The organism is Rhizobium sp. BG4 (genome assembly GCF_016864575.1).
GTDB lineage: Bacteria > Pseudomonadota > Alphaproteobacteria > Rhizobiales > Rhizobiaceae > Rhizobium.
The window spans coordinates 1,544,609-1,601,532 of record NZ_CP044126.1; the positions used below are offsets into that span (position 1 = coordinate 1,544,609).

Sequence of the window (56,924 nt, forward strand, 5' to 3'; positions counted from 1 at the left end):
GGCGAGGGCCAAAACTGCAGAGATTGCGGACAAGGTTATCATCGTCACGTCCTCGCAAATATTGGATGAAGATTAGCGTGAACTGATTTGCACGAATTGGCAACCGGGGCCGGCTGATTGAGGCGGATCGCAGACCAGGGACGAGTTGTGCAAGTGCGCGAGGCAGGCGGCGGCACGATAGTCGCATTCAGCCGGTGGGTTTAGTAGATACGCCCGAAAGCACGTATAGCGATAGTATTATTGATGTAACCGCGGCTGATACCTCGCAATACTTGCAAGTAGCGTAAACGCTAAATTAATACTACCTTATTTAGAATAATTGTCGTGAATGGTTGTGGTTCGGCAGCAGTGCGGCCGGCGTTTTTGGCCATGTCGATCCACACCTTCACTCCGCCATTTGCAACCCCGCAGGCGGCACCGGCCAGCAATCAGATACGATCATCCGAACCAAGATGCCAACGCCAACCCTCTCGAACGCGCGCTATCACGATGCCTCGCTCGGCCGACGCGGATTGCTTGCTGTTTGCGTCTATGGGACGATTTTCCTGGCGTTGCTGGCATTTGCCCTGGCGATGCCGCGCGGTGGATTCGTGCTCGTTGTCGGCAAGCCCGGACAGTCTGAAGGTCAGGTCGTCGAGCTGATCGGCAGGGCAGGCGGGTCCTTCGTCGCGCCGGGACGTTTCGGCTGGATTGCCGTTGCGCATTCGAGCGCGCCGGATTTCGTTCGCAAACTGAGCGCTGCCGGCGCCTTTCTCGTTCTCAATCACGCCCTTGCCGTGGGCTGCCTCCAAAAGGATACCTGAATGAACTCGCTTCATGCCTTCCGGCTGCGTGTCTCGCCCGTCATTTTTGGGCTCCTCTGGATCAATGCCGGCATCGCCATTCTGGTGCCGGTGCTGCGCGGCAATGGTTTCGACTGGACGGCTTTCATCGTCTGCGCTGCAGTCTTGGCGATGACTTCGGTCTGCTGGTTGCAGGATCGCACCGGGCCGGTGACGCGGCTCGTGACGTCCATGGCTCACGCCGTCAATGTGGCGATGATCGTCTATGCCTTCGAGGGTTCGATCCTCCAGTCGGACATACATATGTATTTCTTCGCCGTTCTGGCGATCTGCGCGGCCTGGCTCGATTGGCGCGCTGTCGTCGCCTTTGGCGGCATTACCATCATTCACCACACGCTGCTCTATCTGGTTGCCCCCGCGCTGGTCTTCCCGGGAGCCTCCGATTTCGGCCGCGTACTGCTCCATGCGGCGATCGTCGCCATTCAGTCGGCGGCGCTGATCTCGCTGACGAGCTCGATCTCCAACGCATTCGTCTCCGCCGAGGGAGCGCTCGACGCCGCCAACAACGCCAGCACCAGCGAACGCGAGACGCGCGAGCGCGCCCAGGCCGCCGACCGGCTGGCCGATGCGGAGCGCGCCGAGCGCGAGGCGGAAAAGCGGATCGCCGCCGAGGAAACGGATCACGCCATCCGCGTCCTCAGAGGCGCGCTCGAAAAGCTGTCGGACGGATATCTGGGAACCCGTATCGATGGCCGTTTTGCCGGTGAGCTCGACAATCTCAGGCTCTCGTTCAATCAGTCGGCCAACAATCTCGAAGCCGTCATCACCCAGGCAAGCCAGGTCACGCAGCGGGTTCGCCGCGAGGCCGGTGATCTCAACGCCGCGGCGGGCGAACTCTCCGAGCGTTCGGAGCGCCAGGCAGGCTCGATTGCAGGCGCGACGAATGCAGTTGCCCATGTCCGTGGCACCGTCGGCCAGACGGGAACGGTCGCCGAGAAGGTCGGCGGTCTCGTCAGCCACGCCAAGGAAGCGGCTGAGCGCTCGGCGGGCATCGTCACCAGCGCCGTCGGCGCCATGGACCGCATCGAGAAGAGCTCCGAAGAAATCGGCCAGATCATCGGCGTCATCGACGAAATTGCATTCCAGACCAACCTTCTGGCTCTTAATGCCGGTGTCGAGGCCGCCCGTGCGGGCGAGGCTGGCAAGGGCTTCGCGGTCGTTGCCCAGGAGGTGCGGGAATTGGCGCAGCGTTCCGCAAACGCCGCCAAGGAGATCAAGCAGCTGATCACCGCTTCGGGTGATCACGTGAAGCAGGGTGTCGCGCTGGTCGACCAGACCGGCGACGCGCTCGGCCATATCGCGGCTGAGGTTGCCGAGATCAGCCGGCATATCGAAACGATCATTTCAGGCGCGCGGGAGCAGGCGGCCGGGCTTGCCGAGCTCGATACGATCATCGTGCAGATCGATAGCCTGACGGCGCAGAACACAACGATGGTCCAGCAGTCGCTCAGCGCTACCGACGCACTGGCCCATGAGGCGACGATCCTCGAAGGTTTGATGTCCGGCTTCTCCGGCGAGCAGGGTCAGGCCAAGCGCAAGGCGGCCTGATGGCCGCGTGGTAGCAAAACAGGAAAGCCCGCCTCTGGCGGGCTTTTGTCATTCGGCGCTCTATGCCTATTGCTTCAGATCAAAGGCCTGACCGTCAGCGCGAAGTTCCGCCAGCGTCTTGCCGACACAGGTGCCGGCCGCATTGCTGCCGATGGCCTTGGCCTCGCCGCCAAGGGTGATTGTGCCGCCGATCCGCTCGGAGGCGACATAGGTCGCGACGCCGTCCTTGGAGACGCGCGATATGTAGAAGGCGTGGTAGGTGTCGTTCTGCTTGCACTGGATCAGCACGGGGAATTTTCCGAAGGGATTGTCCTCCGCTCGCGCCGTCGAGATCGGCAGGGCGGCGAGTGCAAGAAGGCCGGCGAGCAGCGTGCAGGCCGATTGGCGGGAGAGATGGCGGGATGCGGGCGTCATAGGTAATCCCTTTCTTCAAATGCCCGGATACGGCGGGCTAGACCGTCAAGGCGATGAGTGCATCCCGGTCCAGAAGACGGACGATGCGTTGCAGTTTGCCGTTCAGGCAAAGGACATGCTTTTCACGGAGCTTCGTGAAGCAGCGGGCGACTGTCTCCACCGTCAGGCCGAGATAGTCGGCGATATCGCTGCGCGACATCATCATGTCGAACTCGCGGGCGCCCGGATGGCGCTCGGCCATTTCGAAGACGAAGGCCGCGACCCGTTTCAGCGCGCTCTGTTCGGTGATGACCAGCTGCTTGTGCTGCGCCTTGGCCAGGTTGGTCAGCGCGATATGCAGCAGGTCGATGGGCGCGGCGGTACTCTGGCTGGCGCGAAAGGGGCGTATCGACGTCTCGCACACGGCCTCTGCGAAATCCGTCCTGACATTGCCGGTTTCGAGGCCGAACCATTCGCCCTTGCCGCAGAAGGACAGGATGTAGCGCTGGCCGCTCGGCGTCAGGCGATAGATCCTGACGGCGCCGGTTTCGACCTGATAGATCGCGCGGGCGTGCTCGCCTTCGCTATAGATCGTTTCGTCGGGCCTTAGCCGGATCGACTGATCTCTCGCTGGCGCAGGCGGGTAGTGCCGCCCGCCCGCTGCATAGTCTCCGATCGTCTGGTCATGAAGCATGGCATCACCCCCATCTCGACCCGCAGAATAGGGAAAGGCGGCTCGCTCCGGTATTCGAGAAACCCCTTACGTATTGCTACGGAAGCCCGGAATGCGCGGTGGGTGTATAAGGCTATGCCCCTTGATGAAGGCGATACGGAGATATGGCGGAGATCTCGATGTCATCTGTAGACGGAGGGGAAGACCGCGCACCCGGGAACCCCGAAGGCATCCGTGCGCAGCTTGAGCGGATCCTCGCGAGCCCGGAATTCCATGCGCCCGAGCGCGGGCGGCGCTTCCTGCAATACATCGTCGAGGAAACGCTGGAAGGGCGCAGCGCCCAGCTGAAAGCCTATACGATCGCGCAGGCGGTGTTCGGACGCAACGCATCCTTCGATGCGCAGAGCGATCCCGTGGTCCGCATCGAGGCGGGGCGCATCCGCCGCGCGCTGGAGCGCTACTATCTCGTCTGTGGCAGCCAGGACCCGATCCGGGTCACCATCCCCAAGGGCAGCTATTCGCCGCAGTTCTCAGGCAATGACGACAATATGATGAGCTTGCCGGGCAGCTCGAAGGCGCAGAGCCATGATGGCGAGCCTCCGCTCCGCTTGCGCCAGTTGCTGCTGCCGATCGGCGTACCGACATTCTTTGGCGTGATGGCCGTTCTGGCGCTCATCCGCCCGCTTGAGGCCTATCTCTCTCCACCGAAGACCTCGCCGTTCTCGACCGCATCGACGACGGCGGCCAGTATCCGGATTGCCGTCGAGCCCTTCGATGCGCTCGGCGGCACGGCGCGCGGCGAGGACTTGGCGAAGGGCCTGACCGATCAGGTGATCGCCCGGCTGACGAAGGTTACCGATATCGTGGTGCTTGCGCCCGGCCGCGCTGGTCTGGACGGTGGCGGGCTGCTTCTCAGCCTGCAAGGCGGGGCGCTTGTCGAGGGCACGGTCCTGCGGCTGCATGTGCGGCTGATCAACGTTTCCAATGGTGCGGTGATATGGGCCAATCAATATGACCGGAATCTCGATGGCCAGGCGATCCTCGACATCGAGGATGACATCGCGGCCGATATCGTCACGGAGATTTCCGGCAGCGGCAAGCTCAACGGTCTGCGCCCGCAGTCGTGAGTGCTATTGCGAGGGTATCGCTGCCGGATCGACACCTGCCGCGCGTAGGCCGCTGAAGAACCGTTCCCGGTCTTCCGGCCGCTGCAGGCGAAGCGAAATTTCACCGTCGATGTTGCGCATCAGCCCCGGTGCGTGGAGGGTCAGCCAATCGGTCTCCTGCCGCGCTTCGTCCGTCTTTCCCGCGGCGCCGAGAATGGAGAGCAGCACGAGATGGTGCATGGGATTGGCTTCGAGATCGGACTTGCGCGACCACTGCTCGGCATCGGCGACATCGCCCCTCATCAGCTGGCAGAGCGCCATGCCGGCCTCGTAATAGCCTTTCGAACCGATGCCCCGGTTGAGCGCGATCGACAGCAGCTCGCAGCCGGTCTGCCACTTGCCGGACATCGCCAAGCGGATGCCATATTCACCGGCGACTTCGACATCGTCGGGGTTTGCCGCATAGGCTGCAGTTCCGGCTTGCAGCGCCCTGTCGACATCCCCGCGGAAGAAGCTCACCATCATCAGCGCCTGCAGCGTACGCGGGCTTGACGGGGCCAGCACGGCAGCGCGGTTCACCGCATTGCTTGCCATCCGCAAGGCATCCGGCGAGGCCGGGGTGCCGAGCTTGTAGCGAAACCGGATTTCGTCGAGATAGATCATCGAGAGCTGCGCCCAGGACGTGGCATTGTCCTGATAGCGCTGGGTCGCATTCTGCAGGCAGTTGCGTGCAACGCTGTGGCTGGTGGCGGTGACATTTTGCCGGTAGCTGTAATAGGCGAGCGTGCAGGCATAGGTGCTCTGATCGCCTCTCTGCGCGGTCGGGGCCATGCCCTCGGCGTTGAAAGGCTCGGCGATGGCGCCGGCAATCTGTTGCGCGATCTGGCCCTGCACCGCGAGCTTGTTCTGGACGCCGAGGTTGGCATCGAAATTGTTGGCCCAGATGACCGCGCCATCCTGTTGGCGCACGAGCCGGACCGCGGCGCGCAATCTGTTTCCATCCAGCTGGACATTGCCCTGGAGCGTGAAATCGGCACCGGCGATACTGTCGTCACGCAGCGTATCCGCCACGACCACGATGCCGCGGGACCGTGCCAGCTGGCCGATGACGTCGTCCCGGAGGCCACGGGCGATATCGGAGCGCGTGTCGTCGCGGTCGGCCTCGGCGAAGAGTTCGACCATCACCTTCGGGCTTGCGGTGGCGGCCTGTGCATTCGGCCGTGCGGGCAGAAGAAATGCGAGCACGGCGGCGAAGAGCACCAGCAGCGCCGCGACGCATGCTCCGAGATGAAGAAGGGTGAGCCTTACCGGATGCGTACTGCCGGAAACCGGCTTCTCGCGGCTCTCGTGTTGAGGCGGCAGCGCCCGTTCAGACTGCTTGACCGGCAGCGGCGCCGGAGCGCTCGTGGCATATTCGAAATGCGGGACATATCCGCCTTTGGGGACGGTGACGATCACGCTGTCCGAGCGTCCGGCCACCAGATAGTAGCGCTCGAGCGCCTTGCGGATCCGGCCGGCTTCGATGCGCACAACGGGATCGTTCTGCGGGTCGAAGGAGGCTTCCCGGCCGAAGACCACATTGGCGATTGTAAAGGCCTTGAGAAATTCCGACCGTCCGGCCAGCGTCTCGTTGACGACGAATTCCAGAAAGCTTCGCCCGCGCTTGGCCGCGTGGAATTCCTCGCTGGCGAGAATTCGTTCGACCTGCTCGCAGATTTCGTCAGCCGTCGGCCCAAGACGGCTATAGGCAGTCGCTCTTGCACTCGTCATGATCGCCCCTACAACGCAAGATCATGCAATTACTTAAGCATTGTCTAAGGCATCATATCGCACATGCCGCTGGTTGCAAGATTTGCTTTCGGAGTTGCTTGCGCTAGTTCGGCCAGCCGTTGGCTGGCGTCGCCTTGCGGCCTTCGAGGGGATAGGCGGCCACGCCGGTCGCGATGACCATGCGCATCAATTCCGCCAGATTGCGCGCGCCCATCTTGGCCAGGACATTGGCGCGATGGACCTCGACCGTGCGGGCGCTGATGCCGAGGTGATAGGCGATCATCTTGTTCTGCAGGCCATCGAGCACGCCGACGAGAACCTGATGCTCGCGGGTGGTCAGTTGCGCCAGCCTGGCGGTGACGCTGTCGGGTCCCTGCGTTGCGCGGCTTGGACGTGCCTGTCCAGTCGCCGCATGAATGGCTGCTATCAGCGCCTCTTCCTTCACCGGCTTTTCGAGGAAGTCGACAGCGCCGGCTTTCATTGCCTGAACGGCGGCTGCAATGTCGCCCTGCCCGGTGATGACGATTGTGGGGATATCCATGCGGAACTGATGCAGTTGGCCGATCAGCTCGATGCCATCCATACCGGGCATGCGCAGATCCGTCACCAGGCAGCTTCTTCCGGAGAGGGGCAGCAGATCGAGAAAGGCACGCGCGCAACTATGCGTACGTACCGCAAAGCCGGCGGAAACAAGCATGAAGGTCAGGGACCGCCTGAGTGCCTCCTCGTCATCGACGAGATGGATCGTAAGGTCGTTTGCCATTCTGGCCGATCTCCACGATGGGTAGCGAGAAGGAAAGTACCGAGCCGCCCTGCAATCCCCGCCGGGCCGTAATGCGCCCGCCATGGGCCTCGATGATCCGCTTGGAGAGCGCCAGCCCCATGCCGAGGCCGCGTGGCTTGCTGGTCACGAAGGGATGAAACAGCATCGTCTCGATTTCGGCCGCGATGCCGCAGCCGTTGTCCGAGACCTCGACGACGAGACGCCTGCGATCGCTGGTCCGTGTCGTCACGGTAATCTCGGGCTCCTGAACTCCGTCGGCAGCTTCCGCGGCATTGCGCAACAGGTTCGTCAGCACCTGGGTGATCTGCACGCGATCGGCAATGACGGCGTCACTCTTTGCATCGAGCTGGAAATCGACCCGGAGATCCTTCCGCGCCAGGCCGCTAAGGGCGAGTGCTGCGGCTTCGCGGATCAGCGCATGCATGGATTCCAACCGCTTCTCGCCGGCGCCGCGGCCAGCGAACTCGCGGATGCTTTGCACGATCGTCCCGGCCCAGAGCGCATGCTGGGTGATTTCGGCCAAGGCTTCCTTGAGTGCCGCGAATTCGCAGCCGTCTTCGCTCACCAAATGCCCGCAACCCTGCGAATAGGCGAGGATCGAGGAGAGCGGCTGCGAGAGCTCATGGGCAAGCGCCGGCGTCATGTCGCCGAGCGCAACCGTTCGCGCGAGGCGTGCCATTTCGCTCTGAAGCTCGCGAACCTGCTGCAGCGTCTCATGCTCGGTGCGGAAGTCCTCGAGGATTGCGGCCGCAAAGCCCTGTTCGCGAACGATGGTCAGCGCAGCGGGAAACTGCGCGCCGTCCTTGGCGCTTGCAATACCGGCGCGCATGGGGCCCTGGCTTGCCCAGCGGGCCTTGAGCCGGACGCCCGGCGTCGATGACCAGACGAAGTCGATCTTCTGGCCGATCAGTTCATCTTCCTGGTAACCGAGCAGGGCGATTGCGGCGGCATTGCAGGCGGAGATCCGATGGCAGGATGTGATGACGAAGACGGCGTCGGGAACATGGCCGTAGAGGTTTCGCAGCCAATCCGCAGACGGGCCGCCAGGGGGCGGGCGGTCCATCTGCTTCTGGGCGAGCGTCTCCGCAAACAGAGGCTTCCTCGAGAGGTGAGGGGCGACGGACCCGCGATCGGCAATGTCCAATGCCTTCGTGCTGGTAGCCATGATATTCCCCTCGTCCTACGATTTGGGACAGGTGTCCCGGCGGCTCTCCCATTCAACGATGGCGCGAGACTACTCTTCTTCTCTGACGGATAGATGTAGCATCGCGTAGCCTCTATTGGTCTTACCCCGCAGGCCTTTCAGCCATGCACGCGGCCCTCGTTCAGCCTCTCGACCATTGATCCGGCTCAATGCCTTTGCGCCTTTGCTCCGTTACTCTGGGCTGCATGGGTTCACGCCACCTGAGGAGCAGGAACATGAGGAAGTTTGCCCTTGCCATCGCCATTTTGAGTGCGGCGTCGATCGTCGTGCCCGCCGCCGCGCAGCAGACCTCGACACAGACCCGCAAGGAATACCGGCGGATGAACTGGGGAGACAATCTGCCGGCGTCGATCAAGACTTTTCACAACAAGCGCTTCACCGTCGTCAGCTATCGCATGCAGGAGGAGACAGGCCACCATCCGTCGCCGGGAAGCGCGGAGCAGGTGGCGCAGATCCGCTCGGCGATCCGCTCCAACAAGTGGCTCGTCGATCAGCTGAAGGCGAAGAAGGTGTCGCCCAGCCAGATTCTCTGGGCATGGCGTGCCCGTAACGGCAACATGGTTTTCTACATCGATTGAGCGATTGCCGTCCGGCAACGGGGTAGGCGGAAACAACGGCCTCCGTCCGGTCGACGCGCATACATCGTCGGGAGGGTCGGTGATGTGGCGGTTGGTCGTCGAAGCTCCGTTCGAAGAAGATATCGAGCTTGCCGTCCTCGATGACGACGGCATTCATGCTCTGGTCTTTCCCTGCCAGCGGCTGCCCGGCGGCTGGGCGAATGCGCTGACGGGCGAGATCCTCGATGTCCACCCGACGCACTGGCGCACCTGGCAGCTTCGCCGCGCCGACACGTCCGAACTGCACTGAGGACTGTCAGGATCAGCAAAAGCCGGTCTGGCTTGTCTGCGATCAATGACCGTGGTGCCCGGCAAAAATAGACTGACGGCAAGAAACCGGCGGCGCGGCCGCCATCCCGATGGCTGGAAGGAGGACCCGCATGCGTGGTTTCGGTGTTCATTCTGAGGTGGGAAAGCTCAGAACCGTCATGGTCTGCAGACCATCGCTCGCACATCAACGGCTGACGCCGGCAAATTGCCATGACCTGCTCTTCGACGATGTGCTCTGGGTGCACGAGGCTCAGAAGGACCACTATGACATGGTCCTGAAGATGCAGGAGCGCGGTGTCGAGGTTCTCGAACTCCATGACCTGCTCGCGCAGACGCTTGCCAACGAGCAGGCACGCGCCTTCGTGCTGGACCGTCGCATCACGCCGAATGTCATCGGTTCGCAGGTCGCCGAGGCGATGCGGCCCTGGCTGGACGAAATGCCGGCCACCCAGCTCGCCGCCGTCATGATCGGCGGCATCGCGATCTCCGATCTGCCCGATGTGAAGGCGAAGGCCCTGATGCTCAGTGCATTGCCGGCGAGCGACTTCGTCATCCCGCCGATCCCGAACACGCTGTTCCAGCGCGACCCCTCCTGCTGGATCTATGGCGGCGTCACCTGCAATCCGATGTTCTGGCCGGCACGCCGCGCCGAGACCCTGCTGCAGCGGGTGATCTACAAGTTCCACCCCTTCTTCAAGGGTGCCAATTTCCAGATCTGGTGGGGGGATTCGGACGATCAGTTTGCCAATGCCTCGCTCGAAGGCGGCGATGTGATGCCGATCGGCAATGGCACCGTGCTGATCGGCATGGGTGAGCGCACCACCTATCAGGCCGTCGGCCAGGTGGCCCAGGCGCTGTTTCGCAGCAAGGCCGCCAAGCGCGTCATCGGCTGCCTGATGCCGAAAAGCCGGGCGGCGATGCATCTCGATACGGTCTTCAGCTTCTGCGACCGCGATGTCGTCACGCTGTTTGCCGAAGTCGTCGATCAGATCCGCTGCTACAGCATGTATCCGAAGGGCGACGACGGCACTTTCGAGATTCGCCCCGAAAATCGGCCGATGCTCGATGTCGTCGCCGAGGTGCTTGAGGTGCCGAAGCTGCGCGTCGTCGAGACGGGTGGCAATTCCTATCAGGCCGAGCGCGAGCAATGGGACGACGGCAACAATGTCGTCGCCCTCGAGCCCGGCGTCGTCGTCGCCTATGACCGCAACACCTACACCAACACGCTTCTGCGCAAGGCCGGTGTCGAGGTCATCACCATACGCGGCGCCGAACTCGGGCGCGGGCGTGGCGGCGGGCATTGCATGACATGCCCGATCTGGCGCGACCCGGCCTAATGACCTCTTCATCCACGAACAGACCGACGGAGCAAGACCATGAGCTTCAATCTGCGTAATCGTTCGCTTCTGACCGTGCAGGATTATACCTCGCGGGAATTCCGCTATCTTCTCGATCTCGCCCGGGATCTGAAGCGGGCGAAATATGCCCGGACCGAACAGCAGCACCTGAAGGGCAAGGAGATCTGCCTGATCTTCGAGAAGACCTCGACGCGGACGCGATGCGCCTTCGAGGTGGCCTGCTCCGATCAGGGTGCGAACGTCACCTATCTCGACCCGTCCGGCTCGCAGATCGGCCACAAGGAATCCTTCAAGGATACGGCGCGTGTTCTCGGCCGCATGTATGACGCGATCGAATATCGCGGCGCGGCGCAGCACGGTGTCGAGACGCTGGCACGCTATGCCGGCGTACCCGTCTATAACGGCCTGACGGATGAGTATCATCCGACCCAGATGCTCGCCGACGTCATGACCATGCGCGAACATAGCGACAAGCCGATCGCCGATATCAAATATGCCTATGTCGGCGATACCCGCTCGAATATGGGGCATTCGCTGCTGATCGTCGGCTGCCTGCTCGGCATGGATGTACGCATTTGCGGGCCGAGGTCGCTGTGGCCGTCGGAGGAATATATGAAGATCGCCAAGGATCTTCAGCAGGCCTCGGGCGCCAAGCTGCTGGTCACCGAGGATCCCAAGGAGGCCGTCAAAGGCGTGGATTTCATCCATACCGACGTCTGGGTCTCGATGGGTGAGCCGAAGGAGGTCTGGCGCGAACGCATCAAGCTGTTGACGCCCTATCAGGTCAATACGGATCTTATGAAGGCGTCGGGCAATTCGCAGACCAAGTTCATGCATTGCCTGCCGGCATTCCACGATACCGAAACCACACTCGGCAAGCAGATCGCCGAGGATTACGGCATGACCAACGGGGTTGAAGTCACCAACGATGTCTTCGAGTCCGAGGCGAACGTTGCCTTCGAACAGGCGGAAAACCGCCTGCACACGATCAAGGCCCTGCTCGTCGCGACCCTGGGGGATTGAGCATGCGTGTCGTCATAGCACTCGGCGGCAATGCGCTTCTCCGGCGCGGGGAAGCCATGACCGCGGACACCCAGCGGCGCAACGCCCGCGTCGCGGCTCAGGCCATCGCGCCGCTCGCCGCCGAACATGAGGTGGTGATCACTCACGGGAATGGCCCGCAAGTGGGGCTGCTCGCCCTGCAGGGGGCGGCCTACAAGCCGGAGGAAGCCTATCCGCTCGACGTTCTCGGCGCCGAGACCGAGGGTATGATCGGCTATATGCTGGAGCAGGAGCTCGGCAATCTCCTTCCCTTCGAGCAGCCGCTTGCAACGCTGCTGACGATGGTCGAGGTGAACGCCGGCGATCCCGGCTTCCAGAACCCGACAAAGTTCGTGGGGCCGGTCTATGACAAGGGCGAGGCGGACCGCATCCGTGGGGAGAAGGGCTGGGTCTTCAAGCAGGATGGCGACAAATGGCGGCGGGTCGTCGCCTCGCCGGCTCCGAAGCGCATCTTCGAGATCCGGCCGATCCGCTGGCTTCTGGAGCAGCGCACGATCGTCATCTGCGCCGGCGGCGGCGGTATTCCGACGATGTACGAGAAGGGCGCCGATCGCAAACTGATCGGCGTCGAGGCCGTCATCGATAAGGATCTCTGCTCCGAGCTCCTGGCGCGCGAGCTGCGCGCCGATCTCCTGGTCATGGCAACCGATGCCGAAGCCGTCTGTATCGATTGGGGCAAGCCCTCGCAGAAGGCGATCCATCGGGTTCGCCCCGATGATCTTGAGCAGTTTTCTTTCCCTGCCGGTTCCATGGGGCCGAAGGTGGAGGCCGCCAGTCACTTTGCCCGCACCAGCGGCAAGACGGCCGCCATCGGATCGCTGGCTGATATCGCTGGGATGGTGCGCGGCGATCGCGGAACGATCATCAATACGGGCTTTGCCGGTCTAACCTGGCACGGCTGATAGCGTCAGCGAGAGACTATCCGGAAACGGCGGGGTGCGTTGCTGCACCTGGCGCCGTTTTCGTTTGGCTGACGGTTTCGCGGCCATTGCGCCGTTGCCAGACGTAGACGGGGATGCCGAGCATCAGCAGGACGAGGCCGTAGAGCACCGGCTCGGCGCCCGAGCCATAGAGCGTGAAGATCGCGAAGATGAAGGCGATGAGCTCGATCACCGTGACACGCGGCATTCGCCCCTGCGTCGCGCCGGCCACGAGGCTTCCGGCAAGGGCGCAGAAGGCATAGGGAACGACGGCCGCCATGGTGCTCAAGCCGACCATCAGCTTGTAGGCAGCCGCAAAGCCCTCCGAACCGATCGCCTGGACCAGCACCAGGATCGTCGCGAGGGAGGCCGAGACCATCATGCCCCAGGCCGGGACGCCGCGGGAGGAGAGCCGCGAGAAGAGCGGCGGGAACAGGCCATCGCGGGCGGCGGCCATCGGAACCTGGCCCATCAGCAGCGTCCAGCCGTTCAGCGCCCCGATCGACGAGAGCAGGACCGCAAGCGAGATCGCCAGCTCGCCCGGGCGTCCCCACATGATGCCGGCTGCCTGCGAGAACGGCGCGACGGAATGGATCAGCTGTTCGCGCGGCACCAGCCCCATCACCACGATGGTGCCGAGCACATAGAGAATGGCGGCGATGGAAATGCCGAGCACGGTCGAGCGCGGAATGGTCTGCTCGGCATTCTGGACGTCGCCGGCAGGAACGGTCGCCGATTCCAGGCCGAGATAGGCAAACATCGTCAGTGGCGCGAGCGTCGCGATCGACTGCAGCAGTGGTTGGCCGCTCGGGTTGAAGTCGGCGAAATGCGAGGTGTCGATGAAGAGGAGGCCGATGATGGCGACGGCGCCGAAGGGCAGCAGCTTGGCATAGGTCGTCACCTGGGCGAAGAGACCGGCGGCGTGAACGCCGCGCAGATTGACGAGCACGATCGTCCAGATCACCCCGAGTGTCAGGATCGTCGCCGTCACGCGATTGCCGAGCGCCGGGAACAGGTCGACGATGACGCCGGTAAAGGCGATGGCGATGACGGGGAGCGATGTCCAGATCGAGATCCAGTAGCCCCAGGCGATCAGGAAGCCGGCAAAATCACCATAGGCGAGACGGGTATAGGCATAGGGTCCGCCAACCGCCGGAACGAGGCTCGCCAGGCGCGCAAACGTCAGGCCGAGGCAGATGGCGCCGGCGCCCATGATGATCCAGACAAGGATGGCGAGATTGCCGTAGGGGGCGACTGCGGCCGGCGAGAGATAGAAGCCGGAGCCCACCATGTTGCCGACGACGATCGCGGTGCAGGCGGCGAGTCCGAGGCTTTTGCCGTCAGATGAGCTGGTCATGCCGTCCCTCCCGAGCTCCGCTTGAGCTGATGGCCCAAGGGGTTTTGCCTTCGAGGCGCGATTGTCGTTGCAAAAATTGGCGCCCGCAATTCGGATCAATGCGTAGTCGCCGCGGGCGGGCTAGCCTCTATAGTAAGCGCAACAGTGATCTGGTCCGGAGGACTGAAGGGGATGGGCGAGCAGGGGTTTCTCAGAATTTCGATCGCGGCCACCGTCGTCGTCGCCACGCTCGGCGTGGTCTTCGGCATTCTCTCAGGATCGTTCTCGATCGCCTTCGATGGTGTCTATTCGCTGGCCGACGCGGCGATGACCGGACTGGCGCTCTGGGTCTCCAGCCTGATCATCGACTCGACGAAGAGCGACGCCCGCTCCGGCCGTATCCGCAACCGCTTCACCATGGGTTTCTGGCATCTGGAGCCGATCGTGCTCATGCTGAACGGCTGCCTGCTGATGACGGTCGGTGTCTACGCGCTGATCAGCGCCATCATCAGCATCCTGAACGGTGGACACGAGCTGCATTTCGGCATGGCGGTCTTCTATTCTGCCTCGACGGTGGTCGTCTGCGCCATCATGGCGTTTTCAGGCATCAGGCTGAACCGGCGCATCAAATCCGATTTCGTTTCGCTCGACATCAAGGCCTGGATCATGTCGGGCGGCATCGCCCTTGCGCTATTGATTGCGTTCCTCGCCGGCATGGCGGTGCAGGCGACGGCGATTGCCTGGATTGCCGCCTATCTGGATCCGGCCGTGCTCGCACTCGTCTGCCTCGTCATGATCCCGCTTCCGATCGGCACGGTGCGGCGGGCGCTGACCGAAATCCTGCTGATCGCTCCGGTCGACCTGAAAGACCATGTCGATCGGGTGGCTTTGGAGATCGTGCAGCGGCTCGGCTTCCTTTCCCATCGCGCCTATGTCGCGCGCGTCGGGCGGGCGACGCAGATCGAGCTCTATTTCATCGTGCCCGAAGGCTTGCCTGCCAGGACGATCGAGCAGTGGGATGCGCTGCGCGACGAGATCGGCGATGCGATCGGCGATGAAAGCGCCAACCGCTGGCTGACGATTGCCTTTACCGCCGATACGGAATGGGCCGAATAGAACCACCGGCCTCTTTCGGTCGCGTCTTGATTGCAATCAACGACGCTCATCCCCCGGTGTGTACGATCTCCTCCCATGGCGAAATAGCTCAGCCGTCCAGGCTTTGGAGGGGCGCATGGAATTCCAACAGGCATTTCCGGTAGCCGTTATCGACGAGGACTTTGACGGCAAGAGCGCGGCCGGGCGCGGCATGCGCGATCTCGCGGCGGCGATCGAGCGGGAGGGCTTCCGTATCGTCTCGGGCATTTCCTACGACGATGCCCGCCGTCTCGTGCATGTGTTCAATACCGAATCCTGCTGGCTCGTCTCCGTTGATGGTGCCGAGGACCGGACGACGCGCTGGCGGGTGCTGGAGGAGGTTCTGAGCGCCAAGCGCCAGAAGAACGACCGGCTGCCGATCTTCCTGTTCGGTGACGACACGACGGCCGAGGACGTTCCGACGGCGGTGCTCAGGCACGCCAATGCCTTCATGCGGCTTTTCGAGGATTCCGCGGAGTTCATGGCCCGCGCCATCGTGCAGGCGGCACGCACCTATCTCGACCGGTTGCCGCCGCCGATGTTCAAGGCGCTGATGGAATACACGCTCGAGGGCGCCTATTCCTGGCATACGCCGGGTCACGGCGGCGGCGTTGCCTTCCGCAAGAGCCCGGTCGGGCAGCTCTTCTACTCCTTCTTCGGCGAGAACACCCTGCGATCCGATATTTCGGTGTCGGTCGGCAGCGTCGGCTCGCTGCTCGATCATGTCGGGCCGATCGCCGAGGGCGAGCGGAATGCGGCACGCATCTTCGGCACCGACGAAACGCTCTTCGTCGTCGGCGGCACATCGACCGCGAACAAGATCGTCTGGCATGGCATGGTCGGCCGCGGCGATCTCGTGCTCTGCGACCGCAATTGCCACAAGTCGATCCTGCATTCGCTGATCATGACCGGCGCGACGCCGATCTATCTGACGCCGTCGCGCAATGGCCTCGGTATCATCGGGCCGATTTCCAAGGATCAATTCACCCCCGAAGCCATCGCCCGCAAGATCGCGGCCAGCCCCTTCGCCGGTCAGACGAGCGGCAAGGTGCGGCTGATGGTCATCACCAACTCGACCTATGACGGGCTCTGCTATAATGTCGATGCCATCAAGGAGTCGCTCGGGATTCGGTCGAGGTGCTGCATTTCGACGAGGCCTGGTATGCCTATGCGAATTTCCACGAGTTCTACGACGGCTTCCACGGCATCTCGTCGACGCAGCCGGCCCGCTCGAAGAGCGCCATCACCTTTGCCACGCATTCGACCCATAAGCTGCTGGCGGCACTCTCGCAGGCCTCGATGATCCATATCCAGCACGCCGAGAACAAGCGTCTCGACGTGACGCGCTTCAACGAAGCCTTCATGATGCACACCTCGACCTCGCCGCAATATGGCATCATCGCCTCCTGCGACGTCGCCGCCGCGATGATGGAGCAGCCGGCGGGCCGGGCGCTGGTGCAGGAGACGATCGACGAGGCGATCAGCTTCCGCCGCGCCATGCATTCGGTGAGGACGCAGACGGCGGCAGGCTGGTGGTTCAAGGTCTGGGAACCGACCGTTGCCGAACATACGCCGAGCGACAATCACGCCGAATGGGTGCTGAGGCCCGGCGAAGCGTGGCATGGGTTTGCGGGGCTCGCCGAAAACCATGTGATGGTCGATCCGATCAAGGTCACCATCCTGTCGCCCGGCCTTTCCGCCAGCGGCGCCATGCAGGAACACGGCATACCGGCCGCCGTCGTCACTAAGTTCCTTTCGTCCCGCCGGATCGAGATCGAGAAGACCGGGCTCTATTCCTTCCTCGTACTGTTCTCGATGGGGATCACGAAGGGCAAGTGGAGCACGCTCGTCACCGAGCTCATCAATTTCAAGGATCTCTACGACGCCAATGCGCCGCTGACGCGGGCGCTGCCGGCGCTCGCCGCCGCCCATCCGGAAGCCTATGGCAAGAGGGGTCTCAGGGATCTTTGCGAACAGATCCATGCGGTCTATCGCAAGGACGACGTGCCGAAGGCGCAGCGCGAGATGTATACGGTGCTGCCCGATATGGCGCTGAGGCCCGCCGATGCCTATGACCGGCTGGTCAAGGGCAAGATCGAGAGCGTCGAGATCGACGATCTCATGAACCGCATGCTTGCGGTGATGATCGTTCCCTATCCGCCCGGCATTCCGCTGATCATGCCCGGCGAGCGCATCACGCCAGCGACCAAGTCGATCCAGGACTATCTGCTCTATGCGCGTGAATTCGACCGCAAGTTCCCGGGCTTCGAGACCGATATCCACGGCCTGCGCTTTGCACCTGCCGATGGTGGCCGGCGCTATCTCGTCGACTGCATTGCAGAAGGACCGGAACAATGATCCCGCGCGATGTGAAGTCTCCGACCGTCGCCATCCCCTTCCACAAGATGCTGAAGGTGGTGATCGTCGCCGATGGCGGCAATCCGCAGGTGCAGGAGCTGGTCGCGCAGATAGTGGCCGAGAATTTCGAGGTGGAGCTGCGCGACGACTATTCCGCCGATGTTTCCGAGGATGCCTCGGTGGGTGCCTATGTCGGCTCCGTGGAAGGCGGAAGGCTGCCCGATGCACGGCGCTTCCTGCGCTCCGTCAGGGAGATCGGCTTTCGCACGCCGATCTGGGCAATGGCCGATACGCTGACGATCTCGGATATGGATGTCGTCGAGATGGCGGGCGAGGTCGATGGGTTCGTCTATCTCGGCCAGCAGACGCCAGCCTTCTATGCCAAGCAGGTCATCTCAAGCCTCTACAATTACGGCAAGTCGCTGCTGCCGCCGTTCTTCGGCGGCATGATGGCCTATGACGGCGAGGCGAATATCGCCTTCGATTGCCCCGGTCATCAGGGCGGACAGTTTTACCGGAAATCACCGGCCGGACAGCTTTTCTTCAAATATTTCGGCGAAAGCATCTTCCGCAACGACCTCTGCAATGCCGATGTCGATCTCGGCGATCTCCTGATCCATGAGGGACCCGCGGCAGAAGCACAGAAGCAGGCGGCCCGCATCTTCGGCGCCGACCGCACCTATTTCATCCTGAACGGAACCAGCACCTCCAACAAGGTCGTCGCCAATGCCGTGCTGCGGCCGGGCGATCTCGTGCTGTTCGACCGCAACAATCACAAGTCGCTGCATCAGGGCGCGCTGGTGCAGGCCGGCGCCATTCCTGTCTATCTGCCGACGGCCCGCAATTCCTTCGGCATGATCGGCGCCGTCGATTGGGAGGCCTGGGACGAGGGCGCCCTGCGGCAGCGGATCGAGGCGCATCCGCTGGTGCAGGACAAGAGCCGCGCCCGCGCCGACCGGCCGTTCCGGCTCGCCTGCATCCAGCTCTGCACCTATGACGGCACGATCTACAACGTGCGCCAGGTGATGGAGAAGATCGGCCATCTCTGCGATTACGTTCTCTGGGACGAGGCCTGGATCGGCTACAACGCCTTCCATCCGCTGTTTGAGGGACATAGCCCGATGCGGCTGACGGACCTTCGGCCCGACATGCCCGGCCTGTTTTCGACCCAGTCGGTGCACAAGCAGGGAGCGGGCTTCTCGCAGGCCTCGCAAATCCACAAGCGGGACGAACATATCAGCGGCCAGCGCCGGTTCGTCGAACACAAGCGGTTCAACGAATCCCTGCTGATGAACGTCTCGACTTCACCCTTCTATCCGCTCTTCGCCTCGCTCGACGTCAATGCCAAGGTGCACGAGGGCAAGGCTGGCGAAATGCTGTGGGATCGTTGCATCGAGCTCGGCATCGAGGTCCGCAAGAAGCTGCGCGGCTTCGTCCATCACTACGAGACGAAGGCCGGCGACGCCGAGGAGCAATGGTTCTTCGATCCCTTCGTGCCGGACAAGGTGTCGATATCGGGCTCGAAGCACACCAGCGACCTCGCGGAAACGCGATGGGAGGATATCCCGACCGAGGTGCTGAAGCGCGAACAGCAATGCTGGCGCTTCGATCCGGAGGCGAAATGGCACGGCTATTCCGGCTATGCGCCCGGCTATACGATGGTCGATCCGAACAAGCTGGCGCTGCTCACCCCGGGGATCGATCGCAAGACCGGTGAATATCGCGACTTCGGCATCCCGGCGACGGTCGTTGCCAATTACCTGCGCGAACAGCGGGTGGTGGCGGAAAAATGCGATCTGAACAGCCTGCTGTTCCTGATGACGCCGGCGGAGGACGAGAGCAAGCTGAACACGCTGATCGCCAAGCTGGTGAAGTTCAAGAACCTCTGGGACCGCGATGCGCCGCTGCAGGAAGTGCTGCCGACGGTATTCGCCGCCAATCGCGAGCGCTACAAGGGCTACACGGTCCGCCAGGTCTGCAAGGAGATGCACTCCTTCTACCGCCAGGCTGGCGTCAAGCAATTGCAGCGGCTCTGCTTCCGCTCCGAGAGCTTTCCGGAGCCGGCACTCCCGCCGAAGCTCGCCTATGAGGCGCTTGTCGCCAACAATGTCGATTATGTGCCGCTGACAGAGGCGGCCGGGCGCATCTCGGCGACGCTGGCGCTGATCTATCCGCCGGGTATCGGCGTCATCGTGCCCGGCGAGCGCTGGGACGAGCGGGCGCGCCCGATGCGCGACTATTTCCTGGCCTTCGAGGAATCCTTCAACCGCTTTCCCGGCTTCAACTACGAGGTCCAGGGCGTGTTCCAGGAGCGGGTCGACGGGCGGATCAAATTCTACACCTATGTCGTGCGCGAGTAGCGGGGACGGGAGGATGTCATCATGACCGACAACACAATGCATCTTGCAGCCGAAACGACGGCCAAGAAGAAGATGAACCTGGTGCAGCTGACCTTCATCGTTGCCGTCAACATGATGGGATCCGGCATCATCATGCTGCCGGCCAACATGGCACAGGTCGGCGCGATCTCGCTGCTTTCCTGGCTGGTAACGGCCGTCGGCTCGATGGCGATCGCCTATGGCTTCGCGCAGGCGGGGCTGTTCAACCAGCGGCCGGGCGGCATGTCCGCCTATGCGGAGGATGCCTACGGGAAGGACGGCTATTTCATGGTCTTCTTCTTGTATTTCCTGTCGCTTGCCGTCGGCAATGTTGCCATCGGCATCTCGGCGGTCGGCTATCTTGCCGGCTTCTTCCCGGTGCTGACCTCGACACCCGTCATGACCTGCCTGGCGCTGATCGTGCTTCTGTGGCTGACAACGGCCGCGAATTTCGGCGGGCCGCGCATCACCGGGCGCATCGGCTCGGTCACGGTCTGGGGTGTCATCATACCGGTGGGGCTGCTGTCGATCATCGGCTGGCTGTGGTTCAGCTCCAGCACCTTCGCCGCCGCCTGGAACCCGAAGGGATTGAGCATCGCGCAGGGCATGGGGTCGAGCATTTCGCTCACACTCTGGGCCTTCCTCGGCATGGAGTCGGCCGCGCAAAACTCGGATGCGGTCGAAAATCCCAAACGGGACGTGCCGCTTGCCTGCATGTTCGGCACGCTCGGAGCCGCCGTCATCTACATCCTGTCGACGACGGTCATCCAGGGCATCGTTCCGAATGCGGATCTCGCAAGCTCGACCGGTCCGTTCGCGCTCGCCTATGCCACGATGTTCAATCCGACGATCGGCTCGATCATCATGGCGCTTGCGGTACTAGCCTGCCTCGGATCGCTGCTCGGCTGGCAGTTCACGATCGCGCAGACGGCGCGCACGGCGGCCGAAGAGCGGATGTTTCCGTCGATCTTCAAACGGGTCAACGAGATGGGCGCTCCGGTCCCAGGCATGATCGTCCTTGGTATCGTTCAGACCGGCCTTGCCTTGATGACCATATCGCCGACGCTGAGCGAGCAGTTCTCGGCGCTCGTCAATCTCGCGGTGGTCACCAACGTGCTGCCCTACATCATTTCGCTTTCGGCGCTGTTCGTGATGATGAAGGCCGCGGGTGTGCCGCAGTCGAAATTCCGGCTGAATGCGACGGTTGTGATCATCGGCATGGCCTATAGCGTCTTTGCGATCTACGCCTCCGGCAAGGATGCGGTGCTCGGCGGCATGATCGTCACAGGTATCGGCTTCATCATCTACGGCCTGATTGCCCCGCGTTTCGCCACCGGCGCGAACCGCGTCCCGGCCGGCCAATAGCGGGAGGACCAGACATGTCAGGACAGAATCCCCGTTGGGCGCTTGCCGCCATCTCCTTGGCAGCGGCTGCCGCCGCGCTGGCGATTGCCGTTCCGGCTTCGGCCCAGACGCTCGACCGCGTCAAGTCGAGCGGCGCGCTCAAGCTCGGCTACGACCCGGATGCCAGGCCCTTCTCTTTCGACGGCGGGCAGGGGAAACCGGATGGCTATGCCGTTGCCCTCTGCAACAAGATCGCCGACAGCCTGAAGACGCAGCTGCAGCTGGAAAAGCTCGACGTCGAATGGGTCTCGCTTGCGGGCGACGCAAAGACGCAGGCGATCCAGAGCGGTGCTGCCGATATCGTCTGCGGCGCCGAGCCGGTGACGCTGACGCGGCGGCAGGTGGTTTCCTTTTCGCTGCCGATCTTCCCGAGCGGCACGGGCGCGCTGCTGAGCGCCAGTTCGCCGTTGGCGCTGCGCGAGGTGCTGCAATATGGGCAGCCCTCCGACCGGCCGGTCTGGCGCGGATCTCCTGCGCGAACGATCCTCGAGCATAAGACCTTCTCCTCGATTGCCGGAAGCACCAGCGAGAGCTGGCTTTCGGAGAGGATCAAGACCTTCCAGCTCGCGGCGACGGCGACAGCGGTCGCCAACTATCAGGAGGGGATCACGCGCGTGCTGGACGGAAGCTCGGCTGTTCTCTTCGGCGATATGCCGCTCCTGATGGATGCAGCGGCCCGCAGCGACAATTCAGGCAACCTGATCGTCATCCAGCGCTATTTCACCTTCGAACCGCTCGGCCTCGAGCTGGCGCGGGGTGACGAAGATTTCCGCGCTGCCGTCGACCGGGCGCTGAGCCAGACCTATGCCGCACAGGATTTCCCGGCGCTCTTCACCACCTGGTTCGGGCCGCCGGATATTGCAACCGTGACATTCTTCCAGCAGACGGCTTTGCCCGAATAGGGATATGTCTTTGACCTCTTCGGTCCCGGATCGATACATTTTTGTGATCGCGGGGAACGATCTGATGCCTTGTTGGCTTCGTATTAGATGCACGGGGAGTGCGTTGAACGCGGAGCTGATCCATGAGCCGAGAACGCGGCCGCAGAAAACTGATGCTACGACTGCCCGACATCCGTCATCTCTTGGCGGGTGTCAGCAGCGAGGCGCTCGGGGAGATGTTCGAAGCCTATGATCTGGCTGTCGATGCGCTCGACCGCTTCCGCAATCAGTGGCCAAGGGAAGAGAAGCTCGTGACCGAATACGAGCAGATATGCCGCGAAATCGAGCAGGAGATCGTCGTATACTGCACCGAGCGCTAAACCTAGAGGTTCCGCTCCAGCTGCCCATGCAGGCCGACGACCGGATCCGTGGCCGCATTCTCCGGCGCTGCCGGTGGCCAGGCCCAGGCGCGCAGCAGCTCATAGAAGACGCTGAGGATGACCGGTCCGAGGAACAGTCCCAGAAGACCATGCGAGAGCGTGCCGCCGATGACGCCGATCAGGATGACGGGCATCGGCGTCGAGAGACCTCGCGACATCAGGATCGGCTTCAGCACATTGTCGACGAGGGTGATCGGCACCGCGACGCAGGTGAAAACGAGCGCCAGCCCCGCCGGCCAGGAAAACCAGGCCCAGATGATCAATGGCAGGATCACCAGTCCCGGCCCGATCTGCATGACGCAGAACATGAAGACCAGGAAGGTGAGCGCTCCGCGGGCGGGAACGCCGAAGATGACGAAGCAGAGGCCGCATAGCAGGGTCTGCAGGAAGGCAACGCCGATGACGCCACGTGAGACGTTGCGCACGGTATTCCCGGCCAGCCGGGCAAATCCTACACCCTTTTCGCCGGCGACCCGGTTTGCCAGCACCTGAACGGCCGAGGCGAGACGCGCCGAGCGCGTCAGGAACAGCCCGGAAAGCATGATCGAGACGACGAAGCTCAGGACGCCGCCGCCGATCGAGGCGAGCTTGGTGACGACCACGCCCATCACCTCGCGGATCGGCGCCTGGAACTTGATGATGGTGGAGGCGAGGTCGCCGGAGACCTGGTTCCAGAACTCATGCAGCCGTTCGCCGACGAGAGGCCATGCCTTGATGGCTTCAGGGGCGGCAGGCAGGGTGAAGCTGCCGGACCATAGCTTGCCGATCAGGCCCTGTACCGTGTCGGCGAAATTCACGGCGACGAGCGCCAGCGGCGCAATGATCAGCACCAGGCAACCGATGACGATGACGATTGCGGCGATGACCGGCCGGTTGCCGATCAGCCGCGACACTGTGGCGAACAATGGATAGAGCGCGACCGCCAGGATGGCCGACCAGATCACGATCAGCAGGAACGGCGCGATGAGCACCATCGTCCAATAGGCAAAGAGCGCAATGATGCCCAGCCGGACGATATCGCTCACTCGGGCCTCAATCGAGATCTGGCCTGAATCGGCTCGTGGAGCCGTGTTCTCGGTTGTCTGCTCCATCCCGGTATCCGCCTGTCCCCGCCCGGCTGCTTAAGCCGTCGTATCGGGCACGACATGGCGGACGCTGCGGTCTTCCATGAAGTCGGACGGACGCTTCTGCCGCTTGCCGAGATCGGGCTCGTCGAACTTCAGCCGCTCATAGGGGATCGACTGCAGAATATGCGAGATGCAGTTGATGCGCGCCCGCTTCTTGTCGTCGGAAGGCACGATCCACCAGGGTGCATGATTGGTATCGGTCATCCGCAGCATTTCATCATAGGCGCGGGTGTAGTCCCACCAGCGCTGGTAGGATTCGACGTCCATCGGGCTGAGCTTCCACTGCCGCATCGGATCGTCGATCCGGCGCCGGAAGCGGCGCTCCTGCTCTTCCTCGCTGACGGTCAGGAAATATTTGAGCAGGATGACCCCGCTTTCGACGATCGCGGCTTCGAAACGCGGTGCGAGCTCGAGGAAGCGTTGCGCCTTCTTGTCGCTGCAGAAGCCCATGACCCGATCGACGCCGGCGCGATTGTACCAGCTGCGGTCGAAGATGACGATCTCGCCGGCGGCCGGCAGATGGGCGATGTAGCGCTGCATGTAGATCTGCGATTTCTCGCGCTCGGTCGGTGCCGGCAGTGCCGTGACGCGGAAGACGCGCGGGCTGACCTTCTCGGTGATCCGCTTGATCATCCCGCCTTTGCCGGCAGCGTCGCGCCCCTCGAACACGATTACGATCCGGGCGCCGGATTTCTTTACCCAGGCCTGCAGATGCGCAAGCTCCACCTGCAGGCGGACGATTTCCTTGTCGTAATCCCAGGCCTTCTTTTTCTTTTTCGCCTTGGTCTTGGGCGTTGCGTCGCCATTGGCCTCGGTTGGTTCGTAGTTCTCTTCCATGGCTCTCCCTCCTGGCGTGTTTAAGGTGCGTTATGCGCGACTGCGGCCGGGCCGATCTGGTCGATGTCGCCGATCAGCGTCCGCAGGGCTTCTTCCCTGCCATTGAAAAGGTTCTCGGCACCGATCGCCTTGATCACACCGGCGCGTTCCAGGATCGGCCGGCTGTCCTCGCTGAGATCGGCGATGGCGAAGGTGATGTTCCGTTTCTGGAGAAGCTCGGCCACGGCCTCCAGAGCGGTGGCGCCGGTACTGTCGATCTGGCTGATCGCGCTGGCATCGAGCACCAGGCACCTGGTCTCCGGTGGAAGCTCCTTGATGACGGAGGTCAGCCGGATGCGGACATAGTCGGCATTGTAGAAAAGGATGCTCCCCTGCACCGCAAAGACCGCCGCGCCCTCGACGGGACGGGCTTCCGGATAGCGCTTGAGATCGAAGAAGCCGTGCCGGCCCTCGATGCGGCCGAGCAGGCCGTCGCGCGGAAACATGGTCTGGCGCAGCAGATAGACGAAGGTGGCGCCGACGGCGACGACGACACCGTTCAGCACGCCGAAGCTGATCGCGCCCCACATGGCGATCAGCGCGAAGATGAACTCCATGCGGCTGATGCGCCAGATCTTCTTGAGCTCGTCGATATCGATGAGGCTGATCGCCGCCGTCGCCAGAATGGCGGCGAGCGCCGGGATCGGCAGGATGCGAAGGGCGCCGTGCAGGAAGACGAGTGCGGCAATCAGCGTAGCCGCCGAGACCAGGCCGGAGAGTTGCGAAACGCCGCCCGTCGACAGGTTGATCGCGGTACGGGAGTCCGAGACGCTGACCGGGAAAGAGCCGAAGAGGCCTGGCGCGATATTGGCGGCGCCGATGCCGATCAGCTCCTGGTTAGCATCCACTTCTTCGCCGGTGCGCGATCCGAAGCTGCGGGCCGCGACGATCCCGGCGCCGAAGCTGACGAGAAAGATCGCGGCAGAACCGAGGATGATCTTGTCGAGCGGCATATGCTGGAAGGCGGGGATCGAGAAGGCGGGCAGCCCGCTCGGCAGGTCGCCGACGACGGCGATGCCCCGGCCCTGGAAATCGAAAAGCGCCGAGAGGATCACGGATATCACCACGACCAGAACCGGGCCGGGAACGCGCCAGCGAAAGGCCTTGACGATCCACAGCAGCGCGAACATCGCGAGCCCGAGCAGCAGCGAGGGCCAGTGGATCCCGGCAACCTTCGCCGCGATCTCCAGCAACGGCGCAATCAATCCCTCGGATTCGATCTTCACGCCGGTGAAACGGCCGATCTGCCCGACGAGGATCGAGAGTGAAACACCGGCAAAGAAGCCGACGAGAATGGGGCGCGAAAGGAAGCTTGCGAGAATGCCGAGCCGCAACAGCTTGGCGGCGATGCAGCAGATGCCGACTCCGAGCGCGAGTGCTGCGGCGATCGCCACACGGTCGACCTCAGCTCCGGCCGGGGCCGCCGCGACGATCGTTCCCATCGCGGCGGCAAGCACGGTCATGGTCGCGGCATCGGGTCCGACGATGAGCAGGCGAGAGGGACCGAAGATCGCATAGGCAATCGGTGCGACGATGCTGGCATAGATCCCGGTCTCGGGTGGCAGGCCGGCGATTGCGGGGTAGGCGATGGCGCTCGGCAGGCCGACGGCGGCGATCGACAGACCGGCCGGGATATCACTGCGCAACCAGTCCTTGTTGAAGCCGGTCAGGCCTCGCAACATCGGTAGACTGCCTATCACCGCCTGCTCCTATCGTTTCACTGCATCTCCGTTGTCTGCGGCCCGCCCAAGCGCGAGCCGCCTTTTGCATCAATGTTCGAGGAACACGTAGTTCATCCAGGCGCTCATCCGCAGCAGAACCTTGCGGAGGATGGCGACGTGGTGCCAATAGTGCGTGTAGACGGCGACATCGGCGACGACGCCGCCAGGTAGCTGATATTGATCGGTATTTTCCAGGATCTCGATGCGTGCCAGCGTCTGGCCGGGCGCGACGCGCTCGGGTGCCTGCGGGTCGATCAGCGCTCCGCTCGGCTGCAATTGTCCCTGCGCCATGACGTCGATGACTTCCTGAACGCGCGCCTTGAAGATCTTGCCGGGCACGGCCTTGAACGACACCTCGGCATCATCGCCGACGCGCACGCGTTGCAGCGAGTTCTGGATGAAGGCTGCGGCAAGCATCCGGTCCTCGCTGTTGATGAACACCATGACCGGGCGAAGCGGCAGCGGATTGGCCATCATGCCCGGACGTAGAAAGACCTGGGTGACATAGCCATCCGTCGGTGCGCGCACCGTGGTCTGATCGAGCTCGTACTCGGCATTGTTGAGTTCCGCCTGAAGCCGGGCGACGGTCGGGTTCGTTCCGTCGATTTCGGCCTCATAGGCGAGCTTTGCCTGGGCAGCCTGGGCGCGGGCGGTATCAACCGCTGCTTCTGCCGTCAGATAGATGCCGCGGCGGTTTTCGACTTCGAGTTCGGAGTAAACAGCGCCGCGGCCGCTCGACTTCGAATTCTCGTTGGACTGCTGGAACTTCTCGAAGGCCTGCAACGACCGGTCGCGAGAGGCTTCGGCGCCGGTGACGGCCGCGTTCGCGGCGTCGAGTGCGGCCTTCAGCTGCAGAACGGTTTGTTTGGCTTCGGCAAGCGACGCCTTCTTCTGATCCACCGCGAACTGATAGGGCCGTGGGTCGATGCGGAAGAGGACATCGCCCTTCTTCAGCGGTACGTTCGGGGTCACGGGAACCTCGACGACCTGGCCGCCGACGACGGGGATGACCGGGGCCGAGGTGAAGTAGATGCGCCCGTCACTCGAATAGGGGTGGTTGTAGCTCATCAGCAGCAACAGGCCGGAGATCAGGAACACGCCGCCGAGAACGGCGGTCGAGAGCGTCCACTGGTTCACCGGGATGCGGAAGATCTTGAAGATCGTCCAGCAGATCGCGGCATAGGTCAGGATGAGGAGCAGATCCATCAGGCATTCTCCCTCTGCGGCGTCTGTCCCTCGAGCTCGGCGATGCGAGCATGCAGACGGGCGATTTCGGCATTTGCCTCGGCCTCGGCCGACAGCTTTCCATCCTGGCGGATGCCCCAGCCGCGATCCTCGCGATAGAGCGTTGCCCATATGAAGAGGAACGGCCAGATGGCGTGCAGCGTGAAGAGGCTCACCCAGCCGGCGACATGGATTGCATCCTGATGCGGATGATTGCGCGATTTGGCGATGAGATGCGGAATGTCATGGATCGCGATCACCGCATAGAAAAGGGTGATGACCACGAAGACCAGGACCCCCAGGGCAAAATAGTCGAGAAACACGGCTCCTCCCTCCGGCTGGTCTGAACGAGCCGTTTTGATCGCTATTCGACAGGCGGATGTTAGACCCGTTTTGCCGGTGAGGCCTGTAGCATCGCGTAATCTCTATCGGCGCGATCAGGACGGGCGGACAGGCGAGAGCAGTCCCGGCTGCAGGGGCGAGCGGGGACGGCGCGCTTCTCGGCCGATTAGGATTGAATTCAAAGGCTTTTTCGAAACCAGCCGCCGTAGGATCACGTATTTTACGTCTGCGACAGAGCCGGTTGCTATATATTTCACATGTCTGCTTGGCGCAGTTCGGCGGGGGCGGAGATGGTGTCGGGAGAGGGTGGTTCTGCATATTTGTCGGCGCTGGAGGCGGCAGAGGTTTACTTCCCCGACCAGAAGCGGCTCGTGCAGCGGCTTTTTTACGTGAACGAAGCCTTCCACAGCATGTGCGAGGATCTCGCCGCTGCGGCACAGGCCATGGCGACGACAGACCGGCTTCCCGAGACGCTCCGTGATGCACGGCAGCTGGAATATGCGGGTCTCGTCGATGCGCTGTTGAAAGAGATGGGCGAGGCCATCGCCCAGTCGAAGATCGTCGTCCTCCGGCAATCGCCGGAGAACGGCCGGAAATCGCCTTGAGCTTGCCTGCCATTCAATAAATCCAAGGGAGGTCTTTGAGCGATGAAAGCAATTTCCCGCAAACTGCTCAGCGGATTGTCCGTTATCGCGATCATCGCGTTGCACCCAGCCACTCCCGCCTATGCGCAGGCTGCGAAGCCGACCGCAGCACCGGCGCAGACGGCGGCGGCCGAAGCCCCGGCAGCGCTGCTGACTGACGACCAGCTCGAAGTGCTGGTGGCGCGGATCGCCCTCTATCCCGATGAACTCGTCGCGGCCATATCGTCCGCTTCGCTCTTCCCACTGCAGATCATCGAGGCGCAACGCTTCCTCGACGCGAAAAAGAAGAATGCCGATCTCAAGCCGAAGAGCGATTGGGACGGCAGCGTCATCTCGCTCCTGAATTATCCCGAGATCGTCAAGATGATGAGCGACGATCTCGACTGGACCCAGTCGCTCGCCGATGCGCTGACCAACCAGCAGAAGGACGTGCTGATCGCCATCCAGCAGCTTCGCGACGAGGCGGTGGCGAAGAACATCATCAAGACTGATGACAAGGTGACGGTCGTTACCGAAAACGACAACATCATCATCCGCCCGACCAATCCGGAAAAGATTTACATCCCGCAATATCCGCCGGAAATGCTCTATGAGCCGGCCTATGTTTCGCAGCCGATCTCCTACTATCCCGAATATTACGACAACTATTACTACCCCGGAGCGCTCTTCTTCGCGGGCGCCGTGACCGGTCTTGCCTGGGCGGCGATCGTCAACTGGGATGACTGGGGCGTCTGGGGCGGCCGGTGGAACGGCGATGTCGATATCGATTGCAACAATTGCTTTAACGACCGGAACTTCAACGGAAAGCTGAAGTGGAATGATGTCGACTGGACGAAGGTTGATCGCAGCAAGCTGAATATCAACAGGGATCAACTGGCGAAGATCGATCGTTCGGCCATTAAATCGGGTTTGCAGGGCGACAATCGCAACCAGTTGCGTAATCGCGCGTCCGATCTCAAGGCGAGCCAGCTGCCCGCCAATCGCGCCATGTCTGCACGCGCAGACGACATCCGCAAGGGAACGGCGCAGGGGCTGAAGGACCGGCCGCAACCGAAGGCTGCCGCCGGCAACCGGCAGAACGCCGCGGCCCGGCCTGACAACCGCCCGCAGAACTCCGCCAACCGGCCAAACAAACCTGCGCAGAAGGCGGCGGCGAAGAGGCCGAACAAGCCGCAGATGGCGGCGCGGCCCGACAACCGCGCACGCCAGCAAAGCGCGCTCGGCAATGTCCAGTCCGGCCGGCGCGAGGCCGTCGCCTCCAAGCGTGGCGGACAGAGCATGGGCGGGCATCGCCCGCAATCGCGGCCTGCGCAGCACAGGCGTCCGCCTGCCCATCGCGGCGGTGGTGGTGGCGGCGGCCGGCGCCGCTGAGACCCTTTCAACCCGGGAGTTACATCATGAAACGTCGTTCGACCGTAATTCCGCTCATCCTTGCGACGGCGCTGGGCGCACTGCCAGCCGCCCCAGCGTACGCGCAATCCAATAGCGATTTCGCCGAATACCGGGCAACATCGCCGCAACAGACCTTCGACACACCCGAGCTGGCGCTGGACCGGCTGAAGGCGGTGCTCGTCTCCAACAATATCGACGATCTCGCGAGCCTGCTGGGCCTCAAGGCCGACAAGCTGCGTGCCAATAACGCGGCAATGATTGCCTATGGGCTGATCCGCGAAGGCGCCGAGCGGCAGGTTACGATGCGCGATTTCGAAGGCATGAAGGTCGTCACGATCGGCGACCGGCTCTGGCCGCTGCCGTTTCCGCTGACTGAGAACAAGGACGGCAAATGGGCTTTCGATACCAAGCGCGGCCTCGAGGAGATCGTCAACCGCCGTGTCGGCGAGAACGAGCTCGCGACCATCGATACGATGCGGGAATATGTGGCGGCCCAGTATCAATACGTCTCGGAAGACCGCGACGGCGACGGCATCCAGGAATTTGCCCGCAAGCTGATCAGCAGCCCCGGCAAGCTCGACGGTCTCTATTGGGATCCGAATGTCTATCCCGAGGAAAGCCCGGCAAGCGCTCTCGTCGAGAACGCCACCTTTGGCGCTGCCAAGCGCGGGGAGGGCTATTTCGGTTACCGCTACCGGATCCTGACGGGCCAGGGTGACAATGTGCTCGGCGGCAAGCAGAGCTATATCGTCAACGGCTATATGACCGGTGGCTTCGCACTGATCGCCTGGCCGGTCAAATACCGGGTGACGGGTGTCCAGACCTTCATGGTCAACGCGATGAACGTCATCTATCAGCGCGATCTCGGGCCTAAGACCGAAGAGCGGGCGGCGGCGATCAAGGATTTCAATCCGGACGCCAACTGGAGCGTCGTCAACGACTGATATCAGCGGCGGCGGCATGGCCCTGCGTTGGCGGAGGAATCCTCAGCGCAGCGGCCATGGCGCGGTTGGAATAGCGCTTCTTGCCCGTCACTTCCCGCCCCAGCCATTGCGGCAGATTGGGGCAATCTTCCTCACTCGCCATTTCGACTTCGGCAAGCGTCAGCCCCTGATAGGGGCCGCCGAAGACGTCGACATACCAGTTCCTGCCGTCGTGGAGCACGTGGTAGCGGGTTTTCTCCAGCACATGGCCGGCCTTGGTGAGCAGGTCGATCGCCTCGTCGACGGGGATCTCATATTCATATTCCTGCTTGGTGAAGCCGACGCTGCGGAACTTGATGGTCAGCAGCGCGGAAGTGCCGTCGATGAGACGGACGCGGACGGTGGTCTGGTCGCGGCGGGAAAGATAGACCTGCTGAAAGACATGCGGATCGGCGGCGCAGGAGCGCCAGCCGTCATTGCGGACCAGGAACTTTCGCTCGATCTCGGTCAGTTTCAACGTGCCAATCCTTCGTCGATGCCTGTCTTACTCCTCGACAGGCGGTTCCCAAGTGAGGAAGAAGCCGACATCTCCCGGCATGCCGTCGGGGAAATTGATGATCATCGCTTTCAGGCCGTAGCCCTGCGGCTTGGCAACCTCTTCGAAGAGCTCGTGCAGCTCCTTGGCGCGGCCCTGCAGCGTCTTCTGCCATCCGGGAAGGTTGTTGTTGATCGCTCGGCCGCTGTCGGTGCAGAAGGTTGATGGGAAGCTGTAGATCAGCGCCTCGTATTTGCCGTCCGCCGCTGCCTTCATCACCAGCCGCTTGATGACGGCGCGCTCGGTTTCCCCGATATGCTTGCGGAAGAAATCCTCGACGAATTCGGCATGTTTCTTGGCTTCGCGCGCCTTGATCTTGTCGTTGCGCTCCATTTCCAGAAGCTGCAGTTCGAGCGCGCGTTTGCGCAGCTCCTCGGCGCTCGCCATGGGTTTGGATGTGGACGTTTCAGGTGCTGTCATCGCCATCTCCTCCAGAGTGTTGAGAAGATGATAAGGCGCGGGGAGAAGCGAGGGCAGTAAGATACTGTAGCCTACGTTTGGGCCGCGGAATTGCACCGCATGTGCCTACACATTCGGGTTATTAAGAGTAATCTGATTTAATATTTCTCCTGCGTTGCGGCGGCTGCAACTTGGGATTATCGTCGCGCATCAAGCTGCAAATTGTACGGAATCGGAGGCTGGGGAGCCGATGGCGAGTGCAAGTGTTGACAGCGCTACCAGCAGTATTCCGGCCGAGGGTGAGGTACGGGAGCAGCTTGAGCGCATTTTGCTGAGCCCGGAATTCCGTCTTCCCGAGCGGACGAGACGGTTTCTCGAATTCGTCGTGGCCGAAACGCTGGCCGGGCGGCGCGATTATCTCAAGGCTTTCACCATTGCCCAGGCCGTCTTCGGCCGTGATGCGAATTTCGACGCGCAGCAGGACCCCTGCGTGCGCATCGAGGCCGGCCGGCTGAGGCGGGAGCTCGAGCACTATTACCTGACGGATGGCAGCGCAGATCGGGTGATCATCACCGTTCCCCGGGGGATATGCACCGGTCTTCGACGTCAGGCAGGAGGCTGCAGATGAGGATGTGGAGCCCGCCCGCGCGTCCTTCTCGGGAGATGATGGTCGGCAGGAAAAATGGGTCCGGCGCGGTCTCAGCAGCGGCATTGCCGATCAAAACTGGCCGCTTGTCCGCTACTGGTTCGTCGCCGGCGGCGCGCTGCTGGTTCTCGTCGCCGCATCCGCCATGCTGCATGGCTGGGAATTCGGCGGCACCACGCCACCGGCGGCGGTGAACCACGCGACCATTCTGGTCGAGCCGTTCGAAAGCACCTCGGAAGGTACGCTTGCCTCCGATATATCGAGGGGCATCACCGACGATGTCATCGAGAAGCTGGTTCCCTTCAACGACATCGTCGTCGTTGCCGCCCTGCCGAAAAGCAGGAGCGGTCAGGCCGCGCCCGAGCCGCTCTATGCGCTGCAGGGCAGCGTCCGGCTCGAGGGCAGCACGCTGCGCTCGACGGCGCGGCTGATGCGGCGCGCCGATGGAGCCGTCATCTGGGCGAATAATTACGATGCCGATATGAAGGTGCAGGGCATCCTGAAGACCCAGGCCAGCCTCGCCGACGATATCGTGACCGCGGTGGCGCGGCCGTTCGGGGTCATGTTCCAGACAAATGCCGCCAGCATTGCCGGAAGCACCGATGCGTTCTCCTGTACATTGTCCTATTACAGCTATCGCACCGAACTGACGCTTGCGGCCCATGGCGCAACGAAAGCCTGCCTGCAGCAAGCCATCGAAAAGGCGCCGGAGAGCTCCAACGCGGCGGCGTTTCTGTCGCTCACCTATCTCGACGAGTTCCGCTTTCCCTACCAGCTGAACACCAAGCCGGATGCTGAGACGCTGAAGCTCGCCAAGGATCTCGCCCAACGCGCCGTGCAGCTGGACCCGAAAAATGCGCGCGCTCTCCAGGCGCTGATGCTTGCGGACTTCTTCGAAAACGACAACGGCGGCGCCATGCGGGCGGGGGCAGCCGCCTATGCCATCAATCCCAACGATACCGAGGTTGCCGGCGAATACGGCGTGCGCCTGTCGATGTCCGGAGAATGGGACAAGGGCTGCGCGCTGGTTTCGGAAGCCGTCAGCAAGAATGCCGGGCCGCGCGGCTATTACGAGGTCGGGATGGCGCTTTGCGCTTTCATGCGCGGCGATACGCAGGCGGCCGAGCTCTGGTCGCGCATGTCCGATCTCGATTACAATCCGATGCACCGTCTGGTGCTGCTCGCCATTCTCGGCACGCTCGGAAAGAAGGATGAGGCCGCAACGCAGCTCACCTGGATCAAGACCCGCTCGCCGGCTCTCATTCCAAACGTCAGGCGCGAGATCGGCCGGCGTCTGGCACGGCCCGAGGATCAGGAACGTTTCTTCGCCGGCCTCGCGGCCGCCGGCCTGCCGCTGGACGACAGGCAGGTGACCGAGAAGTAGAGTTCTAGCGAGCCGTGATCAGGATTTGCTCTTGAAGACGCCGAGATTGATCAGCTGGACACGGCGGTTGTTCGATGCCGCGGTATCGCTGCCTTCGATCGGCAGGTACTCGCCGACGCCGATGGCGTAGAGCCGCTGTGGATCGACCGCGAAGGTCGTTGAGAGTGCTTCCTTGATCGCCGCCGCCCGCTGCTCGCTGAGTTCGAGATTGTGCTTCTCATCGCCCGTCGAGCTCGCATGGCCGACCACGAGGAACTTGTAGGCCCAAAGATTCGGATGATGCAGCGCATCGGCGATCAGGCCGAGCGTGCGGTAGGACTGCGGCTGGATGGCAACGGAGTCGTTCTCGAAATTGATCTCGACGACCATCTGTGGCAGCTTGGCGATCCGCTTCCAGTTCGGAAGCTCCGCCATCGGCTTGTGTCCGCCGCTGATCGCCTCCTGCCGCAGAATTTCGAGATCGATCGCTGGGGCGGCCGCGGTCAACTTGCCGAGGCCCTTGACGATCCGTTCCTGCGAGACCTCTTGCGCGGAGGCGGTTCCCGAGAGCAGCAGCCCGGCGGCGAAAAGCAGCATGGTTCTGGAAATGCTGTGTCTCATGGCTTTATCTCCAACCTGCATCGGTGATGACCTGATTGCATTCCTTGCTGACGCGCGGCTCCTTCTTCACCAGGCAGGCGAGCACGAAGCCGTCACCCTTGATGCCCGAGCAGCTCTTCGACATGTCGCGCTGGCAGACCTGCCGGTAGGCGGTCTGCGCGTGTTCGCGCTGGGTGATCGACTGGAAGACGGTCGCCAGCGACGCCTTGCAGGTCGGCGATACCTTGTCTGCATTCTGCTGCAGGCAATCGGCAATGCGCCCGCCGCCAAGGTTCAGCCCCTTGCAGAGTTTCTGGATGTCCTTGCCGCAATCATCGGCAAGCTTGGTCACGGCATCCGCGTAGCTCAGCGTCTGTGCTGAGACCGTTGCGGCAAAGATCATCGGCATGCAGGCAACTGCCGCCAATAACAATCGGCGTTTCAACATGTTGGTTCTCCCTCGCTCTGACTTTCGTCGCGGCGAAAGTCGCACGAAGCGGCGCTGCGGGGGACGTATAATACGGTAGCGAACAGCTGCGTTTACGGGCTTATTTCGCCGGAGTGGCCGCAGCCTGCTGGGCCCTGAGCGCCTGGGCGGCGGCTGCGCCTCCTCCCTTGTCGTCGCCGCCGACCTGCACCATCGGCTGGGCAAACGAGATGTCGTTGGCGAGGAAAACTTCGCGGATCTTGGCGTAGGCCTTGCGGCGGATATAGGTCTGCATGCCCGGTACCGTTGTCATCGCGAAGCTCAGGACGATGCCGTAATCGGCAAACTGTTCGACGCCCTTCATCTTCAACGGCTCGATGAAGAGCTTTCCGAGTTCGGGATCCTCCTTCAAGTCCTCGCCGACTTTCTTGGTGAGCTTGCGCGCCTTTTCGATATCGGTGTCGAAGCCGACGGTGATCCTGAACTTGTCGATCACCCAGTCGCGGCTCATGTTTTCCACCGCACCGAGTTCGCCGAAGGGGACGGTGAAGACGGGCCCGCGGTGATGGCGCAGGCGCACCGAGCGCAGGCTGAAGCCTTCGACTGTTCCCTTGTAATCCTTGGCCTGGATATATTCGCCGACGCGGAAGGCATCGTCGAGCATGTAAAAGACGCCGCTGATGACATCCTTCACCAGCGTCTGCGAGCCGAAGCCGATGGCGACGCCGAAGATGCCGGCGCCGGCGATCAGTGGAGCGATCTGGACGCCCATCTGCGACAGCACGATGAGGCCGGCCATGACCGCGACGATGACGGCGAGCGCATTGCGGAAAATCGGCAGAAGAGTGCGGAAGCGTGCCCGCCGCGCGGCATCCGCCGGAGCGAGCGATGTCGTATCGGTCGAGACACGGATCGTCCGGTCGATCCAGCCTCTGGCCAGCTGCCAGAGAAAATCGGCGACGACGATGATCAGGATGCTCTTCAATGCGCCATAGAACAGGGCGGCGAAGATCGGATCGCGGCGCCCCAGCGTATCGGGATTGAATTGCCAGACGAGCACGAGCCAGCCGACGGCGAGCGCAATGGCGATCGCGCGTGCGCCGCGCACAACGATAATGCCCTGAAGGCTGCTGAGATCGCTGACGAAGGAACCGGCGATTCGGCCGACGGTGTTCAGCGCTGACGGCAGGGCAAGCGCATAGACGCCGATCCAGAAGAGGCCGCGCATGTTCACGCACCAGATCAGCCAGAGCAGGACGAGAAATGCGGCGAGCGCGGCCTTTCGCGACAGGGTCTTGCCGGAGGTCGACCAGAGGGCTTCGATCGCCAGAAGCAGGACGACGGCCGAGAAGCAGTAGCTGATGGCATCGGTGACCGGGGCCGAGACGCCGAGCGGCTCGCCGAGCGCGGCGATCGAAATCGCCAGGCAGAGAACCCCGGCAATGAGCGTCAGCCGTCTGCGCAGGGCAGGCGTCGAGGCGGCCGCTGCAAGCAGAACGGCAACGACGCGGAAGACAACGAAGGCGGAGAGAAAGGCAAGCAGCGAAATGCGCGCCAGCGGCGGCCAGTCGACCACAAAGAAGACGATCGCCATCGCCGCCGTGAAGATGCCGATCGGGATCAGCCGGCCAATCAGCGTTTCGCGACGGACGGCGAGTTTGCGGTAGACGCCTTCGGCGATCAGGCCAAGGCCGACGAGGCCGCCGAAGATGACGAAGACGGGGGCATAGCCGCGGCTCGTCGCATCCTGCCGGACACGGAGGATGGTAGCTCCGATCTCTATCGGAATATTCGGGATTGCCGTCAGTATTTCATGGACGCGGCCACGTGCCGCGGCCTCCCATTTTGCCAAAGGGGAGCTTTCAGCCGCTGGCGCCGGCTTTGCTGCAGGGGGCGCCGCGGCGGCCCTGGTGTCGAGCCAGGCCTTGACGTCGGGGTCCTGCAACAGGCGCACGAGGTCGTCGATCTTCTGTTGTGAAGCGGCGGGAGCAGGCGGAGCGGTTTGCGCCAAGGCGCCGAAGGCGAGGAAAAATGCGGCGGCGAGAGACAGAAACCATCTCATGATGACATCCCTACTGCGTCAGCGTCTGTGGTTCCAGATCGCCGCTCAGCGTCTGGTCGGCTGCCTTCTTCTTGGCGCGGTGTGGCTGGTCGACGATGATCGCGGGCGCCGCGACCGCCGTTGCGGCGACCGTGCCGATATTCGATACGGTGCCGCCGACCACAGCGGTGATACCTTCGCCGAGCGACACGTTGGATTCCGTCAGCGTCTGTCCGGTCATCAGCCGCTGGCCGATGAGCTGGACGATCTCCGGGCTTTCCGCGAATTTGCCGTGATTGAGGCCGTCTCCGCTTTTCACCTTGGTCAGGTCGATGGCGGTAATGCCGGCTTCCTCAAGCTTCGAGCGGTAGGGCTCCTCGGCCGGATTGATCGCGCCGAGACGGGAGACGCGGCCGGTTATGAAACTGGAGATGGCCAGCGCCTTATCGTCCTGCGAGACGAAGATCGTCAGCTTCGGACGCGGCGCGCCGCCCATCTCCACATATTGCTTGGCGAAGACCTGGATATCGATATCGGGGGAGGCGAGGATAACATTGTGAATCTTCGAATTCACATGGCCGTCGCGGATCCCCATCTGGCGCAGCGATTCCATCGCAAGCCAGGAGCCCATCGAATGGGCCATGACGGTGATGTCCTTCACATTCGGATCCGCGGCCAGCGTGCGCAGCGCCTGCTCGAGGCCGGTGCGCGAATAGTTGGTGCTTTCCTTGTCGTATTGATAGGCGGTGATCTCTGCGCGCGAGGGCCAAGTGAAAAGCACCGGCACCGCATTCATCTTGCTGTCATGGACGATCTGCGCCAGCCGGAAGACGGAATCCTCATAGGTATTGTTGAAGCCGTGGATGAAGACCAGCGCATGGCCACCCTTCGTATGCTGGCTGAACCACGTCCGCCCCTGAGCGATCGTATCGATCTGCGAGACATGGGTGACGGCAAACTCAGTTGCCGGATTGGGCGGCAGCCGCTTCGGCCATTCGACGGTACCCGCCTCGCGCTTCGCCGGGATCGAGACGGTGATCTGCGTCAGGTAGGGTTTCGGGCTGCGCTCACCGTTGAAGAGCGTGGCGGGGTCGCCGGATGGCTGGCGTGTCGTCGCCACCAGCATCTCCACCTTCGATGGCACGGGGGCCACCGTCGAGGCCGCGACCGGCACCATGACGCCATCAGGATGCCCGCAACCCGTCAGCAACAGGAGAAGGAGAATAGGGGCAACGCGTTTTACCATCTGCACATTCCGGCTGCTGCTCGAAGGGGATGTCCTGGAGGCGAACGCTAGCAGTTGGTGTCGACCGGGGCCTGTAGCATCATGTAATATCTGTAAGGACGGCTGCCCCTTTTGATCCGGCCGGCGCTTCATATGGCGGACTTTCCTGAGACCCGCCCCGGCCTTGCCTCCGGCGGCGGCAGGTATTTGTTGTCTTCAAGAAAACAAGCTGTCGATGAATATACGCCTTGTAATTGTCAGAAAAATTCACGCCTTCACAAGCTTTCCGATAGTATCCGTTTGTGCTAATTTATAATAATCGAAGATAGACTTGAGGCGTGGTTTCTGATTGTCCGGCCTGCGTTATTTCCTTGGTCTGCCACGTTTCTGCATATTCCGGAAAGTTCTTCCTTGGGGGAGGTAACGATGGGGAAATTTGTGGCCTTTCGGGCGATAATTCTGTATGAAAAATCCGGTTTTCGGCCGATGAGGCTGGCGGCCCTGGCGCTTGCGGGTGCTCTGTGCCTCCCGGTGGTCGCCGCTTACGCGCAGCAGCCGACGGATGCGCAGCGGAACGCCATCCGCTCGGCCTGCCGGTCGGACTTCATCGCGCAATGCTCAGGCGTGACGCCCGGAGGCATGGAAGCGCTGAACTGTCTGCAGCAGCATGACGCGTCACTTTCGAAGGCGTGCCGGGATGCGATCTCGGCGCTCGGCGGCAAGAAGAAATCGAGCGACGCTGCGCCGGCGCAGACACCCGCGGCTCAGCCAACGACCGCTGCAGCAGCGCCTGCCGCTCCGCCGAAACCAGCGGGACAGCCGACGGATGCGCAGCGGAATGCGATCAAATCGGCCTGCCGTTCGGATTTCATGGCGCAGTGCTCGGGCGTGACGCCGGGCGGATCGCAGGCGCTTGCCTGCCTTCAACAGCACAATGCGGCGCTCTCGCCATCCTGCCAGGCGGCGGTCGGCGCGCTCGGCGGTGGCGGATCGGCGCCCGCGGCCAATACCGCCAAGACGGCCGGTGGCGGCGCGCCCGCGGCGATGCCGATGGCGTCGTTTACACCGCGCGAAGAGTTGATCGTCATGCGCCGTACCTGCGGTCCGGATTTCCGGGCGTATTGCCGATCGGTGATGCTCGGCGGTGGCCGCGGGGTGAATTGCCTGCGCGAGAATTTTCAGCGCCTGTCGCCGACCTGCCAGCATGTGCTGACCAACGGTCTCTAGCTTCGGTGCCTAATGTCTCCATCCGCTTCGAGGGGAGGCGGAGCGGAGGTTCATCCCTGATCCATGATCCCCGCTAATCGCGCGGCGCGTTTCCGCCGCGCTTTCGCCTGCCGAAAATTCTGCATGCCGGAGCGCCACGGAAGGCATCTCCGATCCGCGCCGGCGGATACTCGATGAAACAACAAGACCCAAATGGAAGGCATTGCCATGTCATCGGTTTCTCCCATCGGAAAGCTTGCACGTCTCGTCGTCTATGGCTCGCTCGCGGCCTGCCTGATCCTGCCCAAACCGGCGGCCGCGGATGATGCGGAGGCCATTCTAAAGGCCATGTCGGATTATCTCGCGGCGCAGAAGACGATGTCCTTCACCTATCAGTCGGCGGTCGAGGCCGTCACGCCCGACTTCGAGAAGCTGCAATTCGTCAGCTCCGGTACCGCCAGTTTGTCACGGCCGGACAAGCTGCGGGTAACGCGAACCGGCGGCTTTGCCGATGTCGATGTCAGTTTCGATGGTTCGACGCTGACGGTGCACGGCAAGAATCTCGATGCCTATGCGTCGATCGAGGCGAAGGGATCGGTGGATGAATTGCTCGACCGGCTGATCGGCGCGGGAATGGAGGCGCCCGGTGCCGATCTCCTGGCGGCAAATGCCTTCAACCTGCTGATGACGGATGTGACCTCGGCGAAGCATATTTCCAGCGCCTATGTCGGCGGAGTCGAGTGCGAATATCTGACCTTCCGCACGCCGGAGATCGACTGGCAGATCTGGATCCAGTCCGGCGACAAGCCGATCCCGCGCCGCTACGTCATCACCAGCAAGCATGTCGGCCAGGCGCCGCAATACACGCTTGAGATCAGCGATTTCAAGACCGGTTCGGAGGTCGCCAATGCCTCCTACAAGATCGAGATTCCAGCCAATGCCAAGAAGGTGGATCTGAGCGAGCTACAATCGCTCGACGAGCTGCCTGCGCCCACCCAGCCCGGAGAAGTCAAATGAGATACGTGAAGCCGTTCCTTCTCGCCGCGCTGAGCGGTGCCTTTCTCTTCGCCGAGGCTGACGTGAAACCGGATGGATGGATGCCTGTCTCGGTCGAGTTCGCGACACCCGCCGGAGCCGTGATCGGCCGGCCGCTGACGCCGCTCTCCTATGCCGGCGTTGCGCGGCGCACGACGCGCCGCACCGTCATGTGGACGACAACAACGATTGCGGTTCTTCCGGCTGGGTGCGTCTATGGCGCCTATTATGGTGGTTACTACTACCGCTGCGGCTCCGGCTATTACGCCAAGAGCGGCGGCGTCTATGTGCGCGTCGTCGTGCAATAGGGCCGGTAATCACTCTGCTGCCTGAGGCGCCGGGTTTGCCCGGCGCTTTCTGTATTCCTCGAACCGTTGCAGCACGACATAGAAGGACGGCACGAAGAGGACGGCGAGGCAGGTCGAAGCGATCATGCCGCTGAAGACCGAGATGCCGATCGACTTGCGGGCGGACGCGCCGGCGCCGCTTGCCAGCACCAGCGGCACGACGCCGAGGATGAAGGCGAAGGATGTCATCAGGATCGGGCGGAAGCGCAGTCGGGCAGCCTCCACCGCCGCCTCCAGGATTTCCATGCCCTCGGCGCGCTTCTCACGCGCATATTCGACGATCAGGATCGCATTCTTCGAGGCAAGCGCGATCAGCAGGATGAGGCCGATCTGGGTGTAGAGGTTGTTGGCGACGCCGGCAGCACTCAAGGCCCCGACGGTGCCAAGCAGCGCCAGCGGCACGGCAAGCAGGACGGCGAGCGGCAGGATCCAGCTTTCATATTGCCCGGCCAGCACGAAATAGACGAGCAGCATCGCGAGCCCGAAGACGAAATAGATCTGCGTGCCGACGGCCTTCTCCTGATAGGAGAGCGCTGTCCATTCGAAACCGGAACCCGGTGGCAGGGTGCGATCGGCAATCTGTTCCATGACGTCGAGCGCCTGGCCGGAGCTGAAGCCTGCCGCGGAGCCGCCGACGATCGTTGCGGTCGGGTAGAGATTGTAGAGGCTGATCAGCGACGGCCCTTGGACGCTCTTCACATCGACGACGGTGCCGAGCGGCACCATCGTGCCGTCGCCCGCCTTGACGCTGAGGTTGCGGATATCCTCGGGACGGATGCGGAATTCGGGTGCCGCTTGCGCATAGACCTGGAAGGTGCGCCCGAATTTGTTGAACTGGGTGATGTAGCTCGAGCCGACATAGCCTGAGAGCGCCGAGAAGACCTGGCCGGTGGTGATCCCGAGCGTTTCCGCCTTGATGCGGTCGACCGAGACCGAAAGCTGCGGCACGCCGGCGCGGAACGACGTGCTGAGCCGCTGCAGCGAGGATTGCGCATTGCCGTTCTTGACGATCGCATCGGCTGTGGCCTGCAGCAGAGGAAAGTCGAAATTGCCGTTGCGGATCTCGACTTGCATGGTGAAGCCATTGGCGTTGCCGATGCCCTGGATCGGCGGCGGCACGACGACCAGCGTCTTCGCCTTCAGGACATCGGACAGCGCGCCGTTCAGGTGCTCGTAGATCGAGAAGAGATCCTGGCCCTTTTCCTTGCCCCTGACGTCCCAGTCCTTGAGGACGACATAGGCCACACCGGCATTCGGCAGGCTGGCGCTGTTGTCGAGAATGGAAATGCCGCTGATCGTCAGCACCTGATCGACGCCAGGCGTCCGCTGCGCGATCTTGCCGACCTCGGCCATCACTGCGTCGGTGCGCTCCTTCGAGGCGCCATCGGGCAGTTGCGCGCTGATCAGCACGTAGCCCTGGTCCTCGAGCGGCAGGAAGGCCGTCGGCAGCCTGGTGAGGCCCCAGATGGCGACGCCCATCAGGACGAGGGCGGCGAGAACGGCAAGGCCGCTGCGATGGACCATGCCGCCGATCAGCCGGGCATAGCCGTGCTCGGCCTTGTCATAGACCTTGTTGAAGCCGCGATAGAAGACATTGCGCTTTTCCGGCGGCACCGGCGGGCGTAGCCAGAGGGCGCACTGGGTCGGCTTCAGCGTCATGGCATTGATGGCGCTGATCAGCGCCGTGGCGGCGATGACGAGCGCGAATTGCTTGTAGAGTTGACCGGTAAGGCCCGGAAGGAAGGCGGCGGGGATGAAGACCGCCATCAGCACCAGCGTGATGCCGATAACAGGGCCGAACAGCTCGTCCATCGCCTTCTCGGCGGCTTTCCTGCCAGACATTCCCTGCTCGATATGGCGTGCCACGCCCTCGACGATGACGATCGCGTCGTCGACGACGATGCCGATCGCCAGCACGATGGCGAAGAGGGTGGAGAGATTGACCGTGAAGCCGAGTGCAGCCATCGCCGCGAAGGCGCCGATGATGGTGACCGGAACCGTCGTCGCCGGAACCAGCATCGCCCGCCAGTCCTGCAGGAAGACGAGGATGACGATCAGCACGAGCACGCCGGCCTCGATCAGAGTCACATAGACTTCGTCGATTGAGGCGGTCACGAATTTCGTGGTGTCGAACGGGACGTCATAGGCAAGGCCCGGCGGAAAGCTCTTCGCGAGCTCGGCCATTTTGGCCGCGACGTCCTTGGCGACGGTGATCGCATTGGCTTCCGGCAGCTGAAAAACGCCGATGCCGGCGGCCGGCCGGCCGTTCTGCATGAAGGACTGGCTGTAGGTCTGGGCACCGAGCTCGACCCGGCCGATGTCGCGGACGCGGGTGATCCGCCCGCCATTCTGGTCGTCGACCTTGACGATGATGTTTTCGTAATCGGCGGCCTCGTTCAGCCGTCCGTTGACGTTCAATGTATATTGGAAATCCTGCCCCGCGGGCACCGGCGGAATGCCGATCTGGCCAGCCGTCACTTCCTGGCTCTGCTGCTGCACGACATTGATCACGTCTTGCGGCGTCATCCCCGCGCTTTCAGGAGCTCGGGATTCATCCAAATGCGCATCGCATACTGGCCGGCGCCGAACACCGAGACATTGCCGACGCCGGGCAGGCGGGCGAGTTCGTTCTGCAGGTTGATGACGGCGTAGTTGGACAGGAACAGGCTGTCGTAACGGCTGTCAGGGGAGGTGAGGCTGACGAATTCGAGGATCGAGGTCGATTTCTTCTGCGTCGTGACGCCCTGCAGCTGAACGGCGTCGGGCAGCGATGACATGGCGATCGCCACGCGGTTCTGCACCAGAACCTGCGCCTGATCCGGATCGGTGCCGATGGCGAAGGTCACCGTCAGCGAGTAAGTGCCGTCGCTGGCGCTGGTCGACTGCATGTAGAGCATGTTCTGGACGCCGTTGACCTGCTGCTCGATCGGCAGCGCCACCGTATCGACCAACGTCTTGGCGCTGGCACCCGGATAGCGGGTCGTCACCTGCACGGTTGGCGGCACGACATTCGGATACTGCGCGACCGGTAGCTGGAAGAGCGCCACGGCGCCGATCAGCACGAAGACCAGCGCCAGGACATTGGCGAGGACGGGCCGCTCGATGAAGAAGCGAGAGATCATGCGCGCCTCCCGGGAATATCAGCCGAAGGAGGGCGGGGGCTCATTGGGCACCGGCCTGGGGCGCGGCGGCCCCGGAGGCGTCAGCCGTTGCCGGTATCTCCATCGTCGCCTTCTCGGGCGCCACCTTGTTGCCGGGAACGGCCTGCTGGAAACCCTCAGTGACGACCCAATCCTCGGCGCTGAGTCCGGATTCGATGACGCGCAGGCGTCCCTCGCTCTGGCCTGTCTTCACTAGCCGCTGCTCGACGGTATCGTCCTTGCCGACGACGAGCACGTAATTGCCCTGCTGGTTGATGCCGATCGCGTCGTCACGCACCAGAAGCGCCTTGTCCTCATGCCCGACGGGTACGCGCACGCGCACGAACAGCCCGGGCAGCAGCGCCCGATCCTTGTTCTCCACGACGCCGCGAACCGCCAGTGTCCCGGTCGAGGCGTCAACCTGTGGGGCGGCATAATCGAGGTGGCCCTTGAAGGGATAATCGGTCTCGCCCTGCAGGCCCATTTCGATCGGGATGTTGGGAAGATCGGTCTGCTTGAAGGTATGGCCCTGCGCCGCAAGCTCGCGCTTGATCATCAGCACCTGGCTCTCGCTGACATTGAAATTGGCATAGAGCGGATCGAGCTGGACGATGGTCGCGAGCGTCGTCGGCCCGGAGACGCCGACCAGCGTGCCGATCTCGACAAGATGCGCGGTGACCGTGCCGTCGAACGGAGCGGTGACGGTCGTGTAGCCGAGATTGATCTTTGCCAGTTCGAGGCTCGCCTGGGCGTTCAGGATGGTGGCATTCGCCTGGTCGAGCGTTGCCTTGGCGTTGTCGAGCGCCGTCTGCGTGCCGACTTTCTGGGCGCTCAGATTGACCTGGCGCGTATATTCCTGATTGGCTCCGACCTGTGCGGCCTGGGCCGAGGTCAGCGTCGCCTGCGCCTGATCGAGCTGCGCCTGATAGGTGTTGCTCTGGATGCCGAAGAGCTTGTCGCCGGCTTTGACAGCCGTGCCGTCGCGATAGTCGATCGTTTCGACGAAGCCCTGGACACGCGCCTCGATATCGACCGATTTGAAGGCGGCGGTATTGCCGGTCAGCTCGAAATATTTGGTGACGTTCTGCTGCAGCGGCTGCGCCATGCGCACCTTGGCGGGCGGTGGCTCGACATAGGTGTTGCCGTTGCCGTCACAGGCGGTAAGCCCGGCCGCACACAGGAGCGCGGCAAGCAGATGAAAACCCTGAGACCCTCCCTCACGCACCCTGTCACCTCATAATCTACGAGCTGCAGTCCCTATGCGCGTCCCCGGCAACCTAAGGGTTGCAAGGTTCAAAGCTATCACAATATGAAGCCGTATTTTTCAGAATTGCAATAGCCCGCTATCGATCCTGCTAACATGGCGGGCTAAGGCGAATGGGCTAGGCGGCGCGGAGCCTCCGATAGGTGAATGCGCCGCCGATCAGCAGGGCTGCCACTGCCACGATGGCAACGAGAACGTGCCGGTGCAGCGGCAGGTGGCCGAAGATCTGCTCGATGCCCTGTCCGAAGAGATAACCGATGGCGGTGAACAGCGTCCCCCAGATGACGGCGGCGACCGCGTTGACGGCCATGAAGGTCGCGGTCGGGACATTCGACATGCCGATCGCAACCGGGCTGATCGTGCGCAGGCCATAGACGAAGCGGAAGGCGAAGATGAAGCCGGCGGGATAGCGCTCGAGAAGCCTGTTGGCGCGCTGGAAGGCCGGTTGATCGACGAGCTTGCGGATGCGCGACCAGCGCCGCGCGTGGCGGCCGGTGAAGAAGAACAGCTGGTCGGCGATGAAGGACCCGGCGGCCGCGGCTGCTGCCGCTTCCCAATAGGTCATCAGGTGGCGATGGGCGAAGACGCCGCCGAGAATGACCGTGGTTTCCCCCTCGATGCCGGCACCGAGAAAGACGGCCAGCAGGCCGTATTTCGTAATCAGAAGCTCAAGGGTCATGGTCGCTGGCTCCGGTCACGGCTGGAAGATCAGCAGAACATAGGCAAGGAAAAGCACCAGATGAACGGCGCCCTGCATCATATGCGTGCGGCCGCTGGCGAAGGTGATCATGCTGACGGCCAATGTCAAAGTCAGCATCACCAGATCGGTGCCTTCCAGGCCAAGCCTGATCGGATGGCTGGAAATATGGGCAACCAGCAGCATGGCCGGTACCGTCAGGCCGATGGTCGAGAGCACCGAGCCCAGGAATATGTTGACCGAGCGCTGCAGGTTGTTGGCGATCGAGGCGCGGACGGCGCTCAGCGCCTCGGGCGTTGCGACAAGCACGGCCATGATGATGCCGCCGATGGCTGCGGGCGCATGCACCGTCTCGATGATGTAGTCGATCGGCCGGGCCAGCTGTTCGACCAGGAAAACGACGGGCACCATATAGGCGAAGAGCAGCAGGGCATGGAGCAAGATCGCGCCCTTCCGGAGAGGCGCGCGATGCTTCGGCTGCCCCGCTTCGCCCTCTTCGCTGAAATAGCGGTGGTGGCGGCCTGCCTGCAGCATCAGGAAGATGCTGTAGAGGCCGACCGAAATGACCACCAGGATCATTTGCCGCGGTGTCGAGGCCTGGCTGCCGTCGGCATGGATAAAGCTCGGCAGGATGAGGCTGAGTGCTGCCAGCGGCACGATGAGGCCGAGATAGGCATTGGCGCCCTGCATGTTGTGCTGCTGCTCCGGCCGCCGCCAGCCGCCGACCAGCAGAGATAGCCCGACCATGCCGTTCAGGATGATCATGACGACGGCAAAGAGCGTATCGCGGGCAAGCGTCGGGTTGTTGGCGCCGTGGATCATCACCGCGGAAATCGCCATGACCTCGATCGAGGTGATCGCCAGCGTCAGGATCAAGGTGCCGTAGGGTTCGCCAAGTTGTTCGGCGAGATGATCGGCATGGCGGACGACCGAAAGCGCCGAGCCGAGCACGGCGGCGAAGATCCAGAGAAAGATGACGGCAAACCAGGCCGGGTTTGTCAAATGGTCGAACAGCGCGTCTTCGAAGAGCAGGATGATGGCGCTGGTGACGAGCCCGATGCCCAGAAACCATTCCTCGCGCACGAGCCGCGCGATGCCGAAAGAGGGGACGGCCAGACTGTTGGTCATGACGACGGCAGCCCTGTTGGAAGATCCCGCCGCCGAATATGCATCAACGCCATCGCATCCCCCAACTCCTCGGCGGCTCCTCCCGCCGGCAGGAGCGTACACGTCTTTGCGATCTTCGGCGAGGGTGCGTGCCGAAGAGGGACAGTCCGGCATCCAGACCGAAGTGGCGGTCATGTTCTTGTGACCAGCGCCAGCGCTCGGGAACCGCAGGCCATCGTTCGCGTTTCTCCGCAGCCGACAGGAGATCCATCAATGAACATGGCCGCCAATATCAGCGAATTTAAGAGTGTAACAGGTGTCCCGGTGCTGCTCGCCGAGGCCCGCCGCAGCAAGGGCTATTCCCTAGACGACATGGCCGAAACATCCGGTCTGACCGTCAGCGAGATCGTGGCGCTGGAAAGCGGCAAGGATCAGGACCGGCAGCATATTCGCCGCATGGGCTCAGCACTCGGACTGCCGCTGGCCGCTCTCGGCATTTGAATGTTCCATATACAACTAGCCGGTCGGCAGGATGCCGCTGCGGCTTTCCAGGCGGTAGCGATGACCGGGATAGACGATGCGGGCGGTCGATACGACTCGCCGGCCCGACCATGTGCGGCGCCGGATCGTCAGGCACGGTTCGGTCTTCAGGATCATCAGCAGCTTGCATTCCCAGGGAAGCGGAACTGTCGCTTCGACGACATGTTCGGACCCGCTCAAGGGCGCGATCGCCGATAGATAGGCGTTCGGCGTGATCACCGAAAAATCTTGGTCTAGATAGTCGGGAGCGACCTCGGGATGAACGTAGCGATCCTCGATCTGGACCGGCACGCCATCCTCGCTGTGGACGATCAGTGAGTGGAAAACCGCCGAGCCGATCTCCAGCCCGAGCGCATCGGCGACATCAGGCGAAGCGGAGGCCTTGGCCAGGGAAACCACTGTCGCCTCGTGCAAATGGCCGCGTTCGGCGATCTCTTCGGCGATGTTGCGGACTTCGAAAAGCGCCGATACGCCTTTGCGTTCGGCAACGAACGAGCCGACGCCCTGGATGCGGATCAGCTCGCCCTCATTGGCAAGCTCGCGCAGCGCCCGGTTGGCCGTCATCTTGCTTACGCCGAGTTCCAGTACCAGCTCGTTTTCCGAGGGCACGCGATATTTCGGTGGCCACTCTCCGCTATGGATTCTGTCCAGAATGATCTGTTTGACGCCTGCGTAGAGCGGCGTAGCGTCATTGGCTGCCAGCTCTTTTTTCATCTCGCCGCTGCGTTTCATTGCCTAATCCCCGGGCACGATGATCAATCGCCAAAAATCTAAACTTAATTCTTGCATAACACAAATTTTTTCATATGGTACCATATACAACTTCCGCTGCTGACGCTGACGGAGGCAAGCCGGCGAAGATCGGTGGGTGACGACAAGTCAAGGCGAGCTTCAGAGGAGTAACACAATGAAATTCCATCATACCATTCTTGCGGGTGCGGCCATCGCGGCAGCGCTCTCCGCTCCGGTCATGGCAAAGGACTGGAAGACGGCGACCATTACGCTTGAGGGCGCTTACGCCCCTGGAACATGACCAATGCAGACGGCACGCTCGGCGGCTTCGAGCCGGAGCTTGCCAAGGTGCTCTGCGAACGCGCCAAGATCGAGTGCAAGCTGGTCGCTTCCGACTGGGACGGCATGATCCCGGCGCTGAACGCCGGCAAGTTCGACGTGATCATGGATGCGCTGTCGATCACCGACGAGCGCAAGAAGATCATTGATTTCACCGTTCCCTATGCTGCGACGCCCGCAGCCTTCGCAACGGCCAAGGACAGCCCCCTTGCCAATGCGGCCGGAACCGGCGCCGTGATCAAGATGACGCCCGGCCAGACCGGCGTGAAGGAAATCGAAGCCCTCAAGGAAGCCTTCAAGGGCAAGACGATCGGCATCCAGGCGGCAACCGTCTATGCCAAGTTCGTCTATGACAATTTCGGTTCGATCGCCGAAGTCCGTGAATACAAGACCGGCGCCGACCGCGATCTCGACCTGCAGAACGGCCGTATCGACCTCGGTTTCGACGACGCCGTCTACTTCAATAACGCCTTTGCATCGGCAAACGATACGCTGGCCTTCACCGGCCCAGAGATCGCCGGCTCCATCTGGGGCGAAGGCGAAGGACTTGGCGTGCGCAAGGAAGATACCGACCTGCGCGACAAGCTCAGCGAAGCCATCAAGTCGGCGCTTGCCGACGGCACCGTCAAGAACCTCTCGATGAAGTGGTTCAAGGTCGACGTCAGCCCGCAATGATCGCTGGCGGCTGACGCCGCCGCTACGCGGCCTCCGGCGCAAGCCGGAGGTCATCATTGCTATCTTGCTGCCGTAACGGACGGGGGATCGGACCTATGGCAACCCTGGGACTCCTGGGCTTTGGTGAAAATGGATGGGGCGCGCTGCTCCTCGTCGCGACGCTGATGACACTGGCCGTCACCGCGACGGCGCTGTTGATCGGGGCCGTGCTCGGCACGATCATCGCCTCGGCGAAATTGTCCGGCAATTTCCTGCTGGTCACCATCGGCAATATCTATACGACCGTCTTTCGCGGTGTCCCCGAGCTCCTGATCATCTACCTGATCTATTTCGGCGGCTCGTCGGCGGTTACCGCGATCGGCCGATCGCTGGGCTATGAAGGCTTTCTCGGCCTGCCGTCCTTCGCGGCCGGCGCGCTTGCCGTCGGAATCATTTCCGGCGCCTATCAGGCCGAAGTCTATCGCGGCGCATATCTCGCGATCTCCAAGGGAGAGCTTGAGGCCGCCTCGGCAATCGGCATGCATCGCATGATGCGGCTTCGCCGGATCATCATGCCGCAGGTTCTGCGCTTTGCCATTCCTGGGCTTGGTAACGTTTGGCAGCTGAGTCTGAAGGACTCGGCGCTGATTTCGGTGACCGGTCTTGCGGAGCTGATGCGCACCAGCCAGGTCGCGGCAGGCTCCACCCGCCAGTATTTCCTGTTCTTCATCGCCGGCGGCCTGCTTTACCTGCTGCTGACCAGCCTGTCCGACCGCATCTTCAACGGCGCCGAGCGGCGCGCCAACCGCAGCCTGGCGCCGGCTGCCATGGGGCAGGCGTGATGGATATCGAGTTTCTCACATCCACGATGGTCACGCTGCTGAAGGCCGTTCCGACGACCCTCATGCTGTTTTCACTGTCGATCTTCTTCGGCGGTCTGCTGGCGCTCGTCATCGTCTCCATGCGCGTCAGCGGCAATCCGATCCTTTCCGGTTTTGCCAAGGGCTACATCTTCGTGTTCCGCGGCTCGCCGCTGCTGATCCAGATGTTCCTGGTGTTCTACGGGCTCGGTCAGTTCGGCTTCATCCGCTATTCCTTCCTCTGGCCGTTCCTGCGCGAGCCGGTCGTCTGCGCGGTGCTGTCGCTGGCGCTCTGCACTGCCGGATATTCGGCCGAGATCTTCCGCAGCGGCATCCGCGCCGTCTCGCCGAAGGAGATCGAGGCGGCCCGCGCCATCGGCATGTCCGGCTTCCTGATGGTTCGCCGCATCATTGCGCCGATCGCCTTCCGCCACGCGCTGCCGGCCTATTCGACCGAGATCGTGCTGATGATGAAATCGACGGCGCTGGCGAGCCTTGTCACGGTCTGGGAAGTGACGGGCGTCGCGCAACGCCTGATCTCGCAGACCTACCGGACGATGGAGGTCTTCCTCTGCGCCGCGCTGATCTATCTCATCCTGAATTTCCTCATCCTGCAGGCCATGGCCCTGCTCGAATATTCGCTCTCCAAACACCGCCGCGCCGTTCCGCCGGCACTCAAGGCTTAAGGAGCAAATCACCATGCCCGGTGTGACCCGTCTTTCCGTTCGCAACATTCGCAAGAGCTTCGGCACGCATGAGGTTCTGCGCGGTATCTCGCTAGAGGCGCAGGATGGCGACGTGATCTCGCTGCTCGGAGCTTCGGGATCCGGCAAGTCGACCTTCCTGCGCTGCATCAATCTTCTGGAGACCGCCAGCGATGGCGAGATCTGGGTGGATGGCGAGCAGATCCGCATGGTGCACAAGAATGGCCGCGCGCGTCCGGCGAGCCAGAAGCAGGTCGATCATATCCGCTCGGAACTCGGCATGGTGTTCCAGAGCTTCAATCTCTGGTCCCACATGACCATCCTGCAGAATGTCATCGAAGGTCCCGTTCACGTTCTCAAGCGCCCCAGGGCGGAGTGCATCGCCGAGGCCGAAGTGCTGCTGGAAAAGGTCGGCATCGCCGACAAGCGCCATGCCTACCCGGCGCATCTTTCGGGTGGCCAACAGCAGCGCGCTGCGATCGCCCGTGCGCTTGCCATGAAGCCGAAGGTCATGCTCTTCGACGAGCCGACCTCGGCGCTCGACCCGGAACTGGTCGGCGAAGTTCTCCGCGTCATGCGCGCGCTCGCCGAAGAGGGGATGACGATGCTCGTCGTCACCCATGAAATGAGCTTTGCCCGCAACGTTTCCAACCGTGTCGTCTTCATGCGTGAGGGGCTGGTGGAAAGCAGCGGTTCGCCGGACGATATGTTCGGCAGCGGCGCAACACCCGCCTTCCGCCAGTTCATCGGTCACTTCGGAACCGGGCAATGAGCATCGTCGTTGTAGACCGCCTTTCATGGCGGGACGTCGCCAGGGTCGGGGACGGGGAGACGCTGTCCGTCTCGAAGGAAGCCGCAGCGCGGATTGCCACTGCCAGCGCGATCGTCGAAAGCATCGTGGCGGCGGGAACCCGCGCCTATGGCATCAATACCGGCGTCGGCGCGCTTTCCGATACGGTTGTCGACCGGCAATCGCAGAGCCGTCTGTCCCGAAACATCATCCTGAGCCACGCCTGCGGTGTTGGCCCGCTGCTGGCGCCACGCGAAGTCCGCGCCATCATCGCCGCGCAGATCGCCAATTTCGCGCATGGGCATTCGGGTGTCCGTCCGGAGATCGTCGCTACGCTGGCCGCGTTGCTCGAGCATGATTGCATCCCCGAAGTGCCCTCGAAGGGATCGGCGGGCTATCTCACCCACAATGCCCATACCGCGCTGGTGCTGATCGGCGAGGGCTATGCGACGATCAAGGGTGATCGCAAGACTGGACGCGAGGCGCTTGCCGCGATCGGGCTGCAGCCCCTGGTACTACGCGCCAAGGAAGGGCTGAGCCTCGTCAACGGAACGGCCTGCGCGACTGGCCTGCTCTCTGTCGCTCTCGGCCGCGCGGAGCGTCTGCTTTCCTGGGCCGATGCGGCGGCTGCTCTGACGCTCGAGGCCGTTGGCTGCCAGATGGCGGCTTTCGATGAGGCAGTCCTGGCGCTCCGGCCATCCAAGGGCATCGCCAAGGTCGGCGCTGGGCTGCGGGCTCGCCTTGCCGGTAGCGGCTTGATCGCCAAGGCCGCCGGGAAGCGCACGCAGGATGCACTCAGCCTGCGCGCCGTGCCGCATGCCCATGGCGCTGCCTGGGATGTCTTCGAGCAGACCGGCGCGGTCGCCAATCAGGAGCTGGCTTCGGTCACCGATAATCCCGCCGTCTCGGGGACGCCGGAAAATCCTGTCGTTTCTTCCGAGGCGCATGCGGTCGCTCCGGCTCTCGCTCTCGCAGCGGACAGCCTCGCAATCGCGCTCGCCCAGCTTTCGGCAATGAGCGAGCGCCGGACGGATCGCCTCGTCAATCCGCTGGTCAGCGGCCTGCCGGCCTTTCTCGCCAGCGACGCCGGCAGCCATTCCGGCTTCATGATCGCGCAATACACCGCGGCGGCGCTCAGCAACGAGAACCGCCGTCTGGCCGCCCCCGCCGCAACGGATGGCGGCATCACCTCGGCCCTGCAGGAGGATTTTCTTGCGCATCCGACGGCAGCGGCAAACAAGCTGCTGGCCATCATCGACAATGCCGAGCATATCCTGGCGATCGAGCTGATGGCGGCAGCCCAGGCACATGATTTCCTGACGGCGAACGGAACGCGCGCCAAGGGAACCGAGGCGATCCATTCGGCTATCCGCTCGGTGATTGCCCATTACGAAGATGACCGCCCGCTCGGCGCGGATATCGAGACGCTGAAATCCCTGATCACCGCGCAGATGCCGGCGCAATAATGCGAGAGACGAGAGCGATGCCCGCAGAATTCGATGTTGCCATCATTGGCCTCGGCGCAATGGGCAGTGCTGCCGCGGCCTTCGCCGCCTCGCGCGGCGCCAAGGTGATCGGCATCGAGGCACATTATCCGGCGCATGCGCTAAGCTCTTCCCATGGCGACAGCCGCCTGATCCGGCTCGGCTATTTCGAGGACCCGTCCTATGTGCCGTTGCTGAAGCGCGCCTATGAGAACTGGCGGATGCTCGAGGCGCGGCTCAGGGAAGAGATCCTGACGGTGACGGGTGTTCTCCAGATCGGCCGTCCCGACAGCAAGATCGTCAGCGGAACGCTCGCCTCCTGCAAGATGCACGGCCTGACGCATGAGCTGCTCGACAAGCACGAAATGGCGCGGCGCTATCCGGCCTTCGCGCTCGATTATGACGAGATCGGCCTGCTCGATCCGCAGGGTGGCTATATCCGCCCGGAGGCGGCGATCATGGGCTTTCTCAAGCTTGCGGTTGGTGATGGCGCCGAACTGCATTTCGGCGAACGGGTCGAGGCCATTTCGCCGGATGCGGACGGCGTCACCGTCATCTCGGCCAATGGCCGCTACCACGCTAGAAAGGTGATCATCGCGACGGGAGCGTGGATTGCCGAGCTCGTTCCGGAACTCGTCTCGAAGGCGCAGCCGATCCGTCAGGTCGTCGCCTGGTATCAGCCGGAAGACGGCTTCATCGCCCAGCCGGGCCGGATGACCTGCTTCCTGCGCGACGACGGCGAGAACGGCTCCTTCTTCGGCTTCCCGGCGATCGGCGCCGACGGTGTGAAGATCGGCCGCCACGCGCATTTCCGCGAGCCGATCGACCCCACGCTGCCCAATCCGCCCGTCAACGGCGCCGATACCGAGCTGCTCGACACCTTCGCCCGAAAGCGCCTTCCCAAGGCCGCCTCGCATCGTATCCGCGCCACGACCTGCCGTTACACGATGCTGCCGAGCGAGGACTTCCTCATCGATTTCGCCCCGGCAACCGCAACGTCGTGGTGTCCTCTGCCTGCTCCGGCCACGGCTTCAAATTCACCAGCGTCATCGGCGAAATCCTTTCGGACCTCGCCCTCGACGGCGGCACCAAACTTCCGACGTCGCTCTTCTCGTTCGAACGGCATTTTCCGAAGGGATGATGGTGCCGCGCTCCAGCCGGCACCATCATCAGCCTCAAGCGCTTGCCTTCTGCCGGTAGGCGGAAACGGTGAGCCAGATGGCCGAGACGAGGAAGTAGAAGGCGCCGAAGGCGGCGTAGGGGGCGATGTCGAGGATCGATGGCGGCATGGAGCCCAGCGACTTGCCGATCATGAATCCCCCGCGAGCGCCGATTGGGCGCCGCTGAGGATCATCGCCCACTGGGCGCCGTATGAACGCCAGCGGCGGACACCCGTATAGAGCTGCAGCAGGCCCGACAGGATCGCCCAGACGCCGAAGACGGCGAGGACCGCGTAGCTGTCCTTCATGACTGCGACGATGACGACGATGGTCATGATCGTGCTGGTCGCGACGTTCAGGCTCTGCGACCTGTTTGCCGCCAGGCCGCCATTGGCGCGGGCATCGATCAGATTGGCGAGCGCATCCCAGGCCGGATAGATGACGAGCAGCAAGGCGGCGATGGCCGGCTGGCCTGCCGCCAGGATCGCTGCACCCACCCAGACAACCGAGAAGGCCGCACGGGCGTAATAATAGGACCGCAGCCAGCTCGACTGTGCCGACGATTGAACTTGCATGATAAAATCCTTATGTTGATGCCTCCCTACTAATAGGTAGGCATATTATGGATGTCAACACATCGTTTCAGCAGGTGGGTGATGGCAGCGTTGACTGGCCATCCTACTAGCAGGTAGGTAATCGGGATGAACCAGATGACGACAGCAGACGCGATCCTCGATCACGCGCAGAAACTGATCGTGGCAGGCGGCTATAACGGCTTCAGCTACGGCGATATTTCAGATGCCATCGGCATCCGCAGGGCGAGCATCCACCACCATTTCCCGACCAAAGCCCATCTGGTCTCGGTGCTTGTCGAGCGCTATGTCGGCCGCGCCCGCGAGGGACTGCAATCGATCAAAACGCATGTCGACGATCCCGCAGCGCAGATCGGCGCCTATCTCGATTACTGGCAGCAATGCGTGACGGATGGTGCTCAGCCCTTCTGCGTCTGCGCCATGCTGGCGAGCGAGATGCAGATGCTGCCCGACGAAGTCGCGGCGCAGGTCCGCCGGCATTTCGCAAACCTCTCGGAATGGCTGGCGTCGGTGCTGCAGTCCGGTGTCGAGAAGGGCGTGTTCCGCCTCAAGGGGTCGCCGGAAGAAGAGGCGCAAATTCTGATGGCGGCGGTTCACGGCGCCTTGCTGTCGGCGCGCGCCTTTGCTGATCCGGATATCTTCCGCGCCATCATGCGCCCGCAGATGGAGCGGCTCGAGCCGCAATAGTACCCGGTTTGATGCCGGCCGGAGAGGCTGTGGCGTCTGCCACGTTTCCCTCCGGCCGAGTATGTCTTGAGCTCGTCAGGACGAGATCTTGTCGCCGGTCTTGGTCTCGAAGTCGGAGGCGTCGTGGCGCTCGCGAAGCTGCTCGGAAGGCTCTCCGAAGACGCGGTTGACCATGCGACCGCGCTTCACGGCGGGGCGGGCAGCGATTTCGGCCGTCCAGCGCTGCACGTTCTTGTAGCTCTCGACTTCGAGGAAGGTGCCGGCTTCGCCATAGGCCTTGCCCTGGGCAAGGTTGCCGTACCACGGCCAGATGGCGATATCGGCGATTGAGTATTCGTCGCCCGACATGTAGCGGTGGGTGCCGAGATGCCGATCGAGGACGTCGAGCTGGCGCTTGACCTCCATCGAGAAGCGGTCGATCGCATACTGGATGTGGATCGGAGCATAGGCATAGAAATGGCCGAAGCCGCCGCCGAGATAGGGCGCCGAGGCCATCTGCCAGAAGAGCCAGTTCATGGTCTCGGTATGGGCCTTGTGTTCCTGCGGCAGGAAGGCGCCGAACTTGCGGGCGAGATAGAGCAGGATCGAGCCGCTTTCGAAGACGCGGGTCGGTTCGGCCGTCGAGCGGTCGAGAAGTGCCGGGATCTTGGAGTTCGGATTGACCTCGACAAAGCCGGAGCCGAACTGGTCGCCGTCACCGATCTTGATCAGCCATGCGTCATACTCGGCGCCCTTGTGGCCGGCCGCCAGCAGCTCTTCGAGCATGATGGTGACCTTGACGCCGTTCGGCGTTGCCAGCGAATAGAGCTGCAGCGGGTGCTTGCCGACCGGAAGCTCCTTGTCATGCGTAGGACCGGCGATCGGCCGGTTGATATTGGCAAATTGGCCGCCATTGCCCTTTTCCCACGTCCAGACCTTGGGAACCTGGTATCCGGCGGGAAAATTGTCGGCTGGATTCTTGTCGCTCATTCTCGCTATCCTCTTGATTTATCGGCACGGACCATAGCGCAGGCCGCCACCGGGGGCAGTCATTTCTTTTGGACGATCGATATCAGGCCGTCGCCGTTTATCGAAGGTTCGACGGACATATAGTCATTGATCGACGGATAATCAGGGAGGTGCAGATCGTGGCCGGCCGCCGTGATCACCATGACGGATGCGCCGGCTGCGGCACCCGCCTGAACGCCGGCTTCGACATCTTCGAAAACCAGGCATTGCGAGGCGGCGACGCCGACTTTCTCCGCGCCGAGAATATAGCCCTGCGGATTGGGCTTGCCGACCGAAACATCCTCGCTGGTCACCATATAGCGCGGCACGGTGAGGCCCGCAGCGCCAAGGCGGCGCAGAGCCAGCACCTTGGTCGAAGACGTGACGATCGCCCAGCGCTCCGGCGGCAGTGCGGCGAGAAAATCGGCGGCACCGGGGATTGCGACGACGCCCTCGACATCCTCGATCTCGGCCTGCGTGATCTTCTCGGCTTCCGCCTCGGGATCAACACCCGGCAGACCGAGCTGACGGATGGTGTCGACGCCGCGCTTTCCGTGCATCGTCGGAAGAAACTT

At 62.7% G+C, this 56,924-nt stretch carries 48 protein-coding genes and 6 pseudogenes (1 of these 54 cut by a window edge); 29 read left to right on the forward strand and 25 right to left on the reverse strand.

What is annotated here, in order from left to right; genetic code table 11:
* Positions 1-332 precede the first annotated feature (332 nt).
* Together F2982_RS27360 and F2982_RS27365 are read left to right on the forward strand one after the other, a co-directional pair.
* Positions 333-803 carry a hypothetical protein gene (locus tag F2982_RS27360; protein ID WP_203430594.1) on the forward strand — a complete coding sequence of 157 codons (471 nt, stop codon included), beginning with the start codon at positions 333-335 and terminating at the stop codon, positions 801-803.
* Entirely contained in the window at positions 804-2,390 is a 1,587-nt protein-coding gene (locus tag F2982_RS27365; protein ID WP_203430595.1) for a methyl-accepting chemotaxis protein, read from the forward strand.
* Positions 2,391-2,456: 66 nt separating this feature from the next.
* Here F2982_RS27365 and F2982_RS27370 read toward each other — a convergent pair whose 3' ends face one another.
* Both F2982_RS27370 and F2982_RS27375 read right to left on the reverse strand, forming a co-directional pair.
* On the reverse strand, positions 2,457-2,804 hold the full coding sequence (locus tag F2982_RS27370) for a hypothetical protein (RefSeq protein WP_203430596.1): 348 nt from the start codon (positions 2,802-2,804) through the stop codon (positions 2,457-2,459).
* Positions 2,805-2,841: 37 nt separating this feature from the next.
* Entirely contained in the window at positions 2,842-3,477 is a 636-nt protein-coding gene (locus tag F2982_RS27375) for a helix-turn-helix domain-containing protein (protein WP_203430597.1), read from the reverse strand.
* 158 nt (positions 3,478-3,635) lie between these two features.
* Here F2982_RS27375 and F2982_RS27380 point away from each other — a divergent pair, with 158 nt between their 5' ends.
* Entirely contained in the window at positions 3,636-4,583 is a 948-nt protein-coding gene (locus F2982_RS27380) for a hypothetical protein (protein WP_203430598.1), read from the forward strand.
* A 3-nt stretch (positions 4,584-4,586) separates the two neighbouring features.
* Here F2982_RS27380 and F2982_RS27385 read toward each other — a convergent pair whose 3' ends face one another.
* From F2982_RS27385 to F2982_RS27395, 3 genes are all read right to left on the reverse strand, one after another.
* Positions 4,587-6,332: a hypothetical protein gene (locus F2982_RS27385; RefSeq protein WP_203430599.1), complete on the reverse strand. Its 1,746-nt coding sequence runs from the start codon at positions 6,330-6,332 to the stop codon at positions 4,587-4,589.
* A gap of 103 nt (positions 6,333-6,435) precedes the next feature.
* Positions 6,436-7,095: a response regulator gene (locus tag F2982_RS27390; RefSeq protein ID WP_203430600.1), complete on the reverse strand. Its 660-nt coding sequence runs from the start codon at positions 7,093-7,095 to the stop codon at positions 6,436-6,438.
* Positions 7,061-8,281 (reverse strand): ATP-binding protein, encoded by a 1,221-nt coding sequence (locus F2982_RS27395; RefSeq protein ID WP_203430601.1) that lies wholly within the window; start codon positions 8,279-8,281, stop codon positions 7,061-7,063. Before F2982_RS27395 ends, F2982_RS27390 begins: the two co-directional genes overlap by 35 nt.
* Before the next feature lie 254 nt (positions 8,282-8,535).
* Here F2982_RS27395 and F2982_RS27400 point away from each other — a divergent pair, with 254 nt between their 5' ends.
* From F2982_RS27400 to arcC, 5 genes are all read left to right on the forward strand, one after another.
* A complete protein-coding gene (locus F2982_RS27400) occupies positions 8,536-8,898 on the forward strand; it encodes a hypothetical protein (RefSeq protein ID WP_112711168.1) in 363 nt (120 codons plus the stop codon).
* 82 nt (positions 8,899-8,980) lie between these two features.
* Positions 8,981-9,187 carry a hypothetical protein gene (locus F2982_RS27405; RefSeq protein ID WP_112711167.1) on the forward strand — a complete coding sequence of 69 codons (207 nt, stop codon included), beginning with the start codon at positions 8,981-8,983 and terminating at the stop codon, positions 9,185-9,187.
* Positions 9,188-9,317: 130 nt separating this feature from the next.
* Positions 9,318-10,544 carry an arginine deiminase gene (gene arcA / locus F2982_RS27410; protein WP_130281538.1) on the forward strand — a complete coding sequence of 409 codons (1,227 nt, stop codon included), beginning with the start codon at positions 9,318-9,320 and terminating at the stop codon, positions 10,542-10,544.
* 39 nt (positions 10,545-10,583) lie between these two features.
* Positions 10,584-11,588 carry an ornithine carbamoyltransferase gene (locus F2982_RS27415; protein ID WP_112711165.1) on the forward strand — a complete coding sequence of 335 codons (1,005 nt, stop codon included), beginning with the start codon at positions 10,584-10,586 and terminating at the stop codon, positions 11,586-11,588.
* A 2-nt stretch (positions 11,589-11,590) separates the two neighbouring features.
* Positions 11,591-12,529 (forward strand): carbamate kinase, encoded by a 939-nt coding sequence (gene arcC, locus F2982_RS27420; RefSeq protein WP_203430602.1) that lies wholly within the window; start codon positions 11,591-11,593, stop codon positions 12,527-12,529.
* Positions 12,530-12,545: 16 nt separating this feature from the next.
* Here arcC and F2982_RS27425 read toward each other — a convergent pair whose 3' ends face one another.
* Positions 12,546-13,904 (reverse strand): amino acid permease, encoded by a 1,359-nt coding sequence (locus F2982_RS27425; protein WP_199628241.1) that lies wholly within the window; start codon positions 13,902-13,904, stop codon positions 12,546-12,548.
* A 171-nt stretch (positions 13,905-14,075) separates the two neighbouring features.
* On the opposite strand from F2982_RS27425, the gene F2982_RS27430 reads away from it, so the two are divergent.
* The 6 genes and pseudogenes from F2982_RS27430 to F2982_RS27455 all read left to right on the forward strand — a co-directional run bounded on the left by F2982_RS27430 (position 14,076) and on the right by F2982_RS27455 (position 22,418).
* Positions 14,076-14,999: a cation transporter gene (locus F2982_RS27430; RefSeq protein WP_203431200.1), complete on the forward strand. Its 924-nt coding sequence runs from the start codon at positions 14,076-14,078 to the stop codon at positions 14,997-14,999.
* A 115-nt stretch (positions 15,000-15,114) separates the two neighbouring features.
* Positions 15,115-17,375 (forward strand): annotated as a pseudogene (locus tag F2982_RS27435) (arginine/lysine/ornithine decarboxylase).
* Positions 17,372-19,735, forward strand: a complete 2,364-nt coding sequence (gene speC, locus F2982_RS27440) for an ornithine decarboxylase (RefSeq protein ID WP_203430603.1) — start codon at positions 17,372-17,374, stop codon at positions 19,733-19,735. Before F2982_RS27435 ends, speC begins: the two are co-directional and overlap by 4 nt.
* A gap of 21 nt (positions 19,736-19,756) precedes the next feature.
* A complete protein-coding gene (gene potE / locus F2982_RS27445; RefSeq protein ID WP_130281526.1) occupies positions 19,757-21,118 on the forward strand; it encodes a putrescine-ornithine antiporter in 1,362 nt (453 codons plus the stop codon).
* A gap of 14 nt (positions 21,119-21,132) precedes the next feature.
* Positions 21,133-22,059, forward strand: a complete 927-nt coding sequence (locus F2982_RS27450; protein WP_203430604.1) for an amino acid ABC transporter substrate-binding protein — start codon at positions 21,133-21,135, stop codon at positions 22,057-22,059.
* Positions 22,060-22,181: 122 nt separating this feature from the next.
* Positions 22,182-22,418, forward strand: coding sequence for a hypothetical protein (locus F2982_RS27455; protein WP_112711157.1), 237 nt, complete (start codon positions 22,182-22,184; stop codon positions 22,416-22,418).
* Positions 22,419-22,420: 2 nt separating this feature from the next.
* Here the strand turns inward: F2982_RS27455 and F2982_RS27460 are convergent, their stop codons facing one another.
* The 5 genes from F2982_RS27460 to F2982_RS27480 form a co-directional block, all read right to left on the reverse strand.
* Entirely contained in the window at positions 22,421-23,569 is a 1,149-nt protein-coding gene (locus F2982_RS27460) for an AI-2E family transporter (protein ID WP_203430605.1), read from the reverse strand.
* 30 nt (positions 23,570-23,599) lie between these two features.
* Positions 23,600-24,442: a polyphosphate kinase 2 gene (gene ppk2, locus F2982_RS27465; RefSeq protein ID WP_112711155.1), complete on the reverse strand. Its 843-nt coding sequence runs from the start codon at positions 24,440-24,442 to the stop codon at positions 23,600-23,602.
* 20 nt (positions 24,443-24,462) lie between these two features.
* A complete protein-coding gene (locus tag F2982_RS27470) occupies positions 24,463-26,181 on the reverse strand; it encodes a SulP family inorganic anion transporter (RefSeq protein ID WP_203430606.1) in 1,719 nt (572 codons plus the stop codon).
* 69 nt (positions 26,182-26,250) lie between these two features.
* Positions 26,251-27,408, reverse strand: coding sequence for an HlyD family secretion protein (locus tag F2982_RS27475; protein ID WP_130281516.1), 1,158 nt, complete (start codon positions 27,406-27,408; stop codon positions 26,251-26,253).
* The gene (locus F2982_RS27480; protein ID WP_112711152.1) at positions 27,408-27,749 is read right to left on the reverse strand and encodes a DUF3302 domain-containing protein; all 342 of its coding nucleotides are present in this window, start codon (positions 27,747-27,749) and stop codon (positions 27,408-27,410) included. Before F2982_RS27480 ends, F2982_RS27475 begins: the two co-directional genes overlap by 1 nt.
* Positions 27,750-28,058: 309 nt before the next feature.
* Between F2982_RS27480 and F2982_RS27485 the strand changes: the two genes are divergently transcribed.
* From F2982_RS27485 to F2982_RS27495, 3 genes are read left to right on the forward strand one after another with little or no spacing between them, the layout of a single operon-like run.
* Positions 28,059-28,373: a hypothetical protein gene (locus F2982_RS27485; protein ID WP_199628234.1), complete on the forward strand. Its 315-nt coding sequence runs from the start codon at positions 28,059-28,061 to the stop codon at positions 28,371-28,373.
* A 42-nt stretch (positions 28,374-28,415) separates the two neighbouring features.
* Positions 28,416-29,783: a DUF3300 domain-containing protein gene (locus F2982_RS27490; RefSeq protein ID WP_203430607.1), complete on the forward strand. Its 1,368-nt coding sequence runs from the start codon at positions 28,416-28,418 to the stop codon at positions 29,781-29,783.
* A 26-nt stretch (positions 29,784-29,809) separates the two neighbouring features.
* A complete protein-coding gene (locus tag F2982_RS27495; protein ID WP_203430608.1) occupies positions 29,810-30,748 on the forward strand; it encodes a DUF2950 family protein in 939 nt (312 codons plus the stop codon).
* Here the strand turns inward: F2982_RS27495 and F2982_RS27500 are convergent.
* Positions 30,738-31,244, reverse strand: coding sequence for a CYTH domain-containing protein (locus F2982_RS27500; protein ID WP_203430609.1), 507 nt, complete (start codon positions 31,242-31,244; stop codon positions 30,738-30,740). The two genes, F2982_RS27495 and F2982_RS27500, sit on opposite strands and share 11 nt — an antisense overlap.
* Positions 31,245-31,271: 27 nt before the next feature.
* A complete protein-coding gene (locus tag F2982_RS27505) occupies positions 31,272-31,742 on the reverse strand; it encodes a hypothetical protein (protein WP_199628230.1) in 471 nt (156 codons plus the stop codon).
* Between the two features lie 229 nt (positions 31,743-31,971).
* On the opposite strand from F2982_RS27505, the pseudogene F2982_RS27510 reads away from it, so the two are divergent.
* Positions 31,972-33,751: pseudogene (locus F2982_RS27510) on the forward strand (hypothetical protein).
* 18 nt (positions 33,752-33,769) lie between these two features.
* Here F2982_RS27510 and F2982_RS27515 read toward each other — a convergent pair.
* The 4 genes from F2982_RS27515 to F2982_RS27530 all read right to left on the reverse strand — a co-directional run bounded on the left by F2982_RS27515 (position 33,770) and on the right by F2982_RS27530 (position 38,044).
* The gene (locus F2982_RS27515) at positions 33,770-34,351 is read right to left on the reverse strand and encodes an OmpA family protein (protein WP_203430610.1); all 582 of its coding nucleotides are present in this window, start codon (positions 34,349-34,351) and stop codon (positions 33,770-33,772) included.
* 4 nt (positions 34,352-34,355) lie between these two features.
* The gene (locus F2982_RS27520) at positions 34,356-34,778 is read right to left on the reverse strand and encodes a cysteine rich repeat-containing protein (protein ID WP_203430611.1); all 423 of its coding nucleotides are present in this window, start codon (positions 34,776-34,778) and stop codon (positions 34,356-34,358) included.
* Between the two features lie 100 nt (positions 34,779-34,878).
* Positions 34,879-36,819, reverse strand: a complete 1,941-nt coding sequence (locus F2982_RS27525; RefSeq protein ID WP_203430612.1) for a mechanosensitive ion channel family protein — start codon at positions 36,817-36,819, stop codon at positions 34,879-34,881.
* A 10-nt stretch (positions 36,820-36,829) separates the two neighbouring features.
* Positions 36,830-38,044, reverse strand: coding sequence for an alpha/beta hydrolase (locus F2982_RS27530; RefSeq protein WP_203430613.1), 1,215 nt, complete (start codon positions 38,042-38,044; stop codon positions 36,830-36,832).
* Positions 38,045-38,509: 465 nt separating this feature from the next.
* On the opposite strand from F2982_RS27530, the gene F2982_RS27535 reads away from it, so the two are divergent.
* The 3 genes from F2982_RS27535 (at position 38,510) to F2982_RS27545 (ending at position 40,572) form a co-directional block, all read left to right on the forward strand.
* A complete protein-coding gene (locus F2982_RS27535) occupies positions 38,510-39,250 on the forward strand; it encodes a cysteine rich repeat-containing protein (protein ID WP_246777619.1) in 741 nt (246 codons plus the stop codon).
* 207 nt (positions 39,251-39,457) lie between these two features.
* Positions 39,458-40,246 (forward strand): DUF2092 domain-containing protein, encoded by a 789-nt coding sequence (locus tag F2982_RS27540; protein WP_203430615.1) that lies wholly within the window; start codon positions 39,458-39,460, stop codon positions 40,244-40,246.
* Positions 40,243-40,572 (forward strand): hypothetical protein, encoded by a 330-nt coding sequence (locus F2982_RS27545; RefSeq protein WP_112711140.1) that lies wholly within the window; start codon positions 40,243-40,245, stop codon positions 40,570-40,572. The genes F2982_RS27540 and F2982_RS27545 overlap by 4 nt, the downstream gene beginning before the upstream one ends.
* A gap of 9 nt (positions 40,573-40,581) precedes the next feature.
* On the opposite strand, the pseudogene F2982_RS27550 reads toward F2982_RS27545, so the two are convergent.
* The 4 genes and pseudogenes from F2982_RS27550 to F2982_RS27565 all read right to left on the reverse strand — a co-directional run bounded on the left by F2982_RS27550 (position 40,582) and on the right by F2982_RS27565 (position 46,840).
* A pseudogene (locus F2982_RS27550) lies at positions 40,582-43,733 on the reverse strand (multidrug efflux RND transporter permease subunit).
* A 40-nt stretch (positions 43,734-43,773) separates the two neighbouring features.
* Positions 43,774-44,946 carry an efflux RND transporter periplasmic adaptor subunit gene (locus F2982_RS27555; RefSeq protein WP_246777669.1) on the reverse strand — a complete coding sequence of 391 codons (1,173 nt, stop codon included), beginning with the start codon at positions 44,944-44,946 and terminating at the stop codon, positions 43,774-43,776.
* A gap of 187 nt (positions 44,947-45,133) precedes the next feature.
* Positions 45,134-45,694 (reverse strand): DedA family protein, encoded by a 561-nt coding sequence (locus F2982_RS27560; protein WP_203430616.1) that lies wholly within the window; start codon positions 45,692-45,694, stop codon positions 45,134-45,136.
* Positions 45,695-45,709: 15 nt separating this feature from the next.
* Entirely contained in the window at positions 45,710-46,840 is a 1,131-nt protein-coding gene (locus F2982_RS27565; protein WP_112711137.1) for a calcium:proton antiporter, read from the reverse strand.
* Between the two features lie 252 nt (positions 46,841-47,092).
* Here F2982_RS27565 and F2982_RS27570 point away from each other — a divergent pair, with 252 nt between their 5' ends.
* On the forward strand, positions 47,093-47,320 hold the full coding sequence (locus F2982_RS27570) for a helix-turn-helix transcriptional regulator (protein ID WP_203430617.1): 228 nt from the start codon (positions 47,093-47,095) through the stop codon (positions 47,318-47,320).
* 15 nt (positions 47,321-47,335) lie between these two features.
* Here F2982_RS27570 and hutC read toward each other — a convergent pair whose 3' ends face one another.
* Positions 47,336-48,091, reverse strand: coding sequence for a histidine utilization repressor (gene hutC, locus F2982_RS27575; RefSeq protein WP_112711135.1), 756 nt, complete (start codon positions 48,089-48,091; stop codon positions 47,336-47,338).
* Positions 48,092-48,266: 175 nt separating this feature from the next.
* On the opposite strand from hutC, the pseudogene F2982_RS27580 reads away from it, so the two are divergent.
* From F2982_RS27580 to solA, 6 genes and pseudogenes are all read left to right on the forward strand, one after another.
* A pseudogene (locus F2982_RS27580) lies at positions 48,267-49,105 on the forward strand (transporter substrate-binding domain-containing protein).
* A 95-nt stretch (positions 49,106-49,200) separates the two neighbouring features.
* Positions 49,201-49,926 carry an ABC transporter permease subunit gene (locus F2982_RS27585; RefSeq protein ID WP_112711133.1) on the forward strand — a complete coding sequence of 242 codons (726 nt, stop codon included), beginning with the start codon at positions 49,201-49,203 and terminating at the stop codon, positions 49,924-49,926.
* The gene (locus F2982_RS27590) at positions 49,926-50,630 is read left to right on the forward strand and encodes an ABC transporter permease subunit (protein ID WP_112711132.1); all 705 of its coding nucleotides are present in this window, start codon (positions 49,926-49,928) and stop codon (positions 50,628-50,630) included. The genes F2982_RS27585 and F2982_RS27590 overlap by 1 nt, the downstream gene beginning before the upstream one ends.
* A gap of 13 nt (positions 50,631-50,643) precedes the next feature.
* Entirely contained in the window at positions 50,644-51,420 is a 777-nt protein-coding gene (locus F2982_RS27595) for an ATP-binding cassette domain-containing protein (protein ID WP_203430618.1), read from the forward strand.
* Entirely contained in the window at positions 51,417-52,904 is a 1,488-nt protein-coding gene (gene hutH / locus F2982_RS27600; protein WP_203430619.1) for a histidine ammonia-lyase, read from the forward strand. Before F2982_RS27595 ends, hutH begins: the two co-directional genes overlap by 4 nt.
* Before the next feature lie 17 nt (positions 52,905-52,921).
* Positions 52,922-54,063: pseudogene (gene solA, locus F2982_RS27605) on the forward strand (N-methyl-L-tryptophan oxidase).
* A 34-nt stretch (positions 54,064-54,097) separates the two neighbouring features.
* Here the strand turns inward: solA and F2982_RS27610 are convergent.
* A pseudogene (locus tag F2982_RS27610) lies at positions 54,098-54,657 on the reverse strand (DUF308 domain-containing protein).
* 126 nt (positions 54,658-54,783) lie between these two features.
* Here F2982_RS27610 and F2982_RS27615 point away from each other — a divergent pair.
* Complete coding sequence (locus tag F2982_RS27615) at positions 54,784-55,362, forward strand: TetR/AcrR family transcriptional regulator (protein WP_203430620.1); 579 nt, start codon at positions 54,784-54,786, stop codon at positions 55,360-55,362.
* Positions 55,363-55,437: 75 nt separating this feature from the next.
* On the opposite strand, the gene yghU is transcribed toward F2982_RS27615, so the two are convergent.
* On the reverse strand, positions 55,438-56,331 hold the full coding sequence (gene yghU / locus F2982_RS27620) for a glutathione-dependent disulfide-bond oxidoreductase (protein ID WP_199628214.1): 894 nt from the start codon (positions 56,329-56,331) through the stop codon (positions 55,438-55,440).
* 59 nt (positions 56,332-56,390) lie between these two features.
* Positions 56,391-56,924, reverse strand: the 3' portion of a protein-coding gene (locus F2982_RS27625; RefSeq protein ID WP_203430621.1) for an HAD-IA family hydrolase. Its footprint extends 129 nt past the window's final position; only the last 534 of its 663 coding nucleotides appear in the window; its start codon lies beyond the right edge, outside the window — the gene reads right to left on this strand; its stop codon occupies positions 56,391-56,393.

What these genes read in the sequence shown, in the direction of transcription:
- F2982_RS27365 (WP_203430595.1), top strand. Translation starts at nt 804, where the DNA reads ATGAACTCGCTTCATGCCTTCCGGCTGCGTGTCTCGCCCGTCATTTTT.
- F2982_RS27370 (WP_203430596.1), bottom strand. Translation starts at nt 2,804, where the DNA reads ATGACGCCCGCATCCCGCCATCTCTCCCGCCAATCGGCCTGCACGCTG.
- F2982_RS27375 (WP_203430597.1), bottom strand. Translation starts at nt 3,477, where the DNA reads ATGCTTCATGACCAGACGATCGGAGACTATGCAGCGGGCGGGCGGCAC.
- F2982_RS27380 (WP_203430598.1), top strand. Translation starts at nt 3,636, where the DNA reads ATGTCATCTGTAGACGGAGGGGAAGACCGCGCACCCGGGAACCCCGAA.
- F2982_RS27385 (WP_203430599.1), bottom strand. Translation starts at nt 6,332, where the DNA reads ATGACGAGTGCAAGAGCGACTGCCTATAGCCGTCTTGGGCCGACGGCT.
- F2982_RS27390 (WP_203430600.1), bottom strand. Translation starts at nt 7,095, where the DNA reads ATGGCAAACGACCTTACGATCCATCTCGTCGATGACGAGGAGGCACTC.
- F2982_RS27395 (WP_203430601.1), bottom strand. Translation starts at nt 8,281, where the DNA reads ATGGCTACCAGCACGAAGGCATTGGACATTGCCGATCGCGGGTCCGTC.
- F2982_RS27400 (WP_112711168.1), top strand. Translation starts at nt 8,536, where the DNA reads ATGAGGAAGTTTGCCCTTGCCATCGCCATTTTGAGTGCGGCGTCGATC.
- F2982_RS27405 (WP_112711167.1), top strand. Translation starts at nt 8,981, where the DNA reads ATGTGGCGGTTGGTCGTCGAAGCTCCGTTCGAAGAAGATATCGAGCTT.
- arcA (WP_130281538.1), top strand. Translation starts at nt 9,318, where the DNA reads ATGCGTGGTTTCGGTGTTCATTCTGAGGTGGGAAAGCTCAGAACCGTC.
- F2982_RS27415 (WP_112711165.1), top strand. Translation starts at nt 10,584, where the DNA reads ATGAGCTTCAATCTGCGTAATCGTTCGCTTCTGACCGTGCAGGATTAT.
- arcC (WP_203430602.1), top strand. Translation starts at nt 11,591, where the DNA reads ATGCGTGTCGTCATAGCACTCGGCGGCAATGCGCTTCTCCGGCGCGGG.
- F2982_RS27425 (WP_199628241.1), bottom strand. Translation starts at nt 13,904, where the DNA reads ATGACCAGCTCATCTGACGGCAAAAGCCTCGGACTCGCCGCCTGCACC.
- F2982_RS27430 (WP_203431200.1), top strand. Translation starts at nt 14,076, where the DNA reads ATGGGCGAGCAGGGGTTTCTCAGAATTTCGATCGCGGCCACCGTCGTC.
- speC (WP_203430603.1), top strand. Translation starts at nt 17,372, where the DNA reads ATGATCCCGCGCGATGTGAAGTCTCCGACCGTCGCCATCCCCTTCCAC.
- potE (WP_130281526.1), top strand. Translation starts at nt 19,757, where the DNA reads ATGACCGACAACACAATGCATCTTGCAGCCGAAACGACGGCCAAGAAG.
- F2982_RS27450 (WP_203430604.1), top strand. Translation starts at nt 21,133, where the DNA reads ATGTCAGGACAGAATCCCCGTTGGGCGCTTGCCGCCATCTCCTTGGCA.
- F2982_RS27455 (WP_112711157.1), top strand. Translation starts at nt 22,182, where the DNA reads ATGAGCCGAGAACGCGGCCGCAGAAAACTGATGCTACGACTGCCCGAC.
- F2982_RS27460 (WP_203430605.1), bottom strand. Translation starts at nt 23,569, where the DNA reads ATGGAGCAGACAACCGAGAACACGGCTCCACGAGCCGATTCAGGCCAG.
- ppk2 (WP_112711155.1), bottom strand. Translation starts at nt 24,442, where the DNA reads ATGGAAGAGAACTACGAACCAACCGAGGCCAATGGCGACGCAACGCCC.
- F2982_RS27475 (WP_130281516.1), bottom strand. Translation starts at nt 27,408, where the DNA reads ATGGATCTGCTCCTCATCCTGACCTATGCCGCGATCTGCTGGACGATC.
- F2982_RS27485 (WP_199628234.1), top strand. Translation starts at nt 28,059, where the DNA reads ATGGTGTCGGGAGAGGGTGGTTCTGCATATTTGTCGGCGCTGGAGGCG.
- F2982_RS27490 (WP_203430607.1), top strand. Translation starts at nt 28,416, where the DNA reads ATGAAAGCAATTTCCCGCAAACTGCTCAGCGGATTGTCCGTTATCGCG.
- F2982_RS27495 (WP_203430608.1), top strand. Translation starts at nt 29,810, where the DNA reads ATGAAACGTCGTTCGACCGTAATTCCGCTCATCCTTGCGACGGCGCTG.
- F2982_RS27505 (WP_199628230.1), bottom strand. Translation starts at nt 31,742, where the DNA reads ATGACAGCACCTGAAACGTCCACATCCAAACCCATGGCGAGCGCCGAG.
- F2982_RS27515 (WP_203430610.1), bottom strand. Translation starts at nt 34,351, where the DNA reads ATGAGACACAGCATTTCCAGAACCATGCTGCTTTTCGCCGCCGGGCTG.
- F2982_RS27520 (WP_203430611.1), bottom strand. Translation starts at nt 34,778, where the DNA reads ATGTTGAAACGCCGATTGTTATTGGCGGCAGTTGCCTGCATGCCGATG.
- F2982_RS27525 (WP_203430612.1), bottom strand. Translation starts at nt 36,819, where the DNA reads ATGAGATGGTTTCTGTCTCTCGCCGCCGCATTTTTCCTCGCCTTCGGC.
- F2982_RS27530 (WP_203430613.1), bottom strand. Translation starts at nt 38,044, where the DNA reads ATGGTAAAACGCGTTGCCCCTATTCTCCTTCTCCTGTTGCTGACGGGT.
- F2982_RS27535 (WP_246777619.1), top strand. Translation starts at nt 38,510, where the DNA reads ATGAGGCTGGCGGCCCTGGCGCTTGCGGGTGCTCTGTGCCTCCCGGTG.
- F2982_RS27540 (WP_203430615.1), top strand. Translation starts at nt 39,458, where the DNA reads ATGTCATCGGTTTCTCCCATCGGAAAGCTTGCACGTCTCGTCGTCTAT.
- F2982_RS27545 (WP_112711140.1), top strand. Translation starts at nt 40,243, where the DNA reads ATGAGATACGTGAAGCCGTTCCTTCTCGCCGCGCTGAGCGGTGCCTTT.
- F2982_RS27560 (WP_203430616.1), bottom strand. Translation starts at nt 45,694, where the DNA reads ATGACCCTTGAGCTTCTGATTACGAAATACGGCCTGCTGGCCGTCTTT.
- F2982_RS27565 (WP_112711137.1), bottom strand. Translation starts at nt 46,840, where the DNA reads ATGACCAACAGTCTGGCCGTCCCCTCTTTCGGCATCGCGCGGCTCGTG.
- F2982_RS27570 (WP_203430617.1), top strand. Translation starts at nt 47,093, where the DNA reads ATGAACATGGCCGCCAATATCAGCGAATTTAAGAGTGTAACAGGTGTC.
- hutC (WP_112711135.1), bottom strand. Translation starts at nt 48,091, where the DNA reads ATGAAACGCAGCGGCGAGATGAAAAAAGAGCTGGCAGCCAATGACGCT.
- F2982_RS27585 (WP_112711133.1), top strand. Translation starts at nt 49,201, where the DNA reads ATGGCAACCCTGGGACTCCTGGGCTTTGGTGAAAATGGATGGGGCGCG.
- F2982_RS27590 (WP_112711132.1), top strand. Translation starts at nt 49,926, where the DNA reads ATGGATATCGAGTTTCTCACATCCACGATGGTCACGCTGCTGAAGGCC.
- F2982_RS27595 (WP_203430618.1), top strand. Translation starts at nt 50,644, where the DNA reads ATGCCCGGTGTGACCCGTCTTTCCGTTCGCAACATTCGCAAGAGCTTC.
- hutH (WP_203430619.1), top strand. Translation starts at nt 51,417, where the DNA reads ATGAGCATCGTCGTTGTAGACCGCCTTTCATGGCGGGACGTCGCCAGG.
- F2982_RS27615 (WP_203430620.1), top strand. Translation starts at nt 54,784, where the DNA reads ATGAACCAGATGACGACAGCAGACGCGATCCTCGATCACGCGCAGAAA.
- yghU (WP_199628214.1), bottom strand. Translation starts at nt 56,331, where the DNA reads ATGAGCGACAAGAATCCAGCCGACAATTTTCCCGCCGGATACCAGGTT.